We start from the raw sequence: 55,734 nt of genomic DNA, 5'->3' as shown, positions 1-55,734 counted from the left end.
GGCGAAGGGGGAGGGGGGGGAGGGGCGGTTTCTTTGTGGGGCGGGGGTTTCTGGGGGTGGCGGCTCCAAAAGGCGAAGAAACCCGGGCCTCAAAGAGAATGGTCAGCCGGGCCGGTCACGTTTTCGGCCCGGTCCCGGTCAGGTGTGCGGACCCGCGACGCGGGCCGTCACCCTCACCAAGGAGAGCACACACATGGACGCCAGGATCGACTTCTTCGGTAACCCCTTCGCCGGAAAGGTCCTGCGGCACATCAACTCCGCGAACCAGCTCGTCGTGGACTCGACCCTGCCCGCCGTCACCCAGGAGCTCGTGAAGATCCGAGCGAGCCAGATCAACGGCTGCGGCTTCTGCACCGACATGCACACCAAGGACGCCGCGGCCGCGGGCGAGACGCAGCTCCGGCTGAACCTGGTCGCCGTCTGGCGCGAGGCGACCGTCTTCACCGAGGCCGAGCGGGCCGCGCTGGAGCTGACCGAGGAGGGGTCGCGCCTGGCCGACGCCGCGGGCGGCGTCTCCGACGAGACGTGGGCCCGGGCCGCCGCGCACTACGACGAGGACCAGCTCGCCGCGCTGATCTCGCTGATCGCGATCATCAACGCCTACAACCGGATCAACGTGATCAACCGGCAGCCCGCCGGGGACTACGTGCCCGGCCAGTTCTGACGGTTCCGCGAGGCCCGTCCGGCCCGGCGGCGTCGGACGGCGGCGTCGGACGGCGACGTCGGACGGCGACGTCGGACGGCGACGTCGGACCGTGACGTCGGACCGCTGCGTCGGACCGGACCTGCGGACGGAACTCCCCTTTGAGGCCCGGGTTTCTTCGCTCTGACGGTACCCAGAGCGAAGAAACCCGGGCCCCAAAGGGGAGTCGGTCGGCCCCGCCGCGGCGTCCCCGCGTCCGCCCGGGCTTGACTCTGCCCCCAGGGCATGGTTTGGACTGCTGTCGTCGGCGGTCCCGCCGACGGACCGAGAGGAGCGGACAGTGGCCTGGAGCACCCGCCAGCTCGCGGAGATCGCGGGGACCACGATCAAGGCCGTCCGGCACTACCACGAGATCGGCCTGCTGGACGAGCCCGCCCGCCGGTCCAACGGGTACAAGCAGTACGAGACCGCGCACCTCGTGCGGCTGTTGCAGATCAAGCGGCTGAGCGACCTCGGGGTGCCGCTCGCGCAGATCGCCACGATGGGGCGCGCCGACCAGGACCCCGACGAGGCGCTCCGCGTGCTCGACTCCGAGCTGGAGGCGACGATCACCCGGCTCCAGCGCGTCCGGGCGGAGCTGGCGGTGATCCTGAAGCACCGCGCACCGGCGGAGGTGCCGACGGGGTTCAGCGCCGTCGCGCGCGACCTGACCGACGTGGACCGCTCGATGCTGATGATCTACGCCCAGGTGTTCGACGACGACGCCATGGACGCGCTGCGCGACCTGCTGAACGACCAGCCGCACACCGACGCGGACGACCAGTTCGAGGCGCTGTCCGCCGACGCGGACCGGGCGACCCGGCAGGCACTCGCCGAGCGCATCGCGCCCATCCTGCAGCGGCAGGTCACGGCCTATCCCGCGCTCGGCGACGCAGAGTCTCACGCGCTGCACGGCCCCGGCCTGACGGGGTGCGCCGTGGTGGAGGCGCTGCGCGAGTTCTACAACCCGGCCCAGCTCGAGGTGCTCTACCGCGCGCACCTGATCGTCACCGGAGAGACTGACGAACGGCTCGACGCCGAGGAGCTCGTCGTGGACCGGACGCCCCGCCCCTGAGACGACCGGCCACCGCACGGCACCGCCGACCCTGACCAGCAGGCCCCGCCAGTAGGCCCACCAGCAGGCCCCGCCAGTAGGCCCACCAGCAGGCCCCGACCAGCCGACCCCGACGAACGGACGAGACGTTGACCGCACCGACCACGCCCGAGCCCGAGCTGATCGCCGAGGACCTGCTCCTGCTGCTGTTCGACCCCCGGTCGGGCACCATCGCCGGCGAGAACACCCTCTTCTACACCCTGGGGGGCGCGGTGCTCACCGAGCTCGCGCTGGCCGAGCACGCCGAGATCGACGGCCGGCCCACCCTGACCGGCCCGCGCGTGAGCGCCGTCGCCGGCAACCCGCCCGCCGACCCGCTGCTGCACGCGTGGTGGGAGCCGCTCGTCGGGAAGCCGCGCGGCGCGCAGACCTTCATCGCCGAGGTGGGCCCGCTGCTGCGCGGGCCGCTGCTCGACCGGCTCGTCGAGCGCGGCCACATCGGCCGCGAGAAGCGCAAGGCCCTCGGGTTCATCCCCTCGACGACCCTGACCGACGGCGGCACGCCCCGCCGCGCGGAGCTCGTCGCCGCCGTCCGCCCCGTGCTGGCCGACGGCGCCGAACCGGACCCGCGCACCGCCGTGCTCGCGGCCCTGCTCTCGGCCAGCGGCAGCCTGCCGACGCTGCACCGCGACATCCCCTGGTCGGGCGCCGTCTACACGCGCGGCAAGGAGCTGGAGAGCGGCGACTGGGGTGCCTCCGCCGCGGGCGAGGCCGTGCTCAGGACCACGATCGCGGTCGCCACCTCGACCGCGGCCATCGCGATCGCGACCGTCCAGAACAACTCCTGACACCTCGTTGAGTGCTGGCTATCTGCGGGCCGAACGGCAGTTGGCCCGCAAATAGCCCGCACTCAACGAAGGGGGTGGGGGCGGATGGGGTGCAGCGCTGCCGTTCGGACCTCCAGCTGCGGGGTGGCGGACGACGGGCGGACGCGCGCGTCGACGTGGATGCCGGACGACGGCGACCAGGCGAACGCGCGCAGCCACAGGCCGCCCGCGCGGATCTCGGCGCGGTACGGCGCGAGGTCGACGTCGAACCGGCGGCCGGACCAGAACTGGTCGGCGATCAGCAGGTCGCCGGCGTAGGCGCGGATCGTGTCGCCCGTCCAGTCGAGGCTCAGCAGCACCCGCTCGGCGTCCTCGAAGACGTCGTCGGGGACCGGCACCTCGACGGGGACGAGCGCCGCGAAGTCGGCGTCGTCCGGGGCCGACAGCCGGCCGGCGCTGCCGCCCGTGCGCACCGGCGCCACCACCGCCGCGGCGAACCGGGGTGCGGCGAGCGGTCGGGACAAGGCCTCGCCCGGGACCACGTACCGCGCGAACAGCGAACCCTCCCCGGGCACGCGCGCATGCTCGCCCGTGGGCAGCGGCGGCAGGACGTCGACGGCGCGGTCCTCGGCGTGCGGGACGACGCGGAACGTCTCGCCGTCGAAGTACCCGCTGCCGTCCCACAGCACGACGGACTCGCGCCCGTCGATCGCCCCCTGCCACACGGTGTCCGCCACGGCCGGCGGCAGGAAGACGAGGGTCGTGTCGCCGACGACGACCTCGGCGGCGAGCCCCGGCGCGGCCGTCGGCGTCGCGACGACGCGGGTGCCCGATCCCAGCGGCTCCACCCGGAGGATCTCCGCTCCCCGGATCTCCTCCGCGGCGACCCCCTCGATCTGCAGCTCGACGTCGACGCCGTCGGTGGTCGCGAACAGGAAGACCGGGCCGCGCTCGGTGTCGAGGCGCGTGATCGGCTGCGCCGGCACGGTGAGCGCCGGGACCGAACCGAACCGCTGGCGCAGCGGCCAGGCCGCATGCACCCCGGAGCGCAGGGTGGTGGCCGCGGTCGGGACGGTCACGCGGTGCGGGCCGAGGTCGACGTCGAACCGCACCCCCTCGACGTCCGCGAGCGCCGCGACCGCGGGCTGGTGGTTGTTGACGAAGAGGTAGCCGCGCTCGCCGTCGCCCCGGACGGACCAGCGCACGACGCCGTCCGGGCTGCCGAGCCCGCCCCCGCCGTCCGGCAGCACCACCGGGTAGGTCGCCAGGTCCGGCCCGAACGCCTGAAGGAACAGGTGCTGGCGGCGCAGCCGGTGGTAGTGCGGGCGCTGCTGGCCCGCCGCGCCGACGGGCGCCCAGAAGTCGTAGTCGCGCACGGGCAGGTCGTTGGGGTACCCGGTCGCGTGCGACTCCTGCGTGGTGGAGCGGTCGCCGAGCACCTGGGTGCCGCCGTGGTAGAGGTAGTAGCCCTGCCACGCCGAGCCGCTGCCGAGCTTCGTGAGGGCGAGCGCCGCGACGTCGTCGGCGTCCACGTGGGGGCGCCGGTGGTAGGCGACCTGCATGCCGCCGCCGAGCTCACAGGTGGCGAACGGCCACGGGTCGGCGGCGCCGTCGGCCGCCCGGTCCGGGGCGGGGCCGTCGCGCAGGTCGGCGCCGACGGTGAGGTCGTCGCGCACGGTGCTGAACGTGTAGTGCAGCGCCCCGAAGTCGGGCCACCCGGTGGTCGACTCCTCCCAGAAGCCGTCGGAGTACCCCGCGTACACGGGGAGCACGCGGCCGCGTGGCAGGCGGGCGCCGCCCCAGCCCGTCGCGAGCCACAGGGGCGCGCGCAGGCCGGCGTCCTCGGCGAGGTCGCGGAGCGTCGCGAGGTGCTCGGGCTGGTCGTAGAGCTCGTTGTCCACCTGGATGCCGAGCACCGGACCGCCGGGCTGCCCGGGTGCGTGCAGCAGGCCGCGCACCTGCTCCGCGATCGCGGCGTACCAGCCGCGGACGAGCTCGACGTAGGCGGGGTCGTTGGTGCGGTGCGCCACGGGAAGGTCCTGCAGCCAGTCCGGGAAGCCGCCGTTGCGCGTCTCGCCGTGTGCCCAGGGGCCGATGCGGAGCACGACGTCGAGGCCGGCTCGGCCCGCCGTCTCGACGAAGCGGCGCAGGTCGCGCGGCCCGTCCCAGCGCACCTGCCCGCGCACCTCCTCGTGGACGATCCAGAGGAGGTAGGTCGCCACCACGGTCACACCCCCGGACCGCATCGTGCGCAGCTCGGTCTCCCACCGTTCGGGGCGGTCCCGGCTGAAGTGGTACTCGCCCATGACGGGGAACCAGGGCCGCCCGTCCCGCTCGACGTACCGGTCGGTCACGCGCACGGGGTCCGGGGTGCCGGCGGGGTCGCCGAGGTCCAGCGGCGCCGGCCGCACGGGCGGCGCCGCCGGGACACGGACGCGGCGGACGGTCGGCTGCACGGGTTGCGGGCTCACCCACGCGACCCTACGAAGGGGCGGCGCGCCGCGACATGCACAGATCGACGCCGCGCCTGGACGATCGCGCGACGGCGCCCTCGACCGCGGGCGCGACCGGCCCGCGGTCCCGCCCGGTCAGCCCGCCTCGTCGACCGGCGTGAGCCGCACGAGCGGCTCGGGGCTGTGCACACCCCGCGGCTTGTAGCCGAGGGAGTCGGCGACGCCGAGGTAGTCGGCCAGGTACCAGACGATGCTCAGCCACATCTCGGTGCCCTGCAGCCCGGGGACGCCGTCGGGCCCGTCGCCGCGCGGGGCGAACGCGATACCCGCGCCGTCGGCCCAGGTCTCCAGCGCCCGGTCGAGCTGCTCGCGCGCCCAGGCCTCGCCCTCGGCGCGGCGGTGCGCGGTCTGCTTCGCCGCGAGCCAGAGCGGGTGCACGATGTCGAGGACGTTGCACGCGGTCCAGCCCTCGGGGGTCGCGAGCACGGGGTCGGCCGCGTGCTCCAGCACCGTGTCGACCGCCGCCTCGGGATGGGGCAGCGGCAGCCCGAACTGCGCGTACGAGCCGCGGGTCAGGCGGTAGAACCCGTTGACCGCCTGGAGCCAGCGCGGCGCGGGCTGCGGCGCGCCCCACAGGCCCGTGGCCGGGTTCGCCCGCGCGGTCAGCCAGCCGAGCAGGCCGTACAGCGGGCCGACGCCGCCGTCGGGCAGCTCCTCGGCGAAGTCGGTGATGTTGAGGGCGCAGGCCGTGGCCAGGGAGTCGACGGCGGCGCCGCTCCCCCAGGCCTGCGCGCCCCAGTCGCGCGCCTCCAGGGCGGCGACGACGTCGCGGTCGCCCAGCGCGTGCACCGCACGGACCGGGTGCGGCAGCCGTGCGCCGAGCAGCCGCACCGCGTAGCCGACGCTGAGCACGTGGTAGGCGGCGTCGCCGTCCGTGGGCGAGAGGGGCTCGCCCGAGCTACCGCCGCCCGACAGGCCCGCGTCCGACAGGTCGCCCTCCGGGATCAGCCCGGTCGCGGGGTCCTGGCGGGCGGTGAGCCGTTCGACCAGGTCGGCGGCCTCGAACCCGGGCGGCGGGGTGCCGAGCAGCAGGTCGGCGACCTCGACGGCGTCCGCCCAGGGCCGCACGGCCGGGACGAGCGGGCCCGCCAGGGCGGACGGCCGGTCCACGAACCGGCCGTCCTCGAAGCAGCGCGCCAGCACGTCGCCCGCCTGCTCGCGGGCGCGGTCGCCGAAGGCGGCCAGCCGGGCCCCCAGGTCCGGAGCCGGCTTGCCCTGGGTCTCCGCGCGCCGGTCGCGCAGCACGCGCGCGGGGTTGCCCGCGACCACGGCCCAGTCGGGCACGTTCTTGGTGACGACGGCGCCGGCCGCGACGACGACGTGGTCGCCGACGGTCACGCCGTCCAGGATCGTGGCGTTCGAGCCGATCCAGACGTCGTCGCCGATGGTGATGCCCTTGCTCCAGGTGCCCTGCTGGAAGACCGGCCGGTCGTTGGCCATCTGGTGGTTGAACCCGAGGATCGAGGTGTGCGCGCCGATCCGCACGCCGTCGCCCATCCGGATCTCCCCGCGGACGACGGCGAACGGGTTGACCGAGCAGTCCGCCCCGAGCGTCAGGTCGCCCGACAGGTAGGCCAGCGCCGCGACGTAGGTGCGGTCGCCGAGGGCGAGCCGGTCGCAGTAGACCGCGGCGTTCGGGGCGACGAAGACGCCGGCGCCGAGCTGCGCCCCGGCGTCGGTCAGCTCGCGCTGCCGGGCCGCCTGCGCCTCGCCCTCCGCCGAGGCCGGGTCGTACTCCCAGGGGAGAAAGTCGACACGTCGGACGCCTTGGGCCGCTGAGTGATCCACGCCGCAAGCCTATCCACGTGCCGGAGCGCCCTCCGGGACCCGCAGCAGCGCCAGCGGGACGTGGTGCTGCCCCGCGTGCACGTCCCGGTCGCGCAGCGAGCCCTGCGAGACCGGCCGGGGGAACGAGATCTTGACGACGTCGAGCGACGGGATCCGGAAGATCCGCACCGTGCTCGCCTCGACCCCGTACAGGCCGGCGACGACGTCCTCGTTGACGAACTCCTCGTCGGCCACGACGCGGTAGCCGGCGGCGTCGCGCATGAAGAGCTCCATCGTGACCCAGAACGGGCCGGCGTTCTTGGACCGCACCTCGTGGGCGAGGTCGGCGATCGTGGGCGGCAGACCAGGGGCACTGGTCAGGGGCTCGGTCATCGCTGCACTCCGTACTCGATGCGGAACAGGCTGGTCGGCGTGGGGCTGTCCACCACGTGGTTGAGCACGAACTCGTAGGCGGCGCCGCGCTCGACCTCGGCGGGCGACGTGGGGAACGCGAGGCTGGGCAGGTAGCCCATGGCGGGCGTCGGCAGGTGCAGCATCAGGGGGTTGACGAGCTTGGCGACGGCCGTCGCCGTGGCCTGGTCGGCGGCGTCGACCAGCAGCATCACGCCCACCTCGCGCGGCGGACCGCTCTCGGGCTCCAGATCGTCCAGCACCGCGTCGTGCCCGTACAGGCGCAGGTCGAACGCGTACTCGTCGTCGGCCAGGCCCAGGGTGCCACTCACCCACTGCCGGATCATGGTGCGCATCAGGTCGGCCCAGGCGTCGATGTCCCGCAGGATCAGCGGGTCCCGGACGGCCGTGAACGACATGGTCTGGTAGCCCGTGATCCGGGCGCCCTCCAGCTTGACCGTGTGCTGGTCGGCGACGTGGAACCGCGAGCCCTCGACCCGGACGGTCCGCTCGTCGAGCGCCGTGTAGACGGCGTCGCGGACGTCGAGCGTGCCGTCGGGCTCGCGCATCTGGAACGGGTCGACCGTCTCGTAGAGCATGTGGGCCGCGACCGTCCGCGGCGTGCACGCCGTCTCGGGGTCCAGGGGCTCGATGGTGAACCCGCCTGCGTCGATCGTCGTGTACACCCCGCCCGTGCGGGGGTTGGTCGTGGCCTGCCCGCCGCACTCGACGATCTTCGCGGCGTGCCAGGTGGGGCCGGCCGGCATCCCCTTGAGCAGCGGGTACGCCGCGGCGAGCGCCGTGTCGGTGGCCCGGCCCGCGAGGATCACCTGCGCCCCGGCCTCCAGGGCCTCGACGATCGGCTCGTGGCCCATCATGCCTACGACGTGGGTGCAGTCCTCCAGGGTCTCGGCGCTCAGCGCACCCAGGGGCGGCAGGGCGTGGATCCGCCCGGCGTCGAGGTGCTCCTTGAGGTCGGCGGCGTCCTGCTCGCTGTAGATCCGGGCGACCTTGAGGTCGAGCCCCTCCTCGGCCATCACCCCGGCCGCGAGCCCGGCCACCCAGTCCACCCCGGCGTCGGTCCCGCTGGTGCCGCACGAGCCGATGATGAGCGGCACGTCGGCGCGGGCCGCCGCCTTGAGCAGGCTGCGCAGGTCACGGGCCACCGCCTGGGCGGCGGTCTTGGGGGTCGACGACCCCAGGTAGTAGGGGCCGGAGTCGGTGGAGCCGCCGTCCAGGGTGATCACGTCGACGCCGAGCGCGAGGCCGCGCTCGATCGTCGACTCGTCCCAGCCCGCGCCGAGCATGCCGCTCGGCGTCAGGATCCGGACGGAGCCGGTAGATGTGTTGGTGTCCATGGTTCTCGTCTCTGTCACGCGCCGGTGGGCGCTGCGGTTCGGGGCCGGGCAGATCAGCCCGGGATCGCGGCGAGGACGGCGTCCGTCATCTCCCGCGTGGTCGCGGTGCCGCCGAGGTCGGGGGTGCGCACGACACCGTCGGCCAGGACCGTCTCGATCCCGGTCATGAGGTCCCGTGCGGCAGCGGGCTGCCCCAGGTGGTCGAGCATCATCGACGCGGACCACAGGGCGCCCACCGGGTCGGCGATGCCCCGGCCCGCGATGTCGGGGGCCGAGCCGTGCACGGGCTCGAACATCGACGGGTGCTGGCGGGTGGGGTCGATGTTGCCGGCGGGGGCGATGCCGATGCTGCCCGCGACGGCGGCGGCGAGGTCGCTGAGGATGTCGCCGAACAGGTTCGAGGCCACGATCACGTCGTACGCCGCCGGGCGCAGCACGAGCTTGGCGGCCAGGGCGTCGATGTGCTCCTGCCGCCAGGTGACGCCGGGCTGCCGGGCGGCGCGCTCGCGGACGATCTCGTCCCAGAACGGCATGGTGTGCACGATGCCGTTCGACTTGGTCGCCGAGGTGACGTCGCCGCGCCGGGTCGCCGCGAGCTCGAACGCGTGGTCCACGATCCGGGTGACCCCGGGGCGCGTGAACACCGCCTCCTGGACGGCCAGCTCGTCGGGCAGGCCGCGGTTCAGGCGCCCGCCGATCTCGCTGTACTCCCCCTCGACGTTCTCCCGCACCACGACGAGGTCGACGGCGCCCGCGTCCCGCAGCGGGCCCGGCACCCCGGGCAGGACCCGGATCGGCCGCAGGTTGACGTACTGACGGAACCGCCGCCGGATCGGGATGAGCAGCCCCCACAGCGACACGTGGTCGGGCACGCCGGGCCACCCCACGGCCCCGAGCAGCACGGCGTCGTGCCCGGCGATCCGGTCGAGCCCGTCGTCGGGCATCATCGCGCCGGTGGCCAGGTAGCGGGTGCACGACCAGTCGAGGTGGTCGTAGCGCAGCACGAACCCGTGCCGGGCGGCGACCAGGTCGAGGGCCCGGAGGGCGGGCGGGATCACCTCGGTCCCGATCCCGTCCCCGGGGATCACCGCGATGCGGTACTCGGGTGGGCTGCTGGTCATGCGGTCTCCTCGGTGGTCGTCTCGTCGGTGGTCGTCTCGTCGGTCGTCGTCGCCGGGACGGCGAACAGGTGGGCGTTCACGGCGTGGCGGGGGCGGCCCGCGAGGGCCGCGACGAGCTCGGCCGCGCCCGCCAGGCCCGCGGCGGCGCGCGCCTGGGCGGTCTGCCCGGCGAGGTGGGAGTAGACGACGATGCCGTCCACGCCGCGCAGCGGGCTGTCCGCGGGGAGCGGCTCCTCGGTGACGACGTCGAGCGCGGCGCCGGCGATCTCCCCGGCGCGGACGGCGTCCGCGAGGGCCTGCTCCTGGACGACGGCGCCGCGGGCGGTGTTCACGAGCACCGCGGTGCGCTTCATCCGGCGCAGCTCGGCGGGTCCGACGAGGCCGCGGGTCCGGTCGGTCAGGGCGGTGTGGACGGAGACGTAGTCGGACCGGTCCAGCAGCTCGGGCAGCTCCACGAACTCGACAGGCCCCGCGGCGTCCGCGGTGCGCTCCGACTCGGGCACCCGCGTGGTGCAGAGCACCGTCAGGCCGAACGCCTTGGCGAGCGGCACGACGGCGCGAGCGGCCGCGCCGTAGCCGATCAGCCCGAGGGTGGCGCCGCGCAGCTCGTGCCCGTCGGCGCGCGGCCAGCCGCCGTCCGCCACGCCCCGGGCGCTCTGCACGAGGCCGCGGGCCGCGGCCAGGAGCAGGCCGAGCGTGTACTCCGCGACGGCGTTGGCGTTGATCCCGGGCAGGTTGCTGACCGTGACGCTGTGCCGGGCGGCGGCGGCCACGTCGATCGAGTCGTGACCCACGCCGGTGCGCACCACGACACGCAGGCGCGGGGCCCGGGAGAGCACGTCGGCCGTCATCGGCTCGTTGGCGACCAGGGCGGCGTCGACGCCGTCGAGCGCGGCGACCAGCTCCTCCGGGTCGCGGCGTCCGACGAGCGGCCGGTGCGTCGTCTCCAGGCCGGCGGCCCGCAGGTAGCGGTCGACGTCGTCGCCGGGGCGCAGGTAGTCGGTGGTGATCAGCACGCGGGTCATCGCTCACACCGCCTTCGTGGTGGCGGCACGCCGTTGCAGCGCCTCGACGCGGGCGACGGCGAGCACGCCGAGCACCGCGACGACGGCGACGTCGACGAGCATGAGCGTCCAGCCCGTCAGGTCGACCATGCCGCCCACCAGGGCCGGGCCCACGAACCCGCCGCCGGCCCAGCCGACGGCGTAGAGGCCCGCGTAGGTGCCCATCACGCGGGCGGACGGCGCCAGGTTCCAGAGCACCACCACGGCGTTGACCAGGAAGGCGGCGGCGCCCGCGGCGCCGACGCAGAAGGCGACCACGGTGCCCGCCGGCGTCTGCGCCACGGTGCCGAGCGCCATCGCCGCCGCGAAGAGCGACATCCCGATCATCATGGTCCGCAGCCGGCCGATGCGTTCGGCGAGCAGCGCCGTCGGGTAGGCGGCCAGCAGGAACGCGACGCCGCTCGGCAGCAGCAGCCCGCCGGCGTCGCCGCGGGAGAGGCCGAGCGCCTCCATGCCGTACGGCGTGGCCAGGGCGCGGGACGCCGACCAGGCGCTGCCGAAGAGCAGGATCGCGACCATCATCAGCAGCCGGCTGCGGTCCGGGTCGCGGACGATGTCGAGCACGATGCGGCGCACGCCCGGGCGTGCGGGTGCTGCGTCCGCGGCGTCTCGCCCGTCCTGCGCGGCGCCGGCGGCGTCCGCGGCGTCCTCGGCCAGGGCCGCCTGGTAGCCGGGCGACCGGCTGTCGCGCACCGTGAGGCCGAGCACCACGATCGAGACCAGCATGAGCGCGGACGGGATGGCGAAGGCCAGCGCGGGGTGCTCGTCGACGACCAGCAGGCTGATCAGCGCGGCGACGATCACGGTCAGGCTGGAGGCGATCTTGACCGCGGCGTTGGCCCGGCTGCGCTTCTCGGGCGCCACGAAGTCGGGCACCAGCGACTCGGCGATCGGCTTGAACGCGTTGGCGACCAGCGCGTAGCAGAACATGACCCCCACCAGCAGGGGCAGCGACCCGGCGGCGTGCGGGATCACCAGGAAGAGCAGGGCCGCGACCGGCATGCCGACCACGAGGTAGGGCATGCGGCGGCCCCACGACGTGCGTGTGCCGTCGGAGCGGTTGCCGAGCCACGGCTGGACGAAGACGCCGAGCAGGTTGTCCATGCCCATCAGGAAGCCGACCAGCGCCGCGCTGGTGATGTGCTCCCGCAGCAGCGGCGGCACCTGCGCGTCGTAGAAGTTCCAGGTGGACTCCTGGGCGAAGACGGCGAGCGCCACCAGCAACGTGATCCTGGTCTGCGCGTGCCGCACCGGCGGCGCGGTGGTGGACATGGAACCTTCTCCCTCTGCCACCTCGTCGTGGCCACGTCGGCGTGTCGCGCACACCGTACTTTTGCTATAGCAAAACTGTCAACGGTTGCAAAAGCACCCTGCGATAGCACGGGCCTACGATGGGGCCGTGACCTCCGAAGCCCTCGCGGCCCTGGCCGGCGACACGCTCGCCGACCGGTCCTACCGCGCCATCCGCGACGCGATCACGACCGGGGAGCTCCGCCCGGGCCAGAAGGTGACCGAGCGCGGCCTGGCCGAACGGCTCTCCGTGAGCCCGACGCCGGTGCGCGAGGCGATCCGGCGGCTCGAGCAGGACGGCCTGCTGGAGCGGACCGGGCCCCGCACGGTCAAGGTCGCGCCCATCGGCGACACCGCCGTCCAGGACCTGGCCGAGGTCGAGGTGGCGCTGCGCGGCATGGTCGCGCGGTTCGCCGCGCGGCACGCGACGCCGGGCCGGCTCGACCGGCTCGACGCCCTTCTCGACCAGGCCGACGACCTGCTGATCGTGGCCCGGCAGCGGCACCGGTCCGGCGAGGACGTCACCCGGCAGCTCCACCAGCTCCTGGACGTGATGCAGCAGTTCAACGACACCGTCGACGCCTGCGCGGGCAACCCCGTACTGGTCCGGCTGCTCGACCAGACCCGCGTCTTCTCCCGTCCGGAGCAGCGCGCGCGGCGCCTGGAGCGCGTCGCGCACGACGACGAGTTCGGCATGGAGCGCTGGGCCACCCACCGGGCCCTCGTCGGCGCGCTGCGCGCGGGCGACGCCGCGGCCGCGGAGGCGCTCGTGATCGAGGACGCCCGCGGCGGGCTCAGCGACCTGCTCGCCGGGACGGACCGGCTGCGGGCGGCGCGGACCGCGCCGGCCTCCTGACGGGCCGCGCCGCCGGATAGTGCCCCGGCTACCGCTTCAGGCCGAGCGCCCGCAGCTCCAGGTCGGCCAGCCGCCGCACGACGTCGGGGTCGCCGTCCCGCCACGCGCGCACCGGGTCGTCGGAGATCCGGTTCAGGGCGCGCAGCGGCTGGTTCGTCAGCGCGCGCAGCGCCAGCAGCGCCGGGTCGGCCCCGACCAGCCGGCGGCCCGCGCTCGCGCGCCGCACGAACCGCACCCGCAGCGGCACGTAGACCACGGCCAGCAGCAGCACCGGGACGAGGAAGACGGCGAGCCCGACGAGCAGCGCGACGTCGGCCACGGTCTCGGCCTGGGAGCGGCCCGCCTCGGCCAGGCTCTCCGCGGCGTCCGCGGCCCCGCTGAAGGGCGCGGCCAGGTCGTCGCCCACCCCGGGGATGCCGTCGATGCGGCCCTCGACGTCGTGGAACCGGGCGGCCATGTCGTCGGCGGCGCCGGCCGTCGCGAGGCCGGGGCGGCCGAGCTCCAGGGTCGCCGCCCAGACCTCGCGGCCGGCCCAGGCCCAGGCCGCGACCCAGGCGAGCAGCAGCAGGTCACCGAGCACCTGGCGGGCGCCCCTGGCCGGGGCGGCGGCGTACAACCTCATGGTCCGGACCTCCGGGTGTCGACGTTCGGCACGCCGCACCGTATCGGACTTACCGCCCAGGAATTCCACAACCGATCACACCGATATGTGGTTGCATACGGTGCGAATTGTTTCCGACTCTGCGAGGTAACAGCATGGCTGCCGACGAGCTCACCCGGACCTTCGTCGAGTTCGACTCCGACGGCGACGGCCGCATCACCGCGGACGAGTTCCGCCAGGCGATGGCCACGCGCGGCGAGGAGACCACGGACAAGGACCTCGACCAGATCTTCGGCAAGGCCGACCACGACCAGGACGGCAAGATCGACCTGGCCGAGTTCACGATCGCCTGGGACGCCTGAGACCGGCGTCCGGAACCGTCCGTCCGGCGGGGGCGCCCCACCCGGGGCGCCCCGCCGGACGCGCGCTACCCCTTGAGCCCGCCCGAGACCAGGTCGAGGCGCCAGTAGCGCTGCAGGAACAGCACCAGCGCGAGCAGCGGGATGATCGAGACCGCGGCCCCCGTGATCGCCACCGAGTACAGCGCCGGGGAGCTCGACCCCTTGGCCAGCAGGGTGAACAGCCCCACGGTGAGCGGGTACCGGCTCTGGTCCGAGAGCATGATGTACGGCAGCAGGAAGTTGTTCCAGGTGCCGATGAACTGCAGCAGGAACACCGTGACCATGCCCGGCACCATGAGCGGCAGCACGATCGTCCGGAAGATCCGCCACTCCCCCGCGCCGTCGATGCGCGCGGCCTCCAGGGTCTCCTGCGGCACCGCAGACATCGCGTACACGCGCGACAGGTAGATGCCGAAGGGGCTGACGATGCTCGGCAGCAGCACCGACCAGTGGGTGCCGACCAGCCCGAGCTGGGACAGCAGCAGGTACTGCGGCACGGCCAGCACGATGCCCGGGATGAGCACGCCCGCGAGGATCGACAGGAACATGAAGGAGCGGCCGCGGAACTCGTACTTCGCGAGGCCGTACCCGGCCATGGTCGAGACGAGCACCGAGAGCAGCGACCCGACGCCGGAGTAGATCAGCGAGTTGAGGCACCACATCAGGTACTGCCCGCCCTCGTAGGCGAACAGCGCCGTGAGGTTCTCCCCCAGCCCGGTGCCGGGCGCGAAGGTGAACGTGGTGAACAGCTCGCCGCGCGTCTTGGTCGCCGCGACGTAGACCCACGCCACCGGGATCAGGCAGTAGAGCGCGCCGACCAGCAGCACGATCGTCGGCAGCACGCCCCAGCCGCCCTGGCGCGCCCGCGAGCGCGCGCGGTCGGACGGGTCGCGCCGGGCCGACGCCGGCTCCGGGCGGGCGGTGAGCACGCTCATCGTTCGACCCCCATGCGCTTGCGGTTGACGATCCGCAGGATGACCACCGAGACGAGCACGGTGCCGACCGCGAGCACGGTCGACGCCGCGGCGGCCTGGGGCAGGTCGTCGGTGCCGAACGCGTCGCGGTAGATGGTCATCAGCGGCACCCAGGTGTTCGAGATGGCGCTCGTCATGGGCTGCAGCGTCGCGGGCTCGCTGTACAGCTGGAGCGTGCCGATCAGCGAGAACACCCCGGTGAGCACGAGCGCGGGCACCACGAGCGGCACCTTGATCCGCAGCGCGATCTGCACCTCCCCGGCGCCGTCGAGCCGGGCGGACTCGTAGATCTCGCCCGGGATGGACCGCAGCGAGGTGTAGATGATGATCATGTTGAACCCGACGCCGCCCCAGATCGCGATGTTCGCGAGCGAGCCGAACAGCCCCGGCCCGTCGAGGAACGGGATGGTCCCCAGCCCGAGGGCGCGGGTGACGTATGAGAACGGGCTGGTGCTCGGCAGGTACATGAAGCCCCACAGCAGGGCCGCGACGACGCCGGGCACCGCATAGGGGATGAAGATCGCCGTCCGGCCGAACCGCTTGAGCCGCGCGGCGGGCGTGTCCAGCACGAGCGCGAACAGGAGGGCGAGGCCGAGCGTCAGGGGCACGGCGATCACGCCGTAGATCGCGAGCCGGCCGAAGCCGGCCGCGAACTCCGGGTTGGTCAGCACCGCGACGTAGTTGTCGAGGCCGACGAACACCTCCGTCTTGCGCCCCAGCAGCGCACCCTCGATGCGGTAGGCGCGCAGGCTCAGCCAGACGGCGTACCCCACCGGGACGAGCATGAACGTGACGTACAGGATGACCGCCGGGGCGGTGAACAGGTAGGGCGCGACCTGCCGCCGTCGGGGACGGCGGCGGGCCGGTTGCGCGGTCGTCGTCATCGCGGACATCGGATCAGCCGTTGCTCACGGCGAATCCGGTCTCCGTCATGTCGGCGACCACGGCCTCCTGGGTGGCGACGAACGCGTCCCGCCAGGGGGTGCCGTTGCGGATGGCCTTGCCCAGCTCGTCCTCGAAGACCGACTTGGCGAGGTTGACGTTCGGCCCCCAGGTCACCGGGACGGTCTCGGCGGAGATGTCGGCGGAGACGGAGTAGAAGTCCATCTGCTGCGGCATCAGGGTCGGCGGGTCGTTGCTCTCGGCCATCTCCTGCCCCAGGCTGGACGCCGGGTACAGGCTCTGCTCGTCCAGGAGCAGGGTGTTGCCCTCCTCGGTGGAGTTCAGCCAGGTGGCGAACTCGGCCGCCTCCTCGGGGTGCTCGCTGTCCTTCGTGACCACCAGGGCGGAACCGCCCTGGTAGGCGACCGCCGCGTCGCCCGGCGTCCACTGCGGCAGCGGCGCCATCGCCCAGCTCCCCGCGGTGTCGGGCGCGACGGACTCGATGACGCCCGGCGCCCACACGGCCGACGGCCAGGAGAGCATGGTGCCGTCGTTGATCATCGCGTTGTACTCGGGGGTCAGCAGCGGCTCCGTCTGGATCAGGCCGTCCGCGGCCAGCTCCTCGAAGTAGTCGGCCACCTCCAGGGACGCCTCGTCGGCGATCCCGACGGTCCACTCGTCGCCGTCCACCGACCACCACTGCCCGCCCGCCTGCGTGGCCACGCCGGCGAAGAAGCCGAACTCCGTGGGCGGCAGGCTGGCGATGACGGCGTCCGGGTCGGCCTCCTGCACCGCCGCGGCGGCGTCGCGGAACTCCGCCCACGTGGTGGGCACCGGCACCCCGAGCTCCTCGAAGCGGTCCTCGCGGTAGACCAGCGCCATCGGGCCCACGTCCTGCGGCACGCCGAACACGGCGCCGTCGAACGTCGTCTGCGCCCAGGTGCCCTCGGTGAAGGCGTCCTGCACGTCGCCCACGTAGTCGGTGATCTCCAGCGGCACGTCCGCGACGATCAGCGACGGCAGGGTCGTGTACTCCACGAGGGCCAGGTCGGGCGCGTTGCCGGCGCGCGACGCCGTGAGCAGCTTCTGGGACGACTCGTCCCCGCCGCCGGCGTCGGAGAGCTTCACCTGGATGTCCGGGTGGGCCGCGTTCCACGTGTCGACGACGGTCTTGCTGCCGGCCGGCCACGCCCAGTACTCGAGGGTGACGGGGCCCTCGGACTCGGCGCTCGCGGCGCCACAGCCGCTCAGGACGGTGACGGCGGCGACCGTGGCCGCACAAGCCACGAGGGGTCGGATGCGCATCGGGATCTCCTTTGATCGGTACTCGTCGGCGACCGGGCGCCAACTGGACCAGAGTCTGACGGCGCGCCTACCCTTTGTCAATTATCGAAACAAAGGGTCGGCCGAACGGGCGGCGCGGCACGACTGTCCGGCCCCTGGTGGCGGATAGGATCCGAGCCCCAGAGACGAGGTAGCGATGTCACGAGGTCAGTCCACGGTGTCGGAGGGCACGACGCCGGACGGCACGGCACCGGGCGGCGCGGCCGTGTGGCCGGCGCTCGCCGACGCCGAGCGCAGCGTGCTGCGCGAGCTGCTGATCCACGGCCCGCTCCCCCGCGCCGAGATCGCGCGCCGGCTCGGCGTGTCCCGCGCGAGCCTGACCCGCGTGACCCGCGCGCTCATGGACCACGGCCTGGTCACGGAGGGCCAGGTCGAGCTGCGCGGCGCGACCGGGCGGCCGAGCGAGCTGCTCGTGGTGCGCCACGAGGCCCGGCACTTCCTCGGGGTGAAGCTCACGGGCGACGCCCTGTTCGCCGTCGTCACCGACCTCGGCGCGCGCATCGTGGCGGCCCACGAGGAGCGCATCACGGACCGGGAGCCGGGCGCGGTGATCGAGCAGATCGCCGCCGCCCACGCCCGGTTCGCGGAGCGGTTCGGCTCGATCGTCGCCGGCGGGGTCGCGCTGGCGGGCGACCTCACCGTGGTGGACGGGCGCCAGGTGGTCAAGGACTCCCCGTTCCTCGGCTGGCGGGACGTGCACCTCGCGGAGATGCTCACCGAACGCCTCGGCATCCCGGTGGGCGCGGAGAACGACGTGCGGGCGCTCACCGCCACCGAGCACTGGTTCGGCGCGGGCGTGGGCTGCTCCTCGCTCGCGCTCATCACCGTGGGCACCGGGGTGGGCTTCGGGTTCGTCGTCGACGACCGGGTGGTCACCGGGCACCACGGGCGCGCCGGGCGGCTCGACCACCTCCGCGTCGACTCGGCGGGCCCCATCTGCGGCCAGGGCCACCGCGGCTGCGTGAGCGCGCTGCTGCCGAACCAGGCGATCGTCGACGCGCTGCGCATCCCCGGCCTCGACTTCGACGGCGCGGTCGCCCTGGCGCGCGACGGCCACGCTGTCGCGCGGCGCGCCTTCGCCGACGCCGGGCAGGCGCTCGGGGTGCTGATCGGCACCGTCGCCAACGCGCTGGACCCGCAGAAGATCGTGCTCGCCGGGGACGGCCTCGTGGTCATGGAGCTCGCCGGCGACCAGGTGCGGGCCACGATCGAGGAGGTCCGCTCGCCCGGCATCCCGCCGCTGGCGCTGGACGTCCAGCCGTTCCAGTTCGACGAGTGGGCCCGCGGCGGGGCGGTCGTGGGGCTGCGGACGATGCTCCGGTTCTGACCGCTGTTTGTTCCGCAGATTGACAAACACCCGCAGGCTCGACAAGTCTGACGCCGGGGGCGCGCCCGTCCCCGCACCGACATCGAAGGAGATGCCCCGTGGCCCGTCGTGCGACCGAGCGACCCCCCACCCGCCGCGCCCTGCCCGCCTGGCCGACCGACGGCCTGAGCTACGGCGGCGACTACAACCCCGAGCAGTGGGCGCCGGAGGTGTGGCGCGAGGACGTGCGGCTCATGCGTGAGGCGGGCGTCAACATCGTCACCCTCGGCGTGTTCTCGTGGGGCCTGCTCGAACCGCGCGAGGGCGAGTACGACTGGGGCTGGTTCGACGAGATCATCGGCCTGCTGCACGACGCGGGCATCGCCGTCGACCTCGCGACCCCCACCGCCGCACCGCCGAGCTGGCTGCTGCACGCGCACCCCGAGATGCTGCCCGTCGACGCGCACGGCGTGCGCGAGCAGCCCGGCGGGCGGCTCGGCTGGTGCGCCAGCTCCCCGGTGTTCCGGGAGCACGCGCTGCGGATCACCACGGCGCTCGCGCAGCGGTACGGCGACCACCCCGCGGTGCGCCTGTGGCACGTGAGCAACGAGCTCGGCGGCGGCAACGGGCGGTGCTGGTGCGACGTGTCGGCCGCGCGGTTCCGCGAGTGGCTGCGCGCCGAGTACGGCACGGTCGAGGCGATCAACGCCGCGTGGGGCACGGCGTTCTGGGGGCACCACTTCACCGACATCGAGCACATCGAGCCGCCCCGCGGCGACCGGGACAAGGCGACCCCTGGCCTGTTCCTCGCGTTCGAGCGGTTCTCCTCCGACGAGCTGCTGGAGCACTACCTCGCCGAGGCCGAGGTGCTGCGCGCGCACAGCGCCGTGCCCGTCACCACCAACTTCATGGTGGGCTCCGGCGGGCACGTGGTCGACTACTCCGACTGGGCCGGGCACGTCGACGTCGTGGCGAACGACCACTACACGATCGGGGCCGACCCGGTGCGCGAGCAGGACCTCGCGTTCGCGGCCGACCGGATGCGGGGGCTGGCGCGGGCCCGTCAGCCGTGGCTGCTCATGGAGCACTCCACCGGGGCGCCGAGCTGGCAGGAGCGCAACCGCGCCAAGACCCCCGGCGAGATCCTCCGCAACGCGCTGGCGCACGTGGCGCGCGGGTCGGACGGCGCGATGTTCTTCCAGTGGCGGGCCTCGACCGCGGGGACCGAGCAGTTCCACTCCGCGATGCTGCCCCACGCCGGCACCGAGACCCGCGTGTGGCGCGAGGTCGTGCGGCTCGGCGCGGCGCTGCGGCAGCTGCGCGGCATCGCCGGCGCGCCGGTGGAGCCCGCGAAGGTCGCGCTCCTGGTCGACGAGGAGTCCGCCTGGGCCTTCCAGCAGGGGCTCAAGCCGCACCACGGCCTGCGGTACTCCCGCGAGACCCGGCTCTGGCACCGGGTCTTCTGGCAGCGGCAGGTGCTGGTCGACGTGCTCCCGGCCGACGCCGACCTCGACGGCTACGACCTCGTCGTCCTGCCCACGCTGCTCGTGGTCTCCGACGCGCAGGCCGCGCGGGTCGAGGCGTTCGTGCGCGGCGGGGGCACGGCGCTCGTCACGTACCTGTCCGGCATCGTCGACGAGACCAGCCGCGTGCGCGGCGGCGGCTACCCCGGCGCGTTCCGCGACCTGCTCGGCGTCACGACCGAGGAGTTCCGCCCGCTGCAGGCCGACGAGACGGTGCGCCTGTCCGACGGCGGCGAGGTCACCGACTGGAGCGAGGACACCAACCTGCACGGCGCCGAGGCGGTCGTGACCTATGCCGACGGCGACGCCGCCGGCCGGGCGGCCGTGACCCGCAACGCCGTCGGCGACGGCGCCGCCTGGTACGTCTCCGCGCATCTCCCGCTCGACTCGGCCACGCGGATCGCCGACCGGCTCATCGACGAGCTCGCCCTGCCCCGGGCGGTCGAGGCGAGCACGGCGATCGAGGCGGTCCGACGCCGGACGCCGGACGGCGACGTCCTGTTCCTCATCAACCACTCCGCCGCCGACGAGACGGTGGCCGTGTCCGGCCGCTCGCTCCTCGACGACGCGACGTTCGACGGCGCGGCGCTCGTGCCCGCGGGCCGCGTGGTCGTGCTGCGCGAGAGCGCCGCCGAGTGACGACCGAGGCGACCGAGGTGACCGGCACGGAGCCCGGCACCGACGTGACCGGCGCCGATTCGGGCCCGCTCGTGCACGTGTTGCGCGCGGCCGGCGTCGGCATCGTGCTCGCCCTGCCGGACGACGGGCTGCCGGAGGTGGTGCACTGGGGCCGGGACATCGGCCCGCTCGGCGCGGACGACGCGCGGCGGCTGCTGCGGTCCGTGGCGCGCCCGGCGTCGCCGAGCGCGCTCGACGCGCCGTGGCCGCTCACGGTGCTCCCCGGCGAGCACGACGGCTGGGAGGGCCGACCGGGCCTCGCCGGGCACGTGGGCCGCCGGGCGCTCCTGCCGCGCTGGCGGCGCACCGCGGCCGACGGCGACGAGCGGCACCTGCGCGTGGCCGCCGAGGCCGCGGGGCTGCGCGTCGTCGTAGACCTCGACCTCGATCCGTCGGGAGTGCTGCGGGTCGAGCACGAGCTGCACAACACAGGCGCCGAGCCGGTCGACCTCGCGATCCTGGAGGCGACCATGCCGGTCGGCGACGTCGCCGCGGAGGTCCTGGACTTCTCGGGGCGCTGGACGCGCGAGCGCACCCCGCAGCGCCGTCCGCTCACGCAGGGCAGCCAGGCGCGCGAGTCGCGCCGCGGCCGCACCGGGCACGACTCCCCGCTGGTGCTCGCGCTCGGGACCGCCGGGTTCGACGACACCCGGGGCGAGGTGTGGGCCGTGCACCTCGCGTGGAGCGGTGACGCGGTGCACCGGGTCGACGCGCTGCCCGAGAGCCGCACGCTGCTCGGCGCCGGGCCGCTCCTGCGGCCGGGTGAGATCACGGTCGAGCCGGGCGCCTCGTTCCGCACCCCGGCCGCGCTGTTCGTGTGGAGCGACGAAGGGCTCGACGGCGTCGGGCAGCGGTTCCACCGGTTCGTGCGGGGCCGGGCCGGGCACCCGCGCCGCCCCCGCCCGGTGACGCTCAACACCTGGGAGGCCGTCTACTTCGACCACGACCTCGGCAAGCTCCAGCGGCTCGCCCGGCTGGCCGCCGACGTCGGCGTGGAGCGGTTCGTGCTCGACGACGGATGGTTCCTCGGCCGCCGCGACGACTCGGCAGGACTGGGCGACTGGCGCGTGGACCCTGAGCCGTGGCCGGACGGGCTGCACCCGCTGGTCGACGTCGTGCGCGGCCACGGCATGGAGTTCGGGCTGTGGCTCGAACCCGAGATGGTCAGCCTCGACTCGGAGCTCGCCCGCGAGCACCCGGACTGGCTGCTGCAGCCGATCGCGAACGAGGTGCGGCCCTGGCGCAACCAGTTCGTGCTCGACGTGTCGCGGCCGGAGGTGTTCGACCACCTGCTGGAGGCCGTGTCGGCGCTCGTGGCCGAGTACCGGCTCGACTACATCAAGTGGGACCAGAACCGCGACCTCATCGAGGCCGTGACCGCCGGCCGGGCGAACGTGCACCGGCACACCGAGGCCGTCTACCGCCTGCTGGCGGCGCTCCGGGCGCGGCACCCGGGCCTGGAGATCGAGGCGTGCGCCTCGGGCGGGGCGCGCGTGGACCTCGGCGTCCTGGAGCACACGGACCGGGTGTGGGCCTCCGACACGAACGACCCGGTCGAGCGGCTGGCGATCCAGCGCTGGACCGAGCTGCTGCTGCCCCCGGAGCTCGTGGGCACGCACGTGGGCCCGCCCGTGGCCCACACCACGCGACGCGCCACGGGGCTCGACCTGCGGATCGCCGTGGCGCTGACCGGGCACTTCGGCATCGAGTGGGACCTGACGGCGGGCACGCCGGACGAGCTGGGGCGGCTGCGCGACGGCATCGCCGCGTACCGGCGGCTGCGGTCGCTGCTGCACACGGGCGACGTGCACCACCCGCCGACCGGCGACGCGGGGACGAGCGCGACCGTCGTCGTCGCGCCCGACCGGAGCCGGGCGGTGGTGCGCGTGGTGCGGTCGGTGACCGGGGACCGCGCGCTGCCCGCGCTGCTGCGCGTGCCCGGGCTGGACCCGGCGCGCCGGTACCGGGTCTCGCTGCCGCTGGCCGCCGACCCGCCGCGCAACGCGCCGCCGCTGTTCACGGCGGCGGAGGTACCCGCGGAGGTGCCCGGCGCCGCGCTCGGCGCCGTCGGGCTGCGGCTCCCGCTGCTGCACCCCGCGCACGCCGTCGTCGTCGAGCTCGACGCCGTCGACTGACGCCCGCCCCCGGGCTGGTCAGGGTGGGTCGTACGACCTGGGTATGACCCAGGGGCCGACCAAGACCAGACCGGGGCCGGACGCGCTGACGTACCGCCGCTCCGTAGCGTCCTTCCCATGGACACCACCGTGTACGCGCCAGGGTCGTCACCCGCAGTGCGCGCCCGTTCCCTGACCAAGACGTACGGCAAGGGTGAGGCGATCGTGCGCGCCCTGGACGGCGTGGACGTCGACTTCGAGCAGGGCCGGTTCACCGCGATCATGGGCCCCTCCGGCTCGGGCAAGTCGACCCTGATGCACCTGCTGGCCGGCCTGGACTCCGCCACCGGCGGGCAGGCCTTCCTCGGCGAGACCGAGATCACCGGCCTGAACGACAAGGCCCTCACGCGCCTGCGCCGCGACCGGATCGGGTTCGTGTTCCAGCAGTTCAACCTGCTGCCGATGTTCACCGCGGAACAGAACATCACGCTGCCCGTCGAGCTCGCCGGGGCGACCCTGGACCGGGCGTGGCTGAACACGCTGGTGGAGACCCTGGGCCTGACCGGGCGCCTGACCCACCGCCCGGGCGAGCTGTCCGGTGGGCAGCAGCAGCGGGTCGCGATCGCGCGTGCGCTGATCGCGCAGCCCGACGTCGTGTTCGCCGACGAGCCCACCGGCAACCTCGACTCCCGCTCCGGTGCGGAGGTCCTGTCGTTCCTGCGTCGTTCGGTGCGGGAGCTGGGCCGCACGATCATCATGGTCACCCACGACCCGTCCGCGGCCGCTTATGCGGACCGGGTCGTGCTGATCGCCGACGGCCGGATCGCCGGCGACATCTCCGACCCGACCCCCGAGTCCGCCATGGCCGGGCTGGACGCCCTGCGCACCCTCGAGCCCGCCGTCACCACCGGTCCTGCCCGGACGGGTGCGTGATGTCGAACTCCTTCCCCACCGCACGCCTCACCCTGGGGCAGATGCGCCGCAGCACCGGCCGGCTCACCGCCGCCGGTGTGGCCATCCTGATCAGCACCGCCTTCGTCACCGTGACCCTCCTGGCCGGCGGCGTCATCAACGGCACCACCCACGACATGGTCGCGGCCGGGTACGCGCGGGCCGACGTCGTGGTGACCAGCCCGGACGGCGACGCCGACGGCATCACCGACGGTGACGTCCAGGCCGTCGCGGCGCTCGACGACGTCGCGGCCGTCCAGCCGGTCATCACGTGGTTCGGCGACCTGCGCAACGGCGGCAAGGGCGGCTTCCAGGCCTTCGCCCCGGTGCCCACCGACCCCCGCCTGTCCCCGCTGGAGCTGACCGACGGCGACTGGCCGGCGGCCGACGGCGAGGTGGCCCTGTCCACGACCGTCGCCGAGCGCATGGAGGTCGCCGTCGGCGACACCGTGACGGTCAACCGGACCGTCTACCCCGAGGGCTGGGCCGAGAGCGAGGCCGACGACCCGGGCGAGGAGCTCGGCGACCCGAAGGACGTCACCGAGACGCTGACCGTGACCGGCATCGCCGACGACCCGTACGGCGCCTACACCTCCTACGGCGGCGCCGCCGCGGTCCCGGCCGCGACGCTCGACGCCTGGAACGCCGCCGAGCCCTACTCCGACCCGGTCACCGAGCTGCTCGTCGCGCTCGACGCCCCGCTCGACGGCGGCGAGGTCCCGGCGGGGCTGCGCGACACGCTCCAGGGGGCCTTCCCCGACGCCGCCGGCGACGTGACCGTGCAGACGGTCGAGCAGGTCGCGACCGAGCGGACCGCCGAGCAGACCGGCGGCCAGGACCTCGTCTTCCTGGTGTTCGTGCTGACGTTCGCCGCCATCGCGCTGCTCATCGCGGCCATGGTCATCACCAACACGTTCCAGGTGCTCGTGGCCCAGCGCACCCGCACCCTGGCGCTGCTGCGCTGCATCGGCGCGGACGCCGGCCAGCTCTACCGCAGCGTGCTGCTGGAGGCCGCGATGCTCGGCGTCGTCGCGTCGGCCGCGGGCATCGTGGCGGGCGCGGTGCTGGCGCAGATCGCGCTGCTCGTCGCGCCGTCGTTCGACCTCGGCGTGCCGCTGCCGACCACCATCGCCCTGACCTGGCAGGCCGTCGTGCTGCCGCTGGCCGTCGGCGTGGGCGTGACGGTCCTGGCGGCGCTCGCCCCGGCCCGCTCGGCCACCCGGGTCGCGCCGCTGGCCGCCCTGCGGCCCTCGGACGCGCCGACCCTGCGCGCCCGCACCGGCCGGGCGCGCCTGGTGATCTCGCTGCTGTGCGTCATCGGCGGCTTCGGAGGCCTCGCGATCGGCGTGGCCCTCGGGATGCAGGGCAGCCCGCAGTTCGGCCTGCTCGCGGCCGTGGGCGGCGGCTCGCTCGCATTCTTCGGCGTGGTGCTGAGCGCCGTGCTGTGGCTGCCGCGCGTCGCGGCGGGCCTCGGCTCGCTCGTGTCCCGCAGCGGCCCGGCGGCCCGGCTGGCCGTCGCCAACACGCTGCGCAACCCACGGCGGACGGCGGCGACCTCCACCGCGCTGCTCATCGGCGTCACGCTGGTCACCATGATGTCCACGGGGGCCGCGAGCGCCCGGATGTCGGCGGACAGCCTGCTCGACGAGACGTTCCCGTACGACGTGAGCGCGTCGCCGTCCGACCCGCGGTATGTCGACGACGTGCACGAGGCCGTCGCCGGCACGGACGGGGTCTCCGACACCGTGCTGGTCTCCAACGCGAGCGTCACGCTCGCCGGGGTGGAGGACATGTCGGTCGCGGGCGCCGACCCGCGGGACCTCGCGGCCGTCGTGAACGTGGCCGAGGAGGCGGAGCGGCTGACCGAGGGCTCGATCCTGCTGACGCAGGACGCCGCGGACTCGGTGGACCTCGCCGAGGGCGACCGCACCACCGTGGAGGGTCCCGGCGGCGCCGTCGACCTGACGGTCGTCATCACCACCGCCGACCCGCTCAGCAGCATGATCACGGCCGCCGACCTCGACCGGGTCGCCGGCGACGACACGTGGAGCGACGTCTGGGCGCACATCGACGGCTCCGACCCCGCGGCGGTGCTCACGGACGTGCAGGACGCCGTGGCGGAGGTCGACGGCGGGGCGTTCGTCATGGGCCCGGCGGCGCAGGCCGCGCAGTTCCGCCAGGTCGTGGACGTGATCCTCGGCATCGTCGTGGGCCTGCTCGCCGTGGCCGTGGTGATCGCCCTGATCGGCGTCACCAACACGCTGTCCCTCTCGGTCATCGAGCGCACCCGGGAGTCCGCGACCCTGCGGGCGATCGGGCTCGGCAAGGACCAGCTGCGGGCCATGCTCGCGGTCGAGGGCATGCTCATCGCGGGCGTCGGCGCGGCGCTCGGCATCGTGCTCGGGCTGGTGTTCGGCTGGGCCGGGGCGGCCACCGCCCTGTCCCTGATGGGCGACGTGCGGTACGCCGTGCCGTGGACGGACATCGCGCTGGTCCTGGGCGTCGCCCTCGTCGCGGGGCTGCTGGCCTCCGTGATCCCGGCGCGGGCCGCCGTCCGGACGTCGCCGGTCGCGGCGCTCGGCGTGGAGTGAGCGTCCCGCGCTGACGACGGCGCCCGGGCACGGTGTGATCGTGCCCGGGCGTTGTCGTCGGTTCCGGCGCTCAGTCGTCCGGCATGCTGCGGCGGTCCCCCACCTGCCCGGCCGCGAGCGGGAACGCGAGCGAGCCGGCGGCGACCCACCACTCCAGCACGTCGTAGGCGAGCCGGCCGGCGGCGACGGACGGGTCGCCGTCGGACAGCCGGGCGGCCTCGTCCGGGGAGCACGCGAAGATCGACATCCCGCGGTACGACGGGTCGCTGCGGAGGTCGAACGGCCCGTTCACCACGAGCACGCCCCGGCGCCGCAGGTCGGCCCGGTAGGCGAGGTGGCGCGCCTGGAGGTCGATCAGGGCGTCGTCCGTGATGCCGGGGGCGTCGGGCGGACGCCGCAGGACCACGACCGTGTACACGTCGAAGGCGTCGGGGACGTCGGGGTCGCTCGCCATTCCCTCAGGCTACTGAGGCCCAGCGCTCCCGGCCTCCGGCGGAGCCCAGTCCCCACCGCACGCCCCGGACGGCGACCGCCCCGGCGGGCCCGCCCAGGGTCCGGCTGAACCAGGTCTCGACGTCCAGCTCGGCGCGCGCCCAGCCGGGCAGCAGCGCCACCGAGCCGGCGGCGAGCAGGCGGTAGGGCGCGCGGGCCACCCAGGGCAGCGGCGGCTCGCGCAGCAGGAAGTGCGCGGTGTCGAGGGCCTCGGGCGTGGCGACGAGCTCGGCGCGGTAGGACCGCAGGCACTCGGCCAGCTCGGCGACCGACTCCGGTACCACCTCGGCCCCGAGCGCGCGGGCCACCCGGCCGGACTGGGCCACGTACTCGTCCGCCTCCGCGGGGCTGAGCGGCCGCTCGCCGTAGCGCTGGTGGGCGGCCAGGAACGAGTCGGCCTCGGCCACGTGCACCCAGGTGAGCAGGTGCGGGTCGCTCGCGCGGTAGGGGCGCCCGTCGGGGGCCCGGCCCCGCACGCGGTCGTGCACCGCGCGCACGCGGTCGACCATCTCCTGGGCGTGCTCGGCGGTCGCGAACGTGGTGGTCGCCAGGAACGTGGAGGTGCGGGCCAGCCGCCCCCACGGGTCGCCGCGGTAGCCGGAGTGGCCGGCCACCCCCGCCATCGCGAGCGGGTGCAGCGACTGGAGCAGGAGCGCCCGGAGCCCGCCCGCGAACGTCGCCGAGTCGGCGTGCACCAGGCGGATCGGGCTGCCGGGCGGGAACCAGCGCGGTCCGGGCGTGAGGTGGATGCGGTCGCGCGCCTCGAACCCGTGGGGCCCCGCCACCTTCGTGAAGAGGGCGTTCCCCACCCGGGCACGCAGGCGTTCGACGGGACTCGTGACGACGGGCATGCCGCCAGTATCCGCCCGCCCGGCCCGCGGCCGGCCATGCGGTGCGGCGTCAGCCCGCCGCGAGGTGCGGCATGAGGTCCAGGCGCTCCAGGATCACGCCCTCGCGCAGCGCCCAGGGGCAGATCTCCAGCTCCGGCAGGTCGAACACGTCCATGCAGGCCTCCGCGACCAGCGCGCCGGGCACGATCTGGTGGGCCCGGCTCGGCGAGACGCCGGGCAGCGCGGCCAGGTCGGCGGGCGCGGTCCGGACCAGCTCGTCCATCCGTGCGCGCAGGTCGTCGAGCCGCAGGGTCCTCGGCACGAGCGGCCCGTCCCCCGCGGGCGCGGCGCCGCAGATCCGGGCGAGCGACCGGAACGTCTTCGAGGTCGCGGCCGCGCGGTCGGGGCGGCCGGAGCGCAGCAGGTCGCCGGCGTTGCGCGCGATGTCGGCGCGCAGGTCCCGGCGCAGGGCGTGCAGCGCATCGTCGTCCGGCCCGGCGCCATCGGGCGCAGCGGCGAAGTGCGTGCGGGCCAGGCGCGCGGCCCCGAGCGGGAGCGACCACGCGGCGTCGGGCGCCTCGTCGGCGCCGCCGGCGATCTCCAGGGAGCCTCCGCCGATGTCGAAGACGGCGAGCCGCCCGGCCGACCAGCCGAACCACCGGCGCACCGCGAGGAACGTGAGCCGGGCCTCGTCCGCGCCGCTGAGCACCTCCAGGAGCACGCCGGTGCGCTCCTGCACGGCCGCGAGCACCGCCTCGGCGTTCACCGACTCGCGCACGGCGGACGTCGCGAACGCCAGCGTCTCCGCGCAACCCCGGTCCTCCGCGACGCGCACGGCCTGCGCCGTGAACTCCACGAGGGCCTCCACGCCCGCCGGGCCGACGGCGCCGGCGTCGTCCAGGTGCTCCGCGAGCCGCAGCGGCTCCTTGTACGACGACGCGGGCAGCGGCGCGGCGCCGCCGTGGGCGTCGACCACCAGCAGGTGACCCGTGTTGGAACCGATGTCGAGGACGCCCAGACGCATGGACCGAACGCTACCCGGCGGTGCCCGCCGGAGGGTCGGCGGTCCAGCGGTCCGCGAGCGCCTCCGCGCCGCGGGCGAGCAGCGCGACGTCGGCCCCGACGAGCACGAACGACGCGCCGTCGTCCAGGTAGGCCTGGGCCACGGCGGGGTCGAAGGCGTTGACGCCGACGGGCTTGCCCGCGCTGCGCACGGCCTCGAACGTGCGGTGCACCGCGGCGGTGACGGCGGGGTGAGTCTGCTGCCCGAGCACGCCCATGGACGCGGCCAGGTCCGAGGGGCCGACGAACACGCCGTCCACCCCGTCGACGCCGGCGATCAGTGCCGCGTTCTCGACGCCCTCGACCGACTCGACCTGCACGAACAGGGAGACGTGCCGGTCGGCGTCGGCCAGGTAGTTCTCGACGCGGTTCCAGCGCGCGCCCCGGGACAGGGCGCTGCCGACGCCGCGGACGCCGCGGGGCGGGTAACGCACGGCCCGCACCACGTCGTGGGCCTGCTCGGCGGTGTCGACCATGGGCACCAGCACGTTCTGCGCGCCCAGGTCGAGGAGCTGCTTGAGCACCACGGGGTCGCCCGACGGCGCCCGCACCACCGGGGTGACGGGATACGGGGCGACCGCCTGGAGCAGGGCCGTGGTGGTCTCCAGGCCGATCGGCGAGTGCTCGCCGTCGATCAAGAGCCAGTCCAGGCCGCCGCCGGCGCAGATCTCGGCCACCACGGGGCTGCCGGAGCAGACCCACATGCCGGCCAGCGGCCGGCCGGCGGCCTCGATGCGGTCCCGGAACGTGGGCGGGAGGGTCAGACGAATCGGCACGAGACGGTCCCCAGCTCTCGGTAGTCGGCCAGCACGGTGTCCCCCGGCTCCACCCACATCGGCCGCGTGAAGGAGCCGGCCAGGATGATCTCGCCGGGCTCCAGCATGTCGCCGTGCCGGGCGAGCTTGTTGGCGAGCCAGGCGACGCCGGCCGCGGGGTGGTTCAGCACCGCGGCGGCGACGCCCGACTCCTCGATGACCTCGTTGCGGTACAGCAGCGCGGCGACCCAGCGCAGGTCGGTCTCCCCGACCTTCACGGGGTTGCCGCCGTAGACCATGCCGCCCATCGCGGCGTTGTCGCTGATGGTGTCGACGATGGTGCGGCCGGCCAGCTCGATGCGCGAGGAGAGGATCTCCAGCGCGGGCACCACGTACTCGGTGGCGCGCAGCACGTCGAAGACCGTGGCGTCCGGCCCGGCGACGCGCTGGTTCAGCACGAAGGCGAGCTCGACCTCGACCCGCACGTTCGAGAACCGGGCGTGCTCGATCACGGACCCGTTCTCGTGGACCATGTCGGCGAAGATCGCGCCGTAGTCGGGCTCGGTGATGCCGGTGGCCGCCTGCATGACCTTCGACGTCAGCCCGATCTTGCGGCCCACCGGGCGGCGTCCGGCCTCGATGCCGCGCCGCCGCCAGGTGTTCTGCACGGCGTAGGAGTCCTCGATGGTCATGCCGGGGTACCGCGCCGTCAGGAGCGGCACGGTGGCGCGGTCGGCGTCGGCGCGCGCCAGCTCGTCGGCGATCGCGGTGACCGTCGCGTCGTCGAGCGTGCGGCCGTCGTCGGCGCCGCCGCCGGCCTCCTGCCCCGTCACAGCTGGTGCCCCAGCTTGTACTCGCCCTGCTTCCAGGACGGCAGCACGTCGGCGTCGTCCTGCGCGCGGGAGGCGTCCTCCGGGCGCGTGTAGGAGAACCCGTCCGCGCCGATGGTCACGGCCATCTCCGAGGTGTCGGTGCGGGCGACGACGGGCTGCGGGACGCCGTCCAGGTCCAGCACGGGCGACGCCTCGGTGTACCAGGAGGGCACCACCGGGTTGCCCCACCAGTCGCGGCGCTGGTTGTCGTGCACGTCCCAGGTGACCACGGGGTTGTCGGGGTCGCCCGTCCAGTAGTCCTGCGTGTAGATCTCCACGCGGTGCCCGTCCGGGTCGCGCAGGTACAGGTAGAACGCGTTGGACACGCCGTGCCGGCCCGGCCCGCGCTCGATGCGGTCGCTCAGGCGCAGGGCGCCGAGCTTGTCGCAGATGGCGATGATGTTGTGCTTCTCGTGCGTGGCGAAGGCGACGTGGTGCATGCGCGGGCCGTCGCCGCCGGTCATCGCGGTGTCGTGCACCGTGGGCTTGCGGCGCAGCCACGCGGCGTAGGTGGTGCCCTCGGCGTCCTGGATGTCCTCGGTGACGCGGAAGCCGAGGTCCTCCATGAACTTCACCGCGCGCGGCACGTCCGGGGTGACCTGGTTGAAGTGGTCCAGCCGGACCAGCGCGCCGGGCGTGTGCAGGTCGTAGCGCCACGCGAGCCGCTCGACGTGCTGCACGTCGTAGAAGAACTCGTACGGGAACCCGAGCGGGTCGATCACGCGCACCGAGTCGCCGATGCCCCGCGTGAAGCCCTCCGGGGCGCGCCGCACCTCGCAGCCGAGCTCCGTGTAGAACGCGACGGCCCGGTCCAGCTCCTCCGGGCTGCGCACCCGGTACGAGAAGGCGGCGACGGCGGCCACCGGACCCTGGCGCAGCACCAGGTTGTGGTGGATGAACTCCTCGATGCTGCGCAGGTACACCGCCTCGGCGTCCTCCTCCGTGACCACCAGGCCGAGCACGTCCACGTAGAAGTTGCGGGAGGCGGCCAGGTCGGTGACCACGAGCTCCATGTACGCGCACCGCAGGATGTCGGGCGGGGGCGCCACAGGGGTGGGGATCGAGTGGGCCGCGATCGGTTCAGGCATAGCGTCAGGCTCCCTTGCCGAACGTGGGGTGGTGCGCCGCGCCGAGCGTGATGTGCACGGCCTGCTGGTGGGTGTAGAAGTCGATCGAGCGGTAGCCGCCCTCGTGCCCGAGGCCGGAGGCCTTGACCCCGCCGAACGGCGTGCGCAGGTCGCGCACGTTGTTCGAGTTGAGCCACACCATGCCCGCCTCGATCGCCTGGCTGAAGGTGTGCGCGCGCCGCAGGTCGTTGGTCCACACGTAGGCGGCCAGCCCGTACCGCACGCCGTTGGCCAGCGCGAGCGCCTCCTCGTCGGTGTCGAACGGCGTGATCGCCACGACGGGGCCGAAGATCTCCTCCTGGAAGATCCGGGCCGACGGCGGCACGTCCGCGAAGACGGTCGGCGCCACGTAGTTGCCGGTCGCCAGCCCCTCCGGACGTCCGCCGCCCGCGACGAGGCGGCCCTCGCCCTTGCCGATCTCGACGTAGCTCATCACCTTGGCGAAGTGCTCGGGGTGCACCAGCGCGCCCACCTCGGTGGCCGGGTCCTGCGGGTCGCCCACCACCACGCGCTTCGCCTGGTCGGCGTACCGCTCGACGAACTCGTCGTAGACCGCGCGCTCCACGAGGATGCGGCTGCCCGCGGTGCAGCGCTCGCCGTTCAGGGAGAAGACGCCGAAGATCGTCGCGTCGATCGCGGCGTCCAGGTCGGCGTCGGCGAAGACGACGGCGGGCGACTTGCCGCCCAGCTCCATCGACAGGCCCTTGAGGTACGGCGCGGCGTTGGCGAAGATCGTCTCGCCGGTCCGACTCTCCCCCGTGAACGAGATCAGCGGCACGTCCGGGTGCTTGACCAGCGCGTCGCCCGCCTCCTCGCCCAGGCCGTTGACCAGGTTGAACACGCCCGGCGGCAGCCCCGCCTCCTCGAAGATGCCCGCCCACAGCGATGCCGACAGGGGCGTGAACTCGGCGGGCTTGAGCACCACCGTGTTGCCGGTGGCCAGCGCGGGCCCGAGCTTCCAGGACTCCAGCATGAACGGCGTGTTCCAGGGCGTGATGAGGCCCGCGACGCCGATCGGCTTGCGGTTGACGTAGTTGAGCTGGCGGCCGGGCACCTTGAAGGCGTCGTCCGCCTGCGCCACGACCAGGTCGGCGAAGAACCGGAAGTTCTCCGCAGCCCGCCGGGCCTGGCCCAGCGCCTGCGTGATGGGCAGGCCGGAGTCGAAGCTCTCCAGCTCGGCCAGCCGCGCGTCGCGGGACTCGACGAGGTCGGCGATCCGGTGCAGCACCCGGGAGCGCTCGCGGGGCAGCATCCGGGGCCACGGCCCGTCGGTGAACGCCGTGCGCGCCGCGGCGACGGCGCGGTCGACGTCGGCCGCCTGCCCGGCCGCCGCACGCACGTAGACCTCGTTGGACACCGGGTCGAGCACGTCGAACGTGCCGCCGTCGAGCGAGTCGACGAGCTGGCCGCCGATGTAGTGCTGGATGTGGCCCGGCAGATCGGCGGGCACGTGGCGGGTGGGGTGGTCGGTCACGGTGCCTCCGAGGTTGTTCGCGAGTCGAGGAAGGCCTGCATGGTGGCCCAGCGGTGGTCGCGCGCGGCGATCTCGATCTCGAGCGGGTCCGCCTGGTCGCGGATGAGGTCGAGGATGTGGGCGTGCTCAGCCACGGAGTCGTGCGCCCGGCCGGGCACGAACGCGAACGTGGAGTCGCGCAGCCCGGAGAGCTGGGCCCAGCCGCGGTGCACCATGTCGAGCAGCAGCGCGTTGGGGCACGACTCGAACAGCACCGAGTGGAACTGCCGGTTCAGGGCCGTGAACGCGTGCGGGTCGAAGTGGTCCAGCAGCGAGCGCAGCCGGTCGTTCACCTCGGCGGCCCGGTCGAGGTCGGCGGCCGAGATCGCGGGGGCCGAGAGGCCGGTCGCGGCGCCCTCGACCACGCCGAGGGCCTGCATGGCCTCGACGTACCCGCGCTCGTCGATCATCGCGACGCGCGCCCCGACGTTGCGCTCGAAGGTGACCAGCCCCTCGGCCTCCAGGCGCCGGATGGCCTCACGCACGGGGACGACGCTCATGTCGAGCTCGTCGGCGATGCTGCGCAGCACCAGCCGGTAGCCCGGGCCGAGGTCGCGGCGGCCGATCCGGTCGCGCAGGTAGGCGTAGGCGACCTGGGACTTGCTGATCTCGCCGGCGAACGCGGCCTCGACGGCCGAGCCGGCCCCGCCGTCGAGCGTCATCGGGCGGCCCGCCATTCCTCGTACCGCGCCCGCCAGGTCGCGTCCGGCGGGAACAGCCCGTCGATCGGGTGGCCGGCGGCGACCTGCTGCGCCACCCAGGCGTCCTGCTCCTCCTGGGCGACGGTCGCCGCGGCGACCTCGGCGACCAGGTGCGGCGGGATGACGACGACGCCGTCGGCGTCGCCCACCACGACGTCGCCGGGCAGCACGGTGGCGCCGCCGCAGGCCACGGCGACGTCGGTGTCCCAGGGCACGTGCCGGCGGCCGAGCACCGCGGGGTGCGGCCCGCGGCTGAAGACGGGCAGCCCCGTGGCGGCGACGGCGTCGAAGTCACGCACGCCGCCGTCGGTGACCACGCCGGCGGCCCCGCGCACCTGGGCACGCAGCGCGAGGACGTCGCCGAGCGTGGCCGAGCCGGTCTCGCCGCGCGCCTCGATGACGATCACCTCGCCGGGGCCCACCGTGTCGAAGGTGCGCTTCTGCGCGTTGTACCCGCCGCCGTGGGACGCGAACAGGTCCTCGCGGTTGGGCACGAAGCGCAGGGTGCGCGCGCGGCCCACGAGCGTGGCGCCCGGGAGGTTGGGCCGCACGCCCTCGATGATCACGTTGTCCAGGCCGCGCTTGCGGAGCTGGGCGGAGAGGCCGGCCACGGGCGCCCGGCGCAGCAGGTCGAGCAGCTCGTCGGTGAGCACGAACGGGTCGGGCTCGGGGTCCAGCCCCGCCGCCTCGCGGCTGCCCCAGGCGTCGGCCCGCTGGGCGTCGTCGACCTTCGGGCCGGCGCCGACGTCCGTGAACGGCACCTCGCCCTGCACCACCGTGGTGACCAGCCGGCCGGACGTCGGCGCACCGGGCGCGGTCGGGGCGTCGACCTCGACCTCGACCACGTCGCCGGGCACCACGACGCTCGACCCGGCGGGCGTGCCCGTGAGGATCACGTCGCCCCGCTCCAGCGTGAGGTGCTGGGAGAGGTCGGCCACGATCTGCGCGAACGGGAACAGCAGGGCGTCCGGGCCGGTCGTGTCGTCCTGCACCAGGTCGCCGTTGACCCAGGTGCGCAGCCGCAGCGCCGCAGGATCCACCGTCCGCGCGTCGATCAACCGGGGGCCGAGCGGCGTGTACCCGTCGCGGCCCTTGGAGCGCACGTTGGAGCCCTTGTCGGCCTGGCGCAGGTCGTAGACGCCCAGGTCGTTCGAGGCGGTCACCGCGGTGACGTGCCCCCACGCGTCCTCGACCGCCACGTGCCGGGCGGGCTCGCCGATCACCAGCGCGACCTCGCCCTCGAAGGCGAGCAGCTCGGTGCCCGCGGGCCGCTCCACGACGCCGCCCGTCGCGGCGAGCGAGCTGGCCGGCTTGAGGAAGTAAGAGGGGGCGGCGGGCCGCCGTCCGCGCTGGTCGGCGCGGGACGCGTACGCGAGGTGGACGGCGACGATCTTGCCCGGCCGGCGGTCGAGCGGGCCGTCCTGTGCTTCGGTACCCATGAGCTCCCTTGCTCCCTGGTGCTTCGTATCACAGATCGTATATGGTCTGAACGGGCCCGGCAACGTCGCCGACCACGGGCAGAACGGACGAACGATGCAGTTCCACCACCACGGCTACGTGACCGGAGACCCGCACGTGCAGCCGGCCGCCGGGTACGGGATCGACCGGCCCGCCGAGCTGCCGGACGAGGTCGACGTGCTGATCGTCGGCAGCGGGCCCGCGGGCATGATCGCGGCGGCGCAGCTCGCCCAGTTCCCCGGCATCCGCACGCACGTCGTGGAGCGGCGGGCCGGGCGCCTGGAGATGGGCCAGGCCGACGGCATCCAGGCGCGCAGCGTCGAGACGTTCCAGGCCTTCGGGTTCGCGGAGCGGATCACCGCCGAGGCCTACCGCATCACGGAGATGGCGTTCTGGAAGCCGGACCCCGCGGACCCGCGCAACATCGCGCGCGCGGCCGTGCCGCCCGACGACCCCGACGGGATCAGCGAGTTCCCGCACCTGATCGTCAACCAGGCCCGGGTGCTCGACTACTTCGCCGAGGTGGCGGCCCGCGCGCCCGCGCGCGTGACCCCCGACTACGGCCTGGAGGCCACCGGCCTCACCGTCCCCGAGGCCGCCGGCGAGCCCGTCACCGTGACCCTGCGGCACACGGCCGGGCCCCACGAGGGCAGCAACCGCACCGTCCGCGCCCGGTACGTGATCGGCGCCGACGGAGCGCACTCCGCCGTCCGGCAGGCCATCGGCCGCAAGCCCGTGGGCGACCGGGCCAACCACGCCTGGGGCGTGATGGACGTGCTGGCCGTCACCGATTTCCCGGACGTGCGCACCAAGTGCGCCATCCAGTCGCACGACGGCGGGTCCATCCTGCTCATCCCCCGCGAGGGCGGCTTCCTGGCCCGCTGGTACGTCGACCTCGGCGAGGTGCCGCCGGGCGAGGGCGCCCGCGTCCGCGCCACCACGCTGGACGAGATCATCGCCCGCGCCAACCGCATCCTGCACCCCTACACGCTGGACGTGAAGGACGTGCCCTGGCACAGCGTCTACGAGGTGGGCCACCGCGTCACCGACGGGTTCGACGACGCGCCAGCCGACCTGACCGGCACCCGCACGCCGCGCGTCTTCCTCACCGGCGACGCCTGCCACACGCACAGCGCCAAGGCCGGGCAGGGCATGAACGTGTCCATGCAGGACGGGTGGAACATCGCCTGGAAGCTGGCGCACGTGCTCACCGGCCGCGCGCCCGAGGCGCTGCTCGCCACGTACTCGGCAGAACGCCAGGTCGTGGCCCAGGAGCTCATCGACTTCGACCGGGAGTGGTCCCGCCTCATGGCGACCCGGCCCGAGGACCTGCCCGACCCGACGTACCTCGAGGACTTCTACGTCAAGACGGCCGAGTTCCCGTGCGGGTTCATGACGCAGTACCAGCCGTCCATGATCGTGGCCGACGCCGCGCACCAGGCGCTCGCCACGGGCTTCCCGGTCGGCAAGCGGTTCAAGTCGGCCCCGGTCGAGCGCGTCGCCGAGGGCAACCCCGCCCACCTGGGCCACCACGCCCGCGCCGACGGGCGGTGGCGCGTCTACGCGTTCGCCGACGCCGCCGCGCCCGGTGACCCCTCGGCCCTAAAGGACTGGGCGCACTGGCTGGGCACCGCGCCGGACTCGCCCCTGCTGCGGCACACCCCGGCCGACGGCGACCCGGACGCCGTGCTCGACGTCAAGGTGGTCTACCAGCAGGACCACTTCGCCGTGGAGTTCGCCGACGTGCCCGAGGTGTTCCGGCCGCGGGTCGGCCCGTTCGGGCTGGTCGACCACGAGAAGGTCTACGCGACCGACCCGAGCCACGACATCTTCGACCTGCGCGGCATCGACCGCGGCGGCGCCGTCGTCGTGGTGCGCCCGGACCAGTACGTGGCCGCCGTCCTGCCACTGACCGCGCGCGACGAGCTCGGCGCGTTCCTCGCCGGGGCGCTGCTGCCAAGTAAATCCCGCGGGTGAATTCGTCGTTCAATAGTCGGAAAAATCAAGATTTGCTTTCTTTACAGGTCGATTTCCGGTAGGCATGCGGTCGCCGCGACTTTCCCGTGGCCTTCTGCCCCTGCCGTCGCGCGACCCCGGTCGACGGCCTGATCTGGGAGAAAGCATGAGAACACCGTCACCCCGTGCCTTGCGGTGCACGATGGCCGCGATACCCGTCCTCGCACTCACCGTCGCCGGGCTCGCCGCGACCGGAGGAACGACCACCGCGTCGGCCGCCGGCAGCGGCGCGCCCACCATCGAGAGCTCCGAGCACTACATCAACTACGCGGACGTCGCCGCGCAGCCCGAGATCGACGACGACGTCGAGATCAGGGCCGACGGCAGCACCGTCGTCCACCGGGCCAGGGGGAAGAACGGGGTCGGGGTGGACGCCTCCGTCCAGGCCGCCTCGGACGAGATCGACAAGAAGTACGCCGGCGGCAACCCGACGGCGGCACGCAAGCTGGCGGAGCTCGAGAACGAGGCCGTCGTCACCGGCTCCAGCCCCAGGCACATCAAGCACTCGCGCTACAAGCGTGCCCCGCAGACCCAGGAGGCCAAGCTCCTGACGATCCTGGTCGAGTTCGACGAGAACGCGAACGACGACTTCACCGACCAGATGGTGCCCACCTACTGGGGCTCCTCGGAGTGCATGCCGGGCAACGTCCAGAACGGGCCGCTGCACAACAACATCCCGGACCCGGCCGACGCCTCGCAGCCGGACAACAACTCGATGTGGGTCGCGGACTTCTCGTCCGAGCACTTCAACAAGATGCTCTTCACCGACAGGGGCATCACCCAGCGGGTCCGCACCGACCTCAGGGGGCCGGACGGCAGGCGGGGCATCGACATCTCCGGCTACACCATGAAGAACATGTACGAGGAGATGTCGCGGGGCGCCTACACCGTCTCCGGTGAGGCCACGCCGTGGGTCAAGGTGCCGCACTCCGAGGCGTACTACGGCGCCCAGCGCTGCTTCCTCAACGACGAGGGCGAGTGGGAGGCCGGCGCGTACCAGTCCATGAACGGCCATCCCGACAACCCGCTCGGGGCGGGTCAGCTCCCCATCGACGCCGTGGCGGCGCTCGCCGAGCTGCAGCCCGACTTCCCGTGGGCCGACTACGACATCGAGGACCAGTCCGACCGCGACGACGACGGCAACGTCTACGAGCCGGACGGCGTGATCGACCACGTCGTCCTCGTCCACGCGGGTGAGGACAAGTCGGGCGGCGGTGGCGAGCAGGGCACCTACGCCATCTGGGCCCACTCGTCGGCCGTCGCGGGCGGCGCCGACATCCCGGGCACCGATCTGAAGCTCTCCAACTACATCGTGCAGCCGGAGGACTCCGGCGTCGGCGTGTTCGCCCACGAGTACGGCCACGACCTGGGCCTGCCCGACCTGTACGACACGGGCAGCGGCGGCGACTCCGACGTCGACTTCTGGGACCTGATGAGCTCCGGCTCGCACTCGGGCCCCATCTTCCAGTCGATGCCCACGCACATGGGCATCTGGGACAAGTGGGTGCTGGGCTGGGTGGACCCGGTCGAGGTGAACCCGGGAGACCGCCGGACCACGGTCAAGGTGGGCCAGGCCTCCCGCCCGCTGAAGGGCACCGAGGACGGCGTCAAGATCAACCTGCCGGACAAGGAGATCACGCTGGGCACGCCGCACAGCGGCGAGAACATGTGGTACTCCGGCGCCGACCAGGACTGGGCCGACGCGCGGCTCTCCCGCACCGTCGAGGTCCCGGACGACGCCACGTTCTCCTTCTGGGCCGACTACGTGATCGAGGCCGACTGGGACTACGGCTACGTCGAGGTCTCCACCGACGGTGGCGCCACCTGGGCGGAGCAGAAGGTCTACGACGACGCGGGCGCCGAGGTCACCACCCCGGACGGGTACGCGGACCCGAACGGCCGCATGGCCGACTTCGGCGACAAGCGGTACGGCCTGACCGGCACCAGCGAGGGCTGGGCGCATCTCAACGTGGACCTGTCCGCGTTCGCCGGGACCACGGTCGACGTCCGCCTGCGGTACGCCACGGACGCGGCCTTCCAGGAGCGCGGCTGGTTCTCCGACGACTTCGAGCTCACGAGCGGTGACACGGTCGTGTGGAGCGACGACGTCGAGACGACCGACCCGGGCTGGACCGCCGAGGCGACGACGTTCGTCGACACCACCGGTGCCGGCTGGCAGACCACGTCCGGCTCGTCGGTCCAGGCGCAGTACTACCTGGTCGAGTGGCGCAACCTGGACGGCTTCGACAAGGGTCTGAAGTACGCGTACGACTCCACGTACGCGGCGCCGCAGACCGACGCGTGGAAGGTCGAGAAGGTCGCGTACAACGCGCCCGGCATGCTCGTCTGGTACCGGGACACCACGTACGGCAACGCCAACCTGGTGCTGAGCAACCTCTCCGCGCTCCCGAGCGCGGGGCCGAAGGGCGGCCTGCTGCTGGTGGACAGCCACTTCGACCCGCTGCGCCGCGACGACTCGGCCACGCCGGACACCTCCGCGCTGAAGAACGTCCCGTCCCGCGCGCAGTCGTCGAACGCGGCGTTCGGCCTCCGGCCGACGTACCCGTTCACCGAGTGCATCACGGGTACGGACACCACCAAGGAGTTCTGCACGAAGTTCCGGGCCCAGGCGCCGGTGCGCACGTTCACCGACGACGCCGGCTGGTACCCCGGCCTCGAGCTGAACGACAACGGCGGCCTGTACTACCGCGACAACGACGCGTCGACGGTCGTGCCGTCCGTCGACAACTCGCCCTACACGGTGCGGATGGTCGACGAACGCGGACAGCTCCTGCCGGAGCTGTTCGGGCAGGACTTCGGCATCGGTGCCGTCACGGGCACCGGGGACCCGGAGGACGACGGCGTCGGCTACGGCACCGTGATCCACCTCAAGAAGGCCTTCAAGGACAACACCTCGGCCCTCATCCAGATCACCCCGCCGCTCTCGGGGCGGTGACTCCCGCCGTCCTGAGCCGGTGACCCCGACGTGGGGTCACCGGCTCGGGCCGGCAGATATACTCAAGACCGTCAAGGCGGGCACCACCGACACCACCGCCTGCGCTCGAAAAAGGGGCGCGCGACGGGCCCCTGGCCGGGCCCGCACGGGACACATACGGACCGCACCACTCATCCGTCACTGTTTCCCTGGAGGCCCCGTGCCCACCGTGTCCGCCCATGTCGCCCGTACCGTCGCCCGCCACGTCGACCACGTCTTCGGCGTGATGGGGAACGGCAACGCCTGGTTCCTCGACGCCCTGGAGCGCTCGACCACCGCCCGGTTCACCGCCGTGCGCCACGAGGCCGGCGGCGTGGTCGCCGCCGACGCCCACTTCCGCGCGTCGGGCCGCATCGCCGCCGCCACCGCCACCTACGGCGCGGGCTTCACCAACGCCCTGACCGCGCTCGCCGAGGCCGCCCAGGCCCGCGTGCCGCTGGTGCTCCTGACGGGTGACGAGCCGACGTCGGGCCCCCGCCCGTGGGACGTGGACCAGATCGCGCTGGCGGCCGCCGTCGGCGCGCGCACCTATACGGTGGGCCGCGCGGACGCCGCCGCCACCAGCGTGATCGCCATCGAGCACTCCCTGACCTACCGGGTCCCGGTGGTGCTCGCGATCCCCTACGACGTCGCCGCCCTGGACGCCGGGCCGATCCCCGAGGCGCCCGAGCCCGTGCTGCCGAGGCCGCTCGCCCCCGCCGGGCCCTTCGACGCCGCCGCCCTCACCGACCTCGCCCGCCACCTCTCGGAGGCCGAGCGCCCGCTGCTGCTCGCGGGCCGCGGCGCCTGGCTCGCCGGGGCGGGCGGCGCGCTCGGCGAGCTCGCCGAGGCCACGGGGGCGCTGACGACCACCACGGCGCTCGGCCGCGGGGTCTTCCCCGACGGCCGGTACGACCTCGGCGTCGCGGGCGGCTTCGGCGCCCACGACGCCATGGAGCTGGTGCGCCAGGCCGACGTCGCCGTCGTGCTCGGCGCCTCGCTCAACCAGTTCACGATGCGGTTCGGCGAGCTGTTCGCGCCCGGCACGCGCGTGGTCCAGGTCGACATCGCGCCCGCCGCCACGCACCGGCACGTCGGCGGGTTCGTCCGCGGCGACGCCGCGCTGGTGGCCCGCGCCCTGCTGGACGAGCTGCACGCCCTGGGCGCCAAGCCCTCCGGCTGGCGCGAGACGGTCGACGTCGCCGCGGCCCGCACCTACGAGACCGGCCCCGCCGACGGCATCGCGCCCGACGGGCGCCTCGACCCGCGCACCGTCGCGCACCGCCTCGCCGGCCTGCTGCCGGAAGACCGCGTCGTCGTCTCCGACGGCGGCCACTTCATCGGCTGGGCCAACATGTACTGGCCGGTCGCCGCCCCCGACCGCATGGTCATGGTCGGCACCGCCTACCAATCCATCGGGCTCGGCTTCCCCAGCGTCGCCGGCGCGGCCGCGGCCCGGCCCGACGCCGCCGTCGTGCTCACCACCGGCGACGGCGGCGGGCTCATGGCCCTGGCCGACCTGGAGACGGCCGTGCGCACCGCGCGCGGCCGCGGCCTGGCCGTCGTCTGGAACGACGCCGCCTACGGCGCGGAGGTGCACGTGTACGGGCGGCAGGGCATCACCGAGGAGCCGATGCTCATCCCCGAGGCGGACTTCGCGGCGCTCGCCGGGGCCGTGGGCGCCGAGGGCGTCGTCGTGCGCTCGCTGGCCGACCTGGACCGGGTCGCGGCCTGGGCCGCCGAGCCCGTCGCCGACCGGCGCTTCCTGCTCCTGGACTGCCGCGTGTCGGGGTCCGTCGTCGCGCCGTACCAGGAGGAGATCCTGGCCGCGAACCGCGCCCGCTGACCCCCCTGACCTGAGGAAACGGGACCAAGGTCCCGTCCGGGCGGGGCCCCCGACTCTGCCGCGCGGCAATACCCGGCGAGAGGGTGGAGACAGGCGTCGGAAGAGGTCCGGCGCATCCACCGGGAGGACATCATGAGCTCCGTCAGCCACAACCCCGCCGAGTGGGCGCACGGGTCGGGCGCACGGGAAGCAACGGCCGCCACCACCCACGTCACGAGCGAGGCCGTCGCCCGGTACTCCTTCGCGGGGGTCCGGCTGCTGCTCGCCGTCGAGTTCCTGTGGGCGTTCGGCGACAAGCTCTTCGGCTGGGGCATGGCCACCCCGTCCGACGCCGCCTGGATCAACGGCGGCTCCCCCACCGAGGGGTTCCTCGGCGGCGTCGAGGGCACCTTCGCCGGCTTCTTCAACCCGATGGCCGGCAACCCGGTCGTCGACTGGCTGTTCATGATCGGCCTGCTCGGCATCGGCCTGGCGCTCGCGCTGGGCATCGGCATGCGGATCGCGGCCGGCACCGGCGCGCTGCTCATGCTGCTGATGTGGATGGCCTCGCTGCCCCTCGAGAACAACCCCTTCGTGGACTACCACCTGGTCGACGCGGTCCTGCTCATCGGCCTGGCCGCCTTCCTGGCCGGCGACACCGCCGGCCTCGGCAAGTGGTGGTCGCGCCGCCGCATGGTCGAGCGTTTCCCCGCGCTGCGATGACGGCACACCCCACGGTGCCCGTCCCGGTCGCGACCGGGACGGGCACCGCGGCTACGGTGGGGCACATGGACGTGCGCGTGTTCCTGGTGGACGACCACGAGGTGGTCCGCCGCGGCGTGGCCGACCTGCTGGAGTCCGAGCCGGGCGTCCGCGTCGTGGGCGAGGCCGGGACCGCGCGGGAGGCGCTGGCCCGGGTGCCCGCCGCCGAGCCCGACGTGGTGGTCCTGGACGTCCGGCTGCCCGACGGCGACGGCGTCACCGTCTGCCGGGAGCTGCGCTCGCAGATGCCGGACCTCGCCTGCCTCATGCTCACCTCGTTCGCCGACGACGAGGCCCTCTACGACGCGATCCTCGCCGGGGCCGCCGGCTACGTGCTCAAGCAGGTGCGCGGCACCGACCTGGTCAAGGCCGTGCTGACCGTCGCCGCGGGCGGGTCGATGCTCGACCCCCGCGCCACGGCGCGCGTCATGGAGCGGCTCCGGGCCGACGCCCACCACGAGCCCGACCCGCTGGCCCAGCTCACCGACCAGGAGCGGCGCATCCTCGGCCTGATCGGGCACGGCCTGACCAACCGGCAGATCGGCGGCGAGCTGTTCCTCGCCGAGAAGACCGTCAAGAACTACGTCTCCAGCATCTTCGCCAAGCTGGGCCTCGAACGGCGGGCCCAGGCCGCCGTGCTCGCCGACCGGCTGGAGCACGAGAAGCGCCCCCACCCCTGAGAGCGCCGGGACGGGTCAGGGCTCCGGCGACTCGTCCTGCGACAGCGGCACCCGCCACTCCAGCCGGGTGCCGGTCTGTACGGCCTCCGGGTTCACGGGCGTCACGAGCAGCACGCCGCCCGACTCCGCCGCGCGCCGGGCCAGGTTGAGCAGGCCGCTGCGGGTCGCGCCCTCCGGGATGCCCACGCCGTCGTCGCTCACCGTGAGCACCACGTCCTCCCCCACGGCCAGCCGCACCTCGGCCCGCGACGCGTGCGCGTGCCGGGCGATGTTCGACAGGGCCTCGCGCAGGACGGCGACGACGTGCTCCGCGACGTCGGGCGTCACCAGCGTGTCGACCGCCCCCTCGAACCGCAGCCGGGCCGTGAAGCCGAGCGCCGCCGCCGTCGCGTCGACCTCGGTGATCACCCGGGAGCGCAGCCCCACCCGGCGGGCGCCCGCGCCGGCGGGCTGTTCCCCCGACTGCAGCCGGTAGATCGTGGTGCGCACCAGCGAGATGGTCTCGTCCACGTCGTCGACGGTCCTGCCGAGCTGCGCGGCGATCTCCGGTGACGCGCCCCGGGCCACGCGCTGGAGCGCCAGGCCCGTCGCGTACAGCCGCTGGATGGCCAGGTCGTGCAGGTCGCGCGCGATGCGCTCCCGGTCGCGCAGCAGCGTGACCCGTTCGGCGTCGGCGCGCCCCTCCGCCAACTCCAGCGCGACCGCGGCCTGCGCGGCGAACGCGCCCAGGGCCTCGACCACCACCGACGAGAACGGCATGCGGCCCCGGACGCGGCCCGCGGCCAGGACGCCCCGGGCGCTGCCCGGCTGCCCGAGCGGCCAGACGGCGAGGGGGCCGAGCGGGCCGGGCAGGTCCAGCTCCAGGCTGGCGCGCTCGTCCGCGGTGGCGTCGTCCGTCACCATCATCACGCCCGTGCGCAACGTCAGGGTGGCGAACGTGCCGTCGGCCGCGAGCACCGAACCCACCTGCGCCTCCGCGCCGAGCCCCGCGGCCGACTGCAGCACCAGGCGCCCGGTCATCGGGTCGGGCACGGCCGTCACCGTCACGTCGGCGTCCGCCACCTCTCGTGCCTCGCTGGCGATCAGGGTCAGCACGTCGTGCGGCGACGACCCGGCCAGGACGTGGCGCGAGATCCGGTCGTTCGCCCGCGCCCACCGTTCGCGCAGCCGCGCCACGTCGTAGAGCCGGGCGTTCTCCACCGCCACGCTCGCCGAGGCCGCGAGCGCCTCCAGCACCCGCTCGTCCTCGGCCGTGAACTCGCCCCCGCCGCGCTTGTCCGTGAGGTAGAGGTTGCCGAACGGGGAGCCGTGCACCCGCAGCGGCATGCCGACGAAGGTGCGCATCGGCGGGTGGTGGGCGGGGAACCCGACGGACGCGACGTGCGCCGACAGGTCCTGCAGCCGCAGCGGCACGGGGTGGCGGATCATCTCGCCGAGCACGCCGCGGCCCGTGGGGTACGGGCCGATGGCCGCCACCTCGTCGTCGGTCATGCCGACCGTGAGGAACCTGGCGATCCGGTTGTCGGCGCCCAGCAGGCCGAGGGCGCCGTACCGGGCGTCGACGAGGTCGACGGCGGCCTCGACGATCCGGTGCAGCACGGTCTCGAGGTCCAGGCCGCGGCTGACCCCGACGACCGCCTCGAGCAGCACGTCGGTGCGGTCTCGCGGAGCGCTCACCGGGTCCATCGGTACCTCCTGCAGCCACGCTAGCGCGCGGGCGGGCGGCACGGCGCGCGGGACCTTCGTCCCGGACGGCGGGGCCTGGTGGCACTGCCGGGCAGGGCCTGGGGCTGATGTGCTGGTGGTGAGCACAGGAAGTGCGAGAGCAAGGAGCCCGATCATGAGCATCACCTGGTACCGGGGCATCGTCGTCGGCGTCGACGGGTCGGGCGAGAGCCTGTCCGCGCTCGACTGGGCGGCGCACGCCGCCGACGTGCACGAGGCGCGCCTGACGGTGGTGGCGACCCATGCCACGCCGCCCGCACCCGTGCCCGGGTTGGGCGACCCGGTCCGGGACACGCGCGACGAGGCCCGGCGGGCCGCGGAGGCGGCACGTACCCGGCTCGGCGGACGCCGGCCGGGCGGCCGCGACGTCGAGGTGGTGGTGCTGCCCGGCACCGCGGCGCACGTGCTGAGCCAGCGGTCGCGCACCTGCGACCTCGTCGTGGTGGGCCGCCGGGGGCTGGACGCGTTCGACCGGATGCTGCTCGGCTCCACGTCGTCGGCGCTCGCGGCGTCGTCCCCGGGGGCCGTCGTGGTGGTCCCCGTGGGCGCGACGACGGGCGACCCCCGCCGGATCCGCGTGGGCATCGCCCGGGACGACGAGCCGGACGTCCTGGGGGCGGCGTTCGCCGAGGCGGCCACGCGCGGCTGCCCGCTGGAGGTGGTGCACGTGACGGGCACCGACCCGATCAGCTCGGCGCTGTACCAGGCGGACCCCGTCGCCGCGACGTGGCACGAGGCGGCCCGCGCCGAGGTGGCCGACCAGGTGGCCCGGTGGGCGGAGAAGTACCCGCAGGTCACGTGCACGACGGCGATCCTGCGCGGCGACCCGGCGGGCGTGCTGCTGGAGGACCTGGCCCCGGACGACCTGGTCGTCGTCGGCGGGCGCCGGCACCCCACGGTGCTGGGCCGCATGCTGCGCAGCGTGCCCGACGCCGTGCTGCGGGGCGCGCCGTGCCCGGTCCTGGTGGTGCACGCCCCCGCGACGGTGTGACCGGGCCGGGCCGGGCGGCAGCCGGAGAAGCGCACGTTTGCGGGAGGTCTTGTCACGGGCTACCGGATCGGCGCGAACCGGACGTAGCGTCAGCACCGTGAGAGCACGAGCTGGGGCCGTCGTCTGCGCGGCCGCGTTGCTGTTGACCGCCTGCGGCCCGGGCGGCAGGACGCTGCCCGAGGCGCTGGAGCTGGAGCTGGAGCTGGACTACCCGCCCGCGCCGGCGCAGCGGGTTCCCGCCACCTCCGCCGAGGGCGGGAGCGACGCCGTCCCGATCGCCGACCTGGCCGACCCGGGCTGGCTGCGCGACACCGCGGAGCGCACCGGGATCCCGCGGCGGGCGCTGGCCGCCTACGCCGGGGCGTCGCTCCGGCTGGCCGAGACCCTCCCGGAGTGCGGCCTCGGGTGGAACACGCTCGCGGGCATCGGCGCCGTGGAGTCGATCCACGGCAGCTACCTCGGGGCGAGCACGGACGCCGACGGGCTGGTGAGCCCGCCGATCATCGGCATCGCGCTGGACGGCAGCGAGGGGGTCATGGAGATCCTCGACACCGACGAGGGCGAGCTCGACGGCGACGTGCGGTGGGACCGCGCCGTCGGCCCGATGCAGTTCATCCCCACCACCTGGGGCGACTACGCGCAGGACGGGAACCTGGACGGCCGGGCCGACCCGCACCAGATCGACGACGCGGTGCTGACGGCGGCGCACTACCTGTGCGAGAGCGGCGGCGACCTGACCACCGACGACGGCTGGACGGCCGCGCTGGCCGCCTACAACCGCTCGGTGTCCTACGCCCACGACGTGGCGGACCTCGCCACGTCGTACGGCGCGGAGCCGGGCGTCACCACGGAGCCCGGCGCCTAGCGGCTCGCTGCGGGCGGCAGGTCGCGGCCGATCAGGCGGACGATCGCCAGCTCCGTGGCCCGCGTCATGTCGACCGAGCCGGGCTCCAGCAGCCACTGGAGCTGCAGGCCGTCCATCGTCGCCACGATCACGCGGGCGGTCGTCGCGGTGTCGACGTCGGCCGCGATCTCGTCCCGGTCCCGGGCCTCGTCGAGCGCCTCGACGACGAGGGCGAGCAGCCCCTGGTACCGGTCGCGGAAGTAGTCCTGCGCGGGGTGCTCGGCCGTCACGCTCTCCGCGGCGAGCACGGTGTAGAGCCGCACGATCCCCTCGCGCTCGGTGTTGCGGCGCGTGGTCTCCACGAGGTGCCGCAGGAACGCCAGGCCGCGGGGGCGCTCGCTGCCGAGCTCCTCGATGTCGGTCGAGTCGCGCAGGTCGAGCACGCCGGTGAGCAGCCCGGCCTTGGACGAGAAGTAGTGCAGCACGCCCGCCTGGGTGAGCCCGACCCGCGCCGAGATCTCCGCGAGCGACGCGCTCTGGTACCCGCGCTCCGCGAACGTCTCCATGGCGATGCGCAGGATCTCCGCCCGGCGCTCCGCGGGCGGACGCCGCGTCCTGGCGCCCCCGGCTTCTCGTGTCATCCGAGGGAGTCTACGGGTACGTGGATCCACTACCTACCGAGTGCTTGGTAGGTAGGAGTAGGGTGGCGCCCACATTCCACCCACCGAGGGAGTCGCAATGACGCGCACCACCCGCACCGGGCACCTCCGGACGGCGCTCGCCACGCTGAGCGTGCTGGCCGTCGCAGCCGTCGGCGTCGGGCCGGCCGTGAGCTCGGCCGCCGCCGCCCCGACCACCGCGCACGTCTGGGTCACCACCGCCGACGGCACCCGCAGGCTGGCCGACGGCGGCAGCCTCGCGTTCGGCACCGGCCCGCAGGCCACCGACATCCGGGTCAGCCCGGACCAGGTGTCACAGCGCTTCACCGGCGCCGGCGCGTCGGTGACCGAGGCGTCCGCCGCGCTGATCAGCGGCCTGCCGGCCGGCACCCGCGACACGCTGCTGCGGTCGCTGTTCTCGCGCAGCGGCGACGGCATCGGGCTGAACTACCTGCGCCAGCCGCTGGGCAGCACCGACTTCAACTCCGGCGGCTTCTACACCTACGAGGACACGCCCGGGCAGTTCAGCATCGCCCGCGACCAGCAGCAGATCCTGCCCGTGCTGCGGCAGGCCCTGGCGATCAACCCGAACATCCGGTTCATGGGCAGCCCCTGGTCCCCGCCCGCGTGGATGAAGTCGGGCAATTCGCTGAACGGCGGCAGCCTGCGCGCCGAGAACTACGACGAGTACGCCGACTACCTGGTGCGCACGATCCAGGCCTACGCGCAGCAGGGCGTGACGCTCAGCGACCTCACGGTGGCGAACGAGCCGCTGTTCGCCACGAGCTACCCCTCGCTGAGCATGTCCGCGGCCGAGCAGGCGCAGTTCCTGCGGGTGCTCGACGCCCGGCTGACCAGCGCCGGGCTGGGCACCCAGATCTTCGCCTACGACCACAACTGGGACCGGCCCGACTACCCGCTGGAGGTCTTCTCGGGCACCCAGGGCGTCTCGCGCGTCGTCGGCGCCGCGTTCCACTGCTACGGCGGCTCCCCCGAGGCGCAGGCCCAGGTGGTCGCGGCGGGCAAGCGCGTGTACTTCACCGAGTGCTCCGGCACCGACAGCGACAACGCGGCGAACACCTTCGGGGACACCCTGGTCTGGCACGCGGAGAACCTCGTGGTGCGCAACATGCGCAACGGCGGGGAGACGACGATCAACTGGAACCTCGCGCTCGACCAGAACGGCGGCCCGCACCAGGGGCACTGCGGCACCCGCTGCAACGGCGTCGTCCAGATCGCCGGGAGCACCGTGACCCGCAACGCCGAGTTCTACGTGCTGGGACACCTCACCAAGTTCATCGACGCCGGCGCGCGCCGCATCGGCTCCACCAGCGAGCAGTCCGGCGGGCTGCAGAACGTCGTCTACCAGAACCCGGACGGCACCCGCGTGGCGTACGTGGTGAACGCCTCCTCCGGCAGCCGCACGTTCTCCATCACGGACGAGGGCCGCTCCCTGACCCACACCCTGCCCGGCCGGGCAGTGGCCACGTACACGTGGGACCCGCAGTCGACCACCACCCCGGCCGACCCGGACCCGGCCTCCTGGTACCAGGTCGCCTCGTCGGCGAGCGGCAGGTGCCTCGACGCCGCCGACTGGGGCACCGCCGACGGCACCGGCCTGCAGCAGTGGGCCTGCGGCGCCGCCGCGCAGGCGAACCAGCGCTGGCGCTTCACGCCGACCACGGACGGGTACTACCAGGTGGCCAACCAGCACGCCGGCAAGGTCTGGGACGTGGCCGGCGGTCCGGGCGCGGTGGCGGCCGGCACGGCGGTGCACCTGTGGTCGTACGTGGGCGGCACCAACCAGCAGTGGCGGCCGACGACGGCGGGCGGCGGCGTCACCTTCACCGCCCGGCACAGCGGCGCGTGCCTGACGCTCGGCTCCGCGACCGGGGCCGACGGGACCCGGTTCACGCAGCAACCGTGCACCGGGTCGGCGGCGCAGACCTTCCGGCTGACGCGGGTCGGCTGAGCCGCCGCCGTCCGACCGCCCGGGCGGGGGCCTCGCTAGGCCGAGGCTCCCGCCCGGGCGACCGCGCGCACGCGGACGACGGCGGTCACGCCGAGCACGGCCACGGCGGCCGCGAGCGCCGCGGCGGCGGTCGGGGCCGAGTACGGCGTGCCGTCCCACCGCTCGACGGCGATCCAGGACAGGCCCCACGCGATGGCCAGGGCCACCGCCACGGGACCGTTCCCCCGCACGGCCAGGACGACGCCGATCACGCCGACCACCGCGAGGACGCCGACGGCCCACCAGTCCGCGGCGAGTCCCGCGCCGTCGAACCCGGCGCTGGTCAGCGCCGCGGCGATGTTGGCGGCCGTGGCCACGCAGACCCAGCCGAGGTAGATGCCGAGCACGCCGTCGACCAGCACCCGGTCGACCACCCCGTGCGCGCGGGTACGGAGCAGGATCAGGAAGACCCGGACGAGCAGCGTGAGCAGCGCCGCGATGACGAGCACGCTCACCCAGAGCCACCCGGCCTGGACCACCAGGATCCACGCCGCGTTCAGCAGCATGGTCCCGGCGACCGGCAGACGCAGGCGCCGCTGCCGCGCCTGTGCCTCGGCCGTCGGGGCCGGGAACCACTGGAGCGCCGTGTACCCGGCGAGCCCGACGTAGACCACGGTCCACACCGAGAACGCGGCGGACGCCGGCGCGAGCAGCGTGGCGTCCGTGTCCAGCGCTCCCCCGGCCGCCGCGTTGACGGACGTGCCACCGAACACGCCGACACCGATCATGGAACCGATGACGCAGACCACGAAGCTGACGGTGACGACGATCTGCTGCAACCGGTCGCGCGATGTGTCGCGCGGTGCGCCCTGTGCCATGGAGGCCTCCTCGGGAAGGGCCGGGCGGCCCCCCGTACCTGCCCCAGCAGGCAACCGCCCGGCGAATATGCCTAGCCTATCTAGTAAATCGCTCGGCTTCCTGTTTTGCGGAAAGGTTGGTGTCGTCCCATGTCCCACGTCCTCGTGACCGGAGCCACCGGGTACATCGGGGGGCGGCTCGTGCCCGAGCTGCTCGCCGCCGGGCACGACGTGCGCGTGCTCGCGCGCCACCCCGAGCGGATCGCCTCGCGCGAGTGGTCCGGCGACGTCGAGGTGGTCGAGGGCGACGCCACCTCCCGCGGCGACCTGCGCCGGGCGCTCGACGGCGTCGACGTCGCCTACTACCTGATCCACGCCCTCGGGGCCGGCCCCGGGTTCGCCGAGCGTGACCGCGCCACGGCCCGCGGCTTCGCGGTCGTGGCCCGGGAGGTCGGCGTCGGCCGCGTCGTCTATCTGGGCGGCCTCTACCCCGAGGGCGAACGGCTCTCGCCCCACCTGGAGTCGCGCCGCGAGGTCGAGGAGATCCTGCTCGACGGCGGGGCGCCGACGATCGTGCTGCGCGCCGCCGTGATCCTCGGTTCCGGCAGCGCGTCGTTCGAGATGATGCGCTACCTCACCGAACGGCTCCCGGCCATGGTCGCGCCGCGCTGGATCAACAACCGCATCCAGCCCATCGCGGTGCGCGACGTGCTGCGCTACCTGGTCGGCGCCGCCGAGATCCCGGCGGACGTCAGCCGCGGCTTCGACATCGGCGGTCCCGACGTGCTCACCTACCGCGAGATGATGCAGCGCTACGCCGCCGTCGCCGGCCTGCGCCCGCGGGTGATCCGCGCCGTCCCCGTGCTGACGCCGCGGCTGGCCAGCCTCTGGGTGGGCCTGGTGACACCCGTGCCGCCGGGCATCGCGAAGCCCCTGGTGGGGTCGCTCGTGCACGAGGTCGTGGCCCAGGAGGACGACATCAAGCAGTACGTGCCCGACCCGCCCGAGGGGCTGACCGGCTTCGACCGGGCGGTGGGGCTCGCCCTGGCGCGGATCCGGGACCTCGACGTGCGCACGAGCTGGGTGTCCGCCTCGACCCCCGGCGCGCCGTCCGACCCCCTGCCCGACGACCCGGACTGGGCCGGCGGGAGCCTGCTGGTGGACGACCGGTCGAGCGTGGTGGACACGACGAGCGAGGCCCTGTGGACCGTGATCGAGGGCATCGGCGGCGCCCACGGCTGGTACTCCTGGCGCCTGGGCTGGGTGGCGCGCGGCGCCATGGACCGGCTCTTCGGCGGGCCCGGCCTGCGGCGCGGTCGCCGGCACCCGCACCGCCTCGCGCCCGGCGACGCGCTCGACTGGTGGCGGGTGGAGAAGATCGTCCCCGGCCGGCTGCTGCGGCTGCGCGCCGAGATGCGCCTGCCCGGGCTGGCCTGGCTGGAGCTGTCCGTCGAGGACGAGGCCGCCGAGCGGCCGACGTTCCGCCAGCGCGCGATCTTCCTGCCGCACGGGCTGCCCGGGCAGCTCTACTGGTGGGCCATCAGCCCGTTCCACGGCATCGTGTTCGGCGGTATGCAGCGCAACATCGCCCGGGCGGCGGCCCACGCCGCCGCCGGCGACGGGCGACCAGCCGACTGACTCGGCGATGGGGGTTCGCCGAGTCAGTGGGTTGGTGTGCACCAGCCGACTGACTCGGCGATCGGGGTTCGCCGAGTCAGCTTGCCGGTTCGGCTTGCTCCGGGGCCGCGCGGGAGCGACGGCGCCGGCCGCCGAGCCGCGACGTGCCGCCCGGCACGCTCGCGTCCCAGGCCCGGGCGATGCCGAGGTGGCGCAGGCGGCCGTCGGTCACGGTGACGCCGTCGGGCCCGATCCAGTGCTCGACGCCGAACCGCTCGTCGGTCGCGGCGTCCCAGCGGCGCATGAAGGGCGTGCCGTTGTCCGTGATGACGACCGACCCGTACGTGCCGGGCAGCGGCTCGGCCGGCAGGTGGATCACCGTGTACACGCCCGCGAGGTCGGACGGGCCGACGGACGACACGCTGTACCAGTTGCCGTCCCGATCCCGTTGGATGGCGTAACCGCTCGCGTCCAGGGCGATGCTGAGGTGCGGCAGGTCGGCGTCGAGGAGCTCCTGGCTGTTCTGGTAGACGGTGCCGACCTGGGCTGCCTGGGTCATCGCGCGGGTCTCCTTGACGTCGGATCGGGGATATTCACCCATCCAAGCGGATTAGTCGCGTTTTGGCTGGTCCAAGGGGCAGCTCAGGGCCGACGGATCAGCCGATCAGCCGGAAGATCGGGAAGGCGCGGCCCTCCGCCGTCCGCTCGTAGGCCGCGAAGCCGCTCGAGGACGCCTTGAAGCGCGCCCACATCGCGTCGCGCTCCTCGCCCGCCAACTCCTCGACCTTGACCCGGACGGTCACGACCGGCTCGCCCGGCACCTCGATGTCGACCTCCTCGGCGCGCCGCAGCCCGTAGACCCACGCCGGGTTCCTGGGCGAACCGCCGGCGCTCCCGACCACGTAGCGGACGCCGTCGTCCTGGATCGCGGCGAGCGGCGCGATCCGCACGCTCCCGTCCTTCCTCGGCACGTGCACGAGCACGAGCCCCTTGCCGAACCGCACGGGCTCGGTAACCTCGCCGCCGTTGGCGCGGAAGGCTTCGACGATCTGCTGGTTGAAGTCCATTCCGCGGCAACGCCGACAGGGCCGACGACATTCCGCCAGGCGCGGTCCCGGACCAGGTCAGCCCGCGTCGAACCGCTCCTCGCCCTCCAGGTCCGGGTTGTCCTCGGGGTCCTCGCCCGGGACCGCCTCGCCCGCCGGGTCCTCGCCCGGGATCGCGGTGTCCGCGGCGCCCGCCGCCTCGGCCTTGAGGCGGTCGGCGTCCTCCTTCGACACCTCGACGTGGTCCCGACGCTCCGGACCGCCGTCCGCCGCCGTGCTCTGGTGCTCGCCCTCGCTCATGCCGGCTCCTTCCACGACCCGCCAGATGCCCGGCCGGACGCGGCGCGCCCGGCCGGTTCTCGACGCTACGGCAGCCCCCGCGCACTCGCACCCACGAGCCCGCACGGCCGCCGGCGAAAGTCGGGGTTGCGTAACGATATATCTTTGATCTATCTTTAGAGCGTCGGTAGAGCGGAGACGTTCCCGATCGGCGGGTCTGACGAGACGCCGTAGTGCGCGATCGCGCACCGCCTCGCCCCGCCGCGACACGTAGGAGACACACCATGCGTACCCATGACGACAACCCCCAGAACTCCGGACGACGCGGCCGCGGCCGTGACTTCCTGCCCTCGTTCGAGGGCGCCCGGTTCGGCGGCCGGATGTTCGGCAGCCCCCGGTTCGACGGCGCCGGGTTCGGCCCGGGCTTCGGCCCCGCGCTCGCGATGGCCGGCGGGCCCGGCCTGCCGGACGACCGCGACTACGACGACGCCGACGAGCGTCCCGCCCGGGGCCGGCGCGGTTTCGGTCCCGGCAGCTTCGGCCCCGGCGGTCCCGGTGGCTTCGGCCCCCGCGGCCCGCACGGCGGTCACCACGAGGGCGGACGGCGCGGCCCTCGCGGCCCGCGCCGCGCCGGCCGCGGCGAGATCCGCGCCGCGATCCTGCTGCTCCTGGCGGAGCAGCCGATGCACGGCTACCAGATCATCAGCGAGCTGGCGGAGCGGACGGACGGCCGCTGGCGCCCCAGCGCCGGCGCGGTCTACCCCGCGCTGTCCCTGCTCGCCGACGAGGGCCTCGTGGTCCTCACCGAGGACCGTGGCCGCAAGCTCGCCACGCTGACCGACGAGGGCACCGCCTACGTCGAGCAGCACAAGGACGAGCTCGGCACCCCCTGGGAGCAGGTCGGCCACGGTCACGGCCGCCAGCTGCGGCACGAGCTGCGCGCGCTGGCCGACGCCGTCGAGCAGGTCGCCCGCACCGGCACCGCCGAGCAGGTGGCCACCGTCACCGCGGTGCTCGACAAGGCCCGCCGCGAGGTCTACCTGACCCTCGCCGGCGAGGCGCCCACCCAGGACCGCTGACCCCTGATCAACCACGGGCGGCACCGCGCGACAGCGTGGTGCCGCCCGTTCTCGCGCGCCGGGGTAAACGCCTCGTGAACTACCCCGGCCCGGAGAGCGGTTATGCAGCACTCTTGACAGAATGTCCGCATGACCGCACTTGAGGCCATCCTCGACGACTACCTGCTGAGGTCGGAGTCGGAGACCGACCGGGACGAGAAGTTCGAGGAATTGATGAAGGCATTCCTGCGCTCGGACGCCGAGTGGGCCGCCGCCTTCGACACGGTGTGGTCATGGGGCGAATGGCCCGGCCACGAGGGCCCGGGCAACGGGATCAGCCTGGTCGCGCGGGAGCAGGACACCGAGAACCTGGTGGCCGTGCAGTGCGCTTTCCACGACCCGGCACAGCCTTTGTCGAGGCCGGACGTCGCCGCATTTCTTTCGGCGTCGAACAAGGCCCCGTTCACGACCCGGCTCGTGGTCGCGACGACCGATACCTGGGACAAAGAGCTGGAGGATCTGGTCCAGGACGAAGAGATACCCGTCCGCCGCATCGGGCTGACCAGGATGCTGGACTCGTCCGTCGACTGGGCCCGGTTCGGACCGGCGGCCGTGGCGGCCGGATAGCCCCGGAACCACCACCGATCGACCCCGATCGAACCCCGGCGAAGCACCCCCCATGTATCGCTCCGCACGCAGGGTGAAAACTGATCAGGATTCCATGCTTTTGCATGGAAATTCCACCCGGCACTCCGCGAGGAGAAACCCGGGCAATGCTATGTGAAGGAGCGATATGCCACTCACCACCGCCGCACCCGACAGCGATCTCCTGACTCCTGTCTGCCGCGCCTACGGCGAGGGAGTCGCCGACGGCTGGTACGCCCGGAAAGGCGGGGGCGGCGGGGACTACGCGGCCGTCGTCGACCGGCCGGCCCTGCCCGGGACCCTGGAGACCGCCGAGGTCCGCATCTGCCGCGGGGCCGCGGTCGACCTCACGGACCGGTGGGCGTTCTTCGACGACCTCGCCCCCGCGACGGCGTTCGTGCGCGCAGGCCGGCTGTCCAACCTGATGCCGTCGTGGGACCTCTTCGAGGCCGCCGAGGTCCGGGCGTACTGCCCCGAGCACCACCGCGAGGAGGCGGCCCTGCTCCTGGGGCGCCAGGTGCACGAACGGTCCGAGCTGCGCGAGCTCGTCGCCCGGTTCGTCACGTCGTTCACCGCGAGCGCACCAGCGTGGTGGGGCTGGAAGGAGGGGTTGTTGAGTCGAACCGCATTTTTCGCCCGCATACCCGCACTCGCCACAGAGACGGTAGGGTGCTCCCCCCAGGGTAT

48 protein-coding genes are annotated in these 55,734 nt (G+C 73.9%); 22 read left to right on the top strand and 26 right to left on the bottom strand.

Features of this window, described 5'->3' with window-relative positions:
- Positions 1 to 193: 193 nt before the first annotated feature.
- The 3 genes from ACFV9Q_RS04520 to ACFV9Q_RS04510 all read left to right on the top strand — a co-directional run bounded on the left by ACFV9Q_RS04520 (position 194) and on the right by ACFV9Q_RS04510 (position 2,584).
- On the top strand, positions 194 to 664 hold the full coding sequence (locus tag ACFV9Q_RS04520) for a carboxymuconolactone decarboxylase family protein (protein ID WP_377233353.1): 471 nt from the start codon (positions 194 to 196) through the stop codon (positions 662 to 664).
- A 319-nt stretch (positions 665 to 983) separates the two neighbouring features.
- Positions 984 to 1,757 carry a MerR family transcriptional regulator gene (locus tag ACFV9Q_RS04515; RefSeq protein WP_377233352.1) on the top strand — a complete coding sequence of 258 codons (774 nt, stop codon included), beginning with the start codon at positions 984 to 986 and terminating at the stop codon, positions 1,755 to 1,757.
- A 128-nt stretch (positions 1,758 to 1,885) separates the two neighbouring features.
- Positions 1,886 to 2,584: a GPP34 family phosphoprotein gene (locus ACFV9Q_RS04510; protein ID WP_377233351.1), complete on the top strand. Its 699-nt coding sequence runs from the start codon at positions 1,886 to 1,888 to the stop codon at positions 2,582 to 2,584.
- A gap of 62 nt (positions 2,585 to 2,646) precedes the next feature.
- Here the strand turns inward: ACFV9Q_RS04510 and ACFV9Q_RS04505 are convergent, their stop codons facing one another.
- The 7 genes from ACFV9Q_RS04505 to ACFV9Q_RS04475 form a co-directional block, all read right to left on the bottom strand.
- Positions 2,647 to 5,034, bottom strand: a complete 2,388-nt coding sequence (locus ACFV9Q_RS04505) for a beta-galactosidase (protein WP_377233350.1) — start codon at positions 5,032 to 5,034, stop codon at positions 2,647 to 2,649.
- Between the two features lie 117 nt (positions 5,035 to 5,151).
- Positions 5,152 to 6,864, bottom strand: coding sequence for an acyltransferase (locus ACFV9Q_RS04500; RefSeq protein ID WP_377233349.1), 1,713 nt, complete (start codon positions 6,862 to 6,864; stop codon positions 5,152 to 5,154).
- 9 nt (positions 6,865 to 6,873) lie between these two features.
- Positions 6,874 to 7,236: a DUF4387 domain-containing protein gene (locus ACFV9Q_RS04495; protein WP_377233348.1), complete on the bottom strand. Its 363-nt coding sequence runs from the start codon at positions 7,234 to 7,236 to the stop codon at positions 6,874 to 6,876.
- On the bottom strand, positions 7,233 to 8,612 hold the full coding sequence (locus tag ACFV9Q_RS04490) for an acyclic terpene utilization AtuA family protein (RefSeq protein WP_377233347.1): 1,380 nt from the start codon (positions 8,610 to 8,612) through the stop codon (positions 7,233 to 7,235). Before ACFV9Q_RS04490 ends, ACFV9Q_RS04495 begins: the two co-directional genes overlap by 4 nt.
- Positions 8,613 to 8,665: 53 nt before the next feature.
- The gene (locus ACFV9Q_RS04485; RefSeq protein ID WP_377233346.1) at positions 8,666 to 9,733 is read right to left on the bottom strand and encodes a tartrate dehydrogenase; all 1,068 of its coding nucleotides are present in this window, start codon (positions 9,731 to 9,733) and stop codon (positions 8,666 to 8,668) included.
- Entirely contained in the window at positions 9,730 to 10,758 is a 1,029-nt protein-coding gene (locus ACFV9Q_RS04480; RefSeq protein ID WP_377233345.1) for a phosphoglycerate dehydrogenase, read from the bottom strand. The genes ACFV9Q_RS04485 and ACFV9Q_RS04480 overlap by 4 nt, the downstream gene beginning before the upstream one ends.
- Positions 10,759 to 10,761: 3 nt before the next feature.
- Positions 10,762 to 12,069 (bottom strand): MFS transporter, encoded by a 1,308-nt coding sequence (locus ACFV9Q_RS04475; RefSeq protein WP_377233344.1) that lies wholly within the window; start codon positions 12,067 to 12,069, stop codon positions 10,762 to 10,764.
- Between the two features lie 127 nt (positions 12,070 to 12,196).
- Here ACFV9Q_RS04475 and ACFV9Q_RS04470 point away from each other — a divergent pair, with 127 nt between their 5' ends.
- Positions 12,197 to 12,943, top strand: a complete 747-nt coding sequence (locus ACFV9Q_RS04470; RefSeq protein WP_377233343.1) for a GntR family transcriptional regulator — start codon at positions 12,197 to 12,199, stop codon at positions 12,941 to 12,943.
- Positions 12,944 to 12,971: 28 nt separating this feature from the next.
- On the opposite strand, the gene ACFV9Q_RS04465 is transcribed toward ACFV9Q_RS04470, so the two are convergent.
- On the bottom strand, positions 12,972 to 13,565 hold the full coding sequence (locus tag ACFV9Q_RS04465) for a hypothetical protein (RefSeq protein ID WP_377233342.1): 594 nt from the start codon (positions 13,563 to 13,565) through the stop codon (positions 12,972 to 12,974).
- Positions 13,566 to 13,699: 134 nt separating this feature from the next.
- On the opposite strand from ACFV9Q_RS04465, the gene ACFV9Q_RS04460 reads away from it, so the two are divergent.
- Positions 13,700 to 13,906 carry an EF-hand domain-containing protein gene (locus ACFV9Q_RS04460; RefSeq protein ID WP_285106608.1) on the top strand — a complete coding sequence of 69 codons (207 nt, stop codon included), beginning with the start codon at positions 13,700 to 13,702 and terminating at the stop codon, positions 13,904 to 13,906.
- A 65-nt stretch (positions 13,907 to 13,971) separates the two neighbouring features.
- On the opposite strand, the gene ACFV9Q_RS04455 is transcribed toward ACFV9Q_RS04460, so the two are convergent.
- The 3 genes from ACFV9Q_RS04455 to ACFV9Q_RS04445 are packed head-to-tail and all read right to left on the bottom strand — an operon-like array spanning position 13,972 to position 17,106.
- A complete protein-coding gene (locus tag ACFV9Q_RS04455) occupies positions 13,972 to 14,880 on the bottom strand; it encodes a carbohydrate ABC transporter permease (protein ID WP_377233341.1) in 909 nt (302 codons plus the stop codon).
- A complete protein-coding gene (locus ACFV9Q_RS04450) occupies positions 14,877 to 15,812 on the bottom strand; it encodes a carbohydrate ABC transporter permease (RefSeq protein ID WP_377231686.1) in 936 nt (311 codons plus the stop codon). Before ACFV9Q_RS04450 ends, ACFV9Q_RS04455 begins: the two co-directional genes overlap by 4 nt.
- A 4-nt stretch (positions 15,813 to 15,816) precedes the next feature.
- Positions 15,817 to 17,106 (bottom strand): ABC transporter substrate-binding protein, encoded by a 1,290-nt coding sequence (locus ACFV9Q_RS04445; protein WP_377233340.1) that lies wholly within the window; start codon positions 17,104 to 17,106, stop codon positions 15,817 to 15,819.
- A gap of 175 nt (positions 17,107 to 17,281) precedes the next feature.
- Here ACFV9Q_RS04445 and ACFV9Q_RS04440 point away from each other — a divergent pair, with 175 nt between their 5' ends.
- The 5 genes from ACFV9Q_RS04440 to ACFV9Q_RS04420 all read left to right on the top strand — a co-directional run bounded on the left by ACFV9Q_RS04440 (position 17,282) and on the right by ACFV9Q_RS04420 (position 26,308).
- Positions 17,282 to 18,472, top strand: coding sequence for an ROK family protein (locus ACFV9Q_RS04440; protein ID WP_377233339.1), 1,191 nt, complete (start codon positions 17,282 to 17,284; stop codon positions 18,470 to 18,472).
- A gap of 98 nt (positions 18,473 to 18,570) precedes the next feature.
- Positions 18,571 to 20,613, top strand: a complete 2,043-nt coding sequence (locus ACFV9Q_RS04435) for a beta-galactosidase (protein WP_377233338.1) — start codon at positions 18,571 to 18,573, stop codon at positions 20,611 to 20,613.
- Positions 20,610 to 22,787, top strand: coding sequence for an alpha-galactosidase (locus ACFV9Q_RS04430; protein ID WP_377233337.1), 2,178 nt, complete (start codon positions 20,610 to 20,612; stop codon positions 22,785 to 22,787). Before ACFV9Q_RS04435 ends, ACFV9Q_RS04430 begins: the two co-directional genes overlap by 4 nt.
- Positions 22,788 to 22,904: 117 nt before the next feature.
- Positions 22,905 to 23,699: an ABC transporter ATP-binding protein gene (locus tag ACFV9Q_RS04425; protein ID WP_377233336.1), complete on the top strand. Its 795-nt coding sequence runs from the start codon at positions 22,905 to 22,907 to the stop codon at positions 23,697 to 23,699.
- Complete coding sequence (locus tag ACFV9Q_RS04420; protein ID WP_377233335.1) at positions 23,699 to 26,308, top strand: ABC transporter permease; 2,610 nt, start codon at positions 23,699 to 23,701, stop codon at positions 26,306 to 26,308. The genes ACFV9Q_RS04425 and ACFV9Q_RS04420 overlap by 1 nt, the downstream gene beginning before the upstream one ends.
- 70 nt (positions 26,309 to 26,378) lie before the next feature.
- On the opposite strand, the gene ACFV9Q_RS04415 is transcribed toward ACFV9Q_RS04420, so the two are convergent.
- The 9 genes from ACFV9Q_RS04415 to ACFV9Q_RS04375 are packed head-to-tail and all read right to left on the bottom strand — an operon-like array spanning position 26,379 to position 35,099.
- Positions 26,379 to 26,762: a YciI family protein gene (locus tag ACFV9Q_RS04415; RefSeq protein ID WP_377233334.1), complete on the bottom strand. Its 384-nt coding sequence runs from the start codon at positions 26,760 to 26,762 to the stop codon at positions 26,379 to 26,381.
- 4 nt (positions 26,763 to 26,766) lie between these two features.
- Positions 26,767 to 27,651 carry an oxygenase MpaB family protein gene (locus ACFV9Q_RS04410; RefSeq protein WP_377233333.1) on the bottom strand — a complete coding sequence of 295 codons (885 nt, stop codon included), beginning with the start codon at positions 27,649 to 27,651 and terminating at the stop codon, positions 26,767 to 26,769.
- Between the two features lie 49 nt (positions 27,652 to 27,700).
- A complete protein-coding gene (locus ACFV9Q_RS04405; protein WP_377233332.1) occupies positions 27,701 to 28,654 on the bottom strand; it encodes a Ppx/GppA family phosphatase in 954 nt (317 codons plus the stop codon).
- A 10-nt stretch (positions 28,655 to 28,664) separates the two neighbouring features.
- The gene (locus ACFV9Q_RS04400) at positions 28,665 to 29,468 is read right to left on the bottom strand and encodes an HpcH/HpaI aldolase/citrate lyase family protein (protein WP_377230838.1); all 804 of its coding nucleotides are present in this window, start codon (positions 29,466 to 29,468) and stop codon (positions 28,665 to 28,667) included.
- The gene (locus ACFV9Q_RS04395) at positions 29,453 to 30,280 is read right to left on the bottom strand and encodes a fumarylacetoacetate hydrolase family protein (protein ID WP_377233331.1); all 828 of its coding nucleotides are present in this window, start codon (positions 30,278 to 30,280) and stop codon (positions 29,453 to 29,455) included. The genes ACFV9Q_RS04400 and ACFV9Q_RS04395 overlap by 16 nt, the downstream gene beginning before the upstream one ends.
- Positions 30,277 to 31,407 carry a 3,4-dihydroxyphenylacetate 2,3-dioxygenase gene (gene hpaD / locus ACFV9Q_RS04390; protein ID WP_377233330.1) on the bottom strand — a complete coding sequence of 377 codons (1,131 nt, stop codon included), beginning with the start codon at positions 31,405 to 31,407 and terminating at the stop codon, positions 30,277 to 30,279. The genes ACFV9Q_RS04395 and hpaD overlap by 4 nt, the downstream gene beginning before the upstream one ends.
- Positions 31,408 to 31,411: 4 nt before the next feature.
- Positions 31,412 to 32,920 (bottom strand): 5-carboxymethyl-2-hydroxymuconate semialdehyde dehydrogenase, encoded by a 1,509-nt coding sequence (gene hpaE / locus ACFV9Q_RS04385; RefSeq protein ID WP_377233329.1) that lies wholly within the window; start codon positions 32,918 to 32,920, stop codon positions 31,412 to 31,414.
- Complete coding sequence (locus ACFV9Q_RS04380) at positions 32,917 to 33,621, bottom strand: GntR family transcriptional regulator (RefSeq protein WP_377233328.1); 705 nt, start codon at positions 33,619 to 33,621, stop codon at positions 32,917 to 32,919. The genes hpaE and ACFV9Q_RS04380 overlap by 4 nt, the downstream gene beginning before the upstream one ends.
- The gene (locus ACFV9Q_RS04375) at positions 33,618 to 35,099 is read right to left on the bottom strand and encodes a fumarylacetoacetate hydrolase family protein (RefSeq protein ID WP_377233327.1); all 1,482 of its coding nucleotides are present in this window, start codon (positions 35,097 to 35,099) and stop codon (positions 33,618 to 33,620) included. The genes ACFV9Q_RS04380 and ACFV9Q_RS04375 overlap by 4 nt, the downstream gene beginning before the upstream one ends.
- Before the next feature lie 94 nt (positions 35,100 to 35,193).
- Here ACFV9Q_RS04375 and ACFV9Q_RS04370 point away from each other — a divergent pair, with 94 nt between their 5' ends.
- The 5 genes from ACFV9Q_RS04370 (at position 35,194) to ACFV9Q_RS04350 (ending at position 43,375) form a co-directional block, all read left to right on the top strand.
- Positions 35,194 to 37,095, top strand: a complete 1,902-nt coding sequence (locus tag ACFV9Q_RS04370) for an FAD-binding monooxygenase (protein ID WP_377233326.1) — start codon at positions 35,194 to 35,196, stop codon at positions 37,093 to 37,095.
- A gap of 181 nt (positions 37,096 to 37,276) precedes the next feature.
- Positions 37,277 to 40,090, top strand: a complete 2,814-nt coding sequence (locus ACFV9Q_RS04365) for an immune inhibitor A domain-containing protein (protein ID WP_377233325.1) — start codon at positions 37,277 to 37,279, stop codon at positions 40,088 to 40,090.
- A gap of 199 nt (positions 40,091 to 40,289) precedes the next feature.
- A complete protein-coding gene (locus ACFV9Q_RS04360) occupies positions 40,290 to 41,954 on the top strand; it encodes a thiamine pyrophosphate-binding protein (RefSeq protein WP_377233324.1) in 1,665 nt (554 codons plus the stop codon).
- A gap of 132 nt (positions 41,955 to 42,086) precedes the next feature.
- On the top strand, positions 42,087 to 42,656 hold the full coding sequence (locus ACFV9Q_RS04355) for a hypothetical protein (RefSeq protein ID WP_377233323.1): 570 nt from the start codon (positions 42,087 to 42,089) through the stop codon (positions 42,654 to 42,656).
- A 65-nt stretch (positions 42,657 to 42,721) separates the two neighbouring features.
- Entirely contained in the window at positions 42,722 to 43,375 is a 654-nt protein-coding gene (locus ACFV9Q_RS04350; protein ID WP_377233451.1) for a response regulator, read from the top strand.
- Between the two features lie 15 nt (positions 43,376 to 43,390).
- Here the strand turns inward: ACFV9Q_RS04350 and ACFV9Q_RS04345 are convergent, their stop codons facing one another.
- Positions 43,391 to 45,061, bottom strand: coding sequence for a GAF domain-containing protein (locus ACFV9Q_RS04345; RefSeq protein WP_377233322.1), 1,671 nt, complete (start codon positions 45,059 to 45,061; stop codon positions 43,391 to 43,393).
- Between the two features lie 154 nt (positions 45,062 to 45,215).
- On the opposite strand from ACFV9Q_RS04345, the gene ACFV9Q_RS04340 reads away from it, so the two are divergent.
- Together ACFV9Q_RS04340 and ACFV9Q_RS04335 are read left to right on the top strand one after the other, a co-directional pair.
- Positions 45,216 to 46,091, top strand: a complete 876-nt coding sequence (locus ACFV9Q_RS04340) for a universal stress protein (RefSeq protein WP_377231987.1) — start codon at positions 45,216 to 45,218, stop codon at positions 46,089 to 46,091.
- Between the two features lie 97 nt (positions 46,092 to 46,188).
- On the top strand, positions 46,189 to 46,956 hold the full coding sequence (locus ACFV9Q_RS04335) for a lytic transglycosylase domain-containing protein (protein ID WP_377233321.1): 768 nt from the start codon (positions 46,189 to 46,191) through the stop codon (positions 46,954 to 46,956).
- On the opposite strand, the gene ACFV9Q_RS04330 is transcribed toward ACFV9Q_RS04335, so the two are convergent.
- Positions 46,953 to 47,576, bottom strand: a complete 624-nt coding sequence (locus ACFV9Q_RS04330; protein WP_377233320.1) for a TetR family transcriptional regulator — start codon at positions 47,574 to 47,576, stop codon at positions 46,953 to 46,955. The two genes, ACFV9Q_RS04335 and ACFV9Q_RS04330, sit on opposite strands and share 4 nt — an antisense overlap.
- Positions 47,577 to 47,673: 97 nt before the next feature.
- Between ACFV9Q_RS04330 and ACFV9Q_RS04325 the strand changes: the two genes are divergently transcribed.
- Entirely contained in the window at positions 47,674 to 49,566 is a 1,893-nt protein-coding gene (locus ACFV9Q_RS04325) for an RICIN domain-containing protein (RefSeq protein ID WP_377233319.1), read from the top strand.
- Positions 49,567 to 49,601: 35 nt separating this feature from the next.
- On the opposite strand, the gene ACFV9Q_RS04320 is transcribed toward ACFV9Q_RS04325, so the two are convergent.
- A complete protein-coding gene (locus tag ACFV9Q_RS04320) occupies positions 49,602 to 50,423 on the bottom strand; it encodes a tryptophan-rich sensory protein (RefSeq protein WP_377233318.1) in 822 nt (273 codons plus the stop codon).
- Positions 50,424 to 50,552: 129 nt separating this feature from the next.
- Here ACFV9Q_RS04320 and ACFV9Q_RS04315 point away from each other — a divergent pair, with 129 nt between their 5' ends.
- The gene (locus tag ACFV9Q_RS04315; RefSeq protein ID WP_377233317.1) at positions 50,553 to 52,040 is read left to right on the top strand and encodes an SDR family oxidoreductase; all 1,488 of its coding nucleotides are present in this window, start codon (positions 50,553 to 50,555) and stop codon (positions 52,038 to 52,040) included.
- A gap of 76 nt (positions 52,041 to 52,116) precedes the next feature.
- Here the strand turns inward: ACFV9Q_RS04315 and ACFV9Q_RS04310 are convergent, their stop codons facing one another.
- The 3 genes from ACFV9Q_RS04310 to ACFV9Q_RS04300 form a co-directional block, all read right to left on the bottom strand.
- Positions 52,117 to 52,578 (bottom strand): hypothetical protein, encoded by a 462-nt coding sequence (locus tag ACFV9Q_RS04310; protein ID WP_377233316.1) that lies wholly within the window; start codon positions 52,576 to 52,578, stop codon positions 52,117 to 52,119.
- Between the two features lie 97 nt (positions 52,579 to 52,675).
- Positions 52,676 to 53,086, bottom strand: a complete 411-nt coding sequence (locus tag ACFV9Q_RS04305; RefSeq protein ID WP_377233315.1) for a nitroreductase family deazaflavin-dependent oxidoreductase — start codon at positions 53,084 to 53,086, stop codon at positions 52,676 to 52,678.
- A 57-nt stretch (positions 53,087 to 53,143) separates the two neighbouring features.
- Positions 53,144 to 53,365, bottom strand: a complete 222-nt coding sequence (locus ACFV9Q_RS04300; RefSeq protein ID WP_377233314.1) for a hypothetical protein — start codon at positions 53,363 to 53,365, stop codon at positions 53,144 to 53,146.
- Positions 53,366 to 53,628: 263 nt separating this feature from the next.
- Here ACFV9Q_RS04300 and ACFV9Q_RS04295 point away from each other — a divergent pair, with 263 nt between their 5' ends.
- The 3 genes from ACFV9Q_RS04295 to ACFV9Q_RS04285 form a co-directional block, all read left to right on the top strand.
- Positions 53,629 to 54,423, top strand: coding sequence for a PadR family transcriptional regulator (locus tag ACFV9Q_RS04295; RefSeq protein WP_377233313.1), 795 nt, complete (start codon positions 53,629 to 53,631; stop codon positions 54,421 to 54,423).
- Between the two features lie 129 nt (positions 54,424 to 54,552).
- Positions 54,553 to 55,029: a hypothetical protein gene (locus ACFV9Q_RS04290; RefSeq protein WP_377233312.1), complete on the top strand. Its 477-nt coding sequence runs from the start codon at positions 54,553 to 54,555 to the stop codon at positions 55,027 to 55,029.
- 166 nt (positions 55,030 to 55,195) lie between these two features.
- Positions 55,196 to 55,734 (top strand): hypothetical protein (locus ACFV9Q_RS04285; protein ID WP_377233311.1); only part of this gene is annotated, 539 nt, incomplete at its 3' end.

The organism is Promicromonospora sp. NPDC059942 (assembly GCF_042731755.1).
Lineage (GTDB): Bacteria > Actinomycetota > Actinomycetes > Actinomycetales > Cellulomonadaceae > Promicromonospora.
The sequence above is the reverse complement of the archived record's forward strand: the minus strand, read 5'-3'. Positions and strand labels throughout refer to the sequence as shown.

Bases quoted from the DNA above. Each gene is read 5' to 3' on its own strand.
- ACFV9Q_RS04520 (WP_377233353.1), top strand. From the start codon at position 194: ATGGACGCCAGGATCGACTTCTTCGGTAACCCCTTCGCCGGAAAGGTC.
- ACFV9Q_RS04495 (WP_377233348.1), bottom strand. From the start codon at position 7,236: ATGACCGAGCCCCTGACCAGTGCCCCTGGTCTGCCGCCCACGATCGCC.
- ACFV9Q_RS04490 (WP_377233347.1), bottom strand. From the start codon at position 8,612: ATGGACACCAACACATCTACCGGCTCCGTCCGGATCCTGACGCCGAGC.
- ACFV9Q_RS04485 (WP_377233346.1), bottom strand. From the start codon at position 9,733: ATGACCAGCAGCCCACCCGAGTACCGCATCGCGGTGATCCCCGGGGAC.
- ACFV9Q_RS04480 (WP_377233345.1), bottom strand. From the start codon at position 10,758: ATGACCCGCGTGCTGATCACCACCGACTACCTGCGCCCCGGCGACGAC.
- ACFV9Q_RS04475 (WP_377233344.1), bottom strand. From the start codon at position 12,069: ATGTCCACCACCGCGCCGCCGGTGCGGCACGCGCAGACCAGGATCACG.
- ACFV9Q_RS04465 (WP_377233342.1), bottom strand. From the start codon at position 13,565: ATGAGGTTGTACGCCGCCGCCCCGGCCAGGGGCGCCCGCCAGGTGCTC.
- ACFV9Q_RS04460 (WP_285106608.1), top strand. From the start codon at position 13,700: ATGGCTGCCGACGAGCTCACCCGGACCTTCGTCGAGTTCGACTCCGAC.
- ACFV9Q_RS04455 (WP_377233341.1), bottom strand. From the start codon at position 14,880: ATGAGCGTGCTCACCGCCCGCCCGGAGCCGGCGTCGGCCCGGCGCGAC.
- ACFV9Q_RS04450 (WP_377231686.1), bottom strand. From the start codon at position 15,812: ATGTCCGCGATGACGACGACCGCGCAACCGGCCCGCCGCCGTCCCCGA.
- ACFV9Q_RS04445 (WP_377233340.1), bottom strand. From the start codon at position 17,106: ATGCGCATCCGACCCCTCGTGGCTTGTGCGGCCACGGTCGCCGCCGTC.
- ACFV9Q_RS04440 (WP_377233339.1), top strand. From the start codon at position 17,282: ATGTCACGAGGTCAGTCCACGGTGTCGGAGGGCACGACGCCGGACGGC.
- ACFV9Q_RS04425 (WP_377233336.1), top strand. From the start codon at position 22,905: ATGGACACCACCGTGTACGCGCCAGGGTCGTCACCCGCAGTGCGCGCC.
- ACFV9Q_RS04420 (WP_377233335.1), top strand. From the start codon at position 23,699: ATGTCGAACTCCTTCCCCACCGCACGCCTCACCCTGGGGCAGATGCGC.
- ACFV9Q_RS04415 (WP_377233334.1), bottom strand. From the start codon at position 26,762: ATGGCGAGCGACCCCGACGTCCCCGACGCCTTCGACGTGTACACGGTC.
- ACFV9Q_RS04410 (WP_377233333.1), bottom strand. From the start codon at position 27,651: ATGCCCGTCGTCACGAGTCCCGTCGAACGCCTGCGTGCCCGGGTGGGG.
- ACFV9Q_RS04405 (WP_377233332.1), bottom strand. From the start codon at position 28,654: ATGCGTCTGGGCGTCCTCGACATCGGTTCCAACACGGGTCACCTGCTG.
- hpaD (WP_377233330.1), bottom strand. From the start codon at position 31,407: ATGCCTGAACCGATCGCGGCCCACTCGATCCCCACCCCTGTGGCGCCC.
- ACFV9Q_RS04380 (WP_377233328.1), bottom strand. From the start codon at position 33,621: ATGACGCTCGACGGCGGGGCCGGCTCGGCCGTCGAGGCCGCGTTCGCC.
- ACFV9Q_RS04375 (WP_377233327.1), bottom strand. From the start codon at position 35,099: ATGGGTACCGAAGCACAGGACGGCCCGCTCGACCGCCGGCCGGGCAAG.
- ACFV9Q_RS04370 (WP_377233326.1), top strand. From the start codon at position 35,194: ATGCAGTTCCACCACCACGGCTACGTGACCGGAGACCCGCACGTGCAG.
- ACFV9Q_RS04365 (WP_377233325.1), top strand. From the start codon at position 37,277: ATGGCCGCGATACCCGTCCTCGCACTCACCGTCGCCGGGCTCGCCGCG.
- ACFV9Q_RS04355 (WP_377233323.1), top strand. From the start codon at position 42,087: ATGAGCTCCGTCAGCCACAACCCCGCCGAGTGGGCGCACGGGTCGGGC.
- ACFV9Q_RS04350 (WP_377233451.1), top strand. From the start codon at position 42,722: ATGGACGTGCGCGTGTTCCTGGTGGACGACCACGAGGTGGTCCGCCGC.
- ACFV9Q_RS04345 (WP_377233322.1), bottom strand. From the start codon at position 45,061: ATGGACCCGGTGAGCGCTCCGCGAGACCGCACCGACGTGCTGCTCGAG.
- ACFV9Q_RS04340 (WP_377231987.1), top strand. From the start codon at position 45,216: ATGAGCATCACCTGGTACCGGGGCATCGTCGTCGGCGTCGACGGGTCG.
- ACFV9Q_RS04330 (WP_377233320.1), bottom strand. From the start codon at position 47,576: ATGACACGAGAAGCCGGGGGCGCCAGGACGCGGCGTCCGCCCGCGGAG.
- ACFV9Q_RS04325 (WP_377233319.1), top strand. From the start codon at position 47,674: ATGACGCGCACCACCCGCACCGGGCACCTCCGGACGGCGCTCGCCACG.
- ACFV9Q_RS04320 (WP_377233318.1), bottom strand. From the start codon at position 50,423: ATGGCACAGGGCGCACCGCGCGACACATCGCGCGACCGGTTGCAGCAG.
- ACFV9Q_RS04315 (WP_377233317.1), top strand. From the start codon at position 50,553: ATGTCCCACGTCCTCGTGACCGGAGCCACCGGGTACATCGGGGGGCGG.
- ACFV9Q_RS04310 (WP_377233316.1), bottom strand. From the start codon at position 52,578: ATGACCCAGGCAGCCCAGGTCGGCACCGTCTACCAGAACAGCCAGGAG.
- ACFV9Q_RS04305 (WP_377233315.1), bottom strand. From the start codon at position 53,086: ATGGACTTCAACCAGCAGATCGTCGAAGCCTTCCGCGCCAACGGCGGC.
- ACFV9Q_RS04300 (WP_377233314.1), bottom strand. From the start codon at position 53,365: ATGAGCGAGGGCGAGCACCAGAGCACGGCGGCGGACGGCGGTCCGGAG.
- ACFV9Q_RS04295 (WP_377233313.1), top strand. From the start codon at position 53,629: ATGCGTACCCATGACGACAACCCCCAGAACTCCGGACGACGCGGCCGC.
- ACFV9Q_RS04290 (WP_377233312.1), top strand. From the start codon at position 54,553: ATGACCGCACTTGAGGCCATCCTCGACGACTACCTGCTGAGGTCGGAG.